This window comes from Pantoea sp. MHSD4 (assembly GCF_021043305.1).
Classification (GTDB): domain Bacteria; phylum Pseudomonadota; class Gammaproteobacteria; order Enterobacterales; family Enterobacteriaceae; genus Pantoea; species Pantoea eucalypti.
This window is the reverse complement of the sequence record NZ_JAJNDH010000005.1, coordinates 1-56,768: the sequence shown is the minus strand read 5'-3', so window position 1 is coordinate 56,768 and position 56,768 is coordinate 1. Positions and strand designations below refer to the sequence as shown.

General features: G+C 54.9%; 52 protein-coding genes, 1 tRNA gene and 1 riboswitch. Of the genes, 29 read left to right on the top strand and 24 right to left on the bottom strand.

The window, feature by feature from the left end:
* Positions 1-271: 271 nt before the first annotated feature.
* Genes LQK91_RS15720 through LQK91_RS15700 form a run of 5 tightly spaced genes read left to right on the top strand, consistent with a single transcriptional unit; the run spans position 272 to position 5,532 of the window.
* Positions 272-841, top strand: a complete 570-nt coding sequence (locus tag LQK91_RS15720) for a spore coat protein U domain-containing protein (protein WP_008925722.1) — start codon at positions 272-274, stop codon at positions 839-841.
* A 46-nt stretch (positions 842-887) separates the two neighbouring features.
* The gene (locus LQK91_RS15715) at positions 888-1,379 is read left to right on the top strand and encodes a Csu type fimbrial protein (RefSeq protein WP_008925723.1); all 492 of its coding nucleotides are present in this window, start codon (positions 888-890) and stop codon (positions 1,377-1,379) included.
* A gap of 25 nt (positions 1,380-1,404) precedes the next feature.
* Positions 1,405-2,103: a fimbrial biogenesis chaperone gene (locus LQK91_RS15710; protein WP_008925724.1), complete on the top strand. Its 699-nt coding sequence runs from the start codon at positions 1,405-1,407 to the stop codon at positions 2,101-2,103.
* A gap of 7 nt (positions 2,104-2,110) precedes the next feature.
* Positions 2,111-4,558, top strand: a complete 2,448-nt coding sequence (locus LQK91_RS15705; RefSeq protein WP_105099910.1) for a fimbria/pilus outer membrane usher protein — start codon at positions 2,111-2,113, stop codon at positions 4,556-4,558.
* Positions 4,555-5,532 carry a Csu type fimbrial protein gene (locus LQK91_RS15700; RefSeq protein ID WP_105099911.1) on the top strand — a complete coding sequence of 326 codons (978 nt, stop codon included), beginning with the start codon at positions 4,555-4,557 and terminating at the stop codon, positions 5,530-5,532. The genes LQK91_RS15705 and LQK91_RS15700 overlap by 4 nt, the downstream gene beginning before the upstream one ends.
* On the opposite strand, the gene LQK91_RS15695 is transcribed toward LQK91_RS15700, so the two are convergent.
* The 3 genes from LQK91_RS15695 to exbB form a co-directional block, all read right to left on the bottom strand.
* Complete coding sequence (locus LQK91_RS15695; RefSeq protein ID WP_003848486.1) at positions 5,529-6,854, bottom strand: MFS transporter; 1,326 nt, start codon at positions 6,852-6,854, stop codon at positions 5,529-5,531. The genes LQK91_RS15700 and LQK91_RS15695 overlap by 4 nt on opposite strands.
* 236 nt (positions 6,855-7,090) lie before the next feature.
* Complete coding sequence (gene exbD, locus LQK91_RS15690) at positions 7,091-7,513, bottom strand: TonB system transport protein ExbD (RefSeq protein ID WP_008925727.1); 423 nt, start codon at positions 7,511-7,513, stop codon at positions 7,091-7,093.
* Between the two features lie 6 nt (positions 7,514-7,519).
* Positions 7,520-8,242 (bottom strand): tol-pal system-associated acyl-CoA thioesterase, encoded by a 723-nt coding sequence (exbB, locus tag LQK91_RS15685; RefSeq protein ID WP_181162245.1) that lies wholly within the window; start codon positions 8,240-8,242, stop codon positions 7,520-7,522.
* 350 nt (positions 8,243-8,592) lie between these two features.
* Here exbB and LQK91_RS15680 point away from each other — a divergent pair, with 350 nt between their 5' ends.
* The 5 genes from LQK91_RS15680 to LQK91_RS15660 all read left to right on the top strand — a co-directional run bounded on the left by LQK91_RS15680 (position 8,593) and on the right by LQK91_RS15660 (position 13,581).
* On the top strand, positions 8,593-9,564 hold the full coding sequence (locus LQK91_RS15680; protein ID WP_078804978.1) for a TRAP transporter substrate-binding protein: 972 nt from the start codon (positions 8,593-8,595) through the stop codon (positions 9,562-9,564).
* A 49-nt stretch (positions 9,565-9,613) separates the two neighbouring features.
* Positions 9,614-10,120, top strand: coding sequence for a TRAP transporter small permease (locus LQK91_RS15675; protein WP_008925730.1), 507 nt, complete (start codon positions 9,614-9,616; stop codon positions 10,118-10,120).
* A gap of 13 nt (positions 10,121-10,133) precedes the next feature.
* Positions 10,134-11,420, top strand: a complete 1,287-nt coding sequence (locus LQK91_RS15670) for a TRAP transporter large permease (protein WP_003848476.1) — start codon at positions 10,134-10,136, stop codon at positions 11,418-11,420.
* Positions 11,421-11,553: 133 nt separating this feature from the next.
* A complete protein-coding gene (metC, locus tag LQK91_RS15665; RefSeq protein ID WP_003848474.1) occupies positions 11,554-12,744 on the top strand; it encodes a cystathionine beta-lyase in 1,191 nt (396 codons plus the stop codon).
* Between the two features lie 174 nt (positions 12,745-12,918).
* Positions 12,919-13,581, top strand: a complete 663-nt coding sequence (locus tag LQK91_RS15660) for a DedA family protein (protein ID WP_003848472.1) — start codon at positions 12,919-12,921, stop codon at positions 13,579-13,581.
* A gap of 50 nt (positions 13,582-13,631) precedes the next feature.
* On the opposite strand, the gene LQK91_RS15655 is transcribed toward LQK91_RS15660, so the two are convergent.
* On the bottom strand, positions 13,632-14,540 hold the full coding sequence (locus tag LQK91_RS15655) for an AraC family transcriptional regulator (RefSeq protein ID WP_003848469.1): 909 nt from the start codon (positions 14,538-14,540) through the stop codon (positions 13,632-13,634).
* A 204-nt stretch (positions 14,541-14,744) separates the two neighbouring features.
* On the opposite strand from LQK91_RS15655, the gene dkgA reads away from it, so the two are divergent.
* The gene (dkgA, locus tag LQK91_RS15650; protein ID WP_003848468.1) at positions 14,745-15,569 is read left to right on the top strand and encodes a 2,5-didehydrogluconate reductase DkgA; all 825 of its coding nucleotides are present in this window, start codon (positions 14,745-14,747) and stop codon (positions 15,567-15,569) included.
* Between the two features lie 99 nt (positions 15,570-15,668).
* Here the strand turns inward: dkgA and ftsP are convergent, their stop codons facing one another.
* The 4 genes from ftsP to LQK91_RS15630 form a co-directional block, all read right to left on the bottom strand.
* The gene (gene ftsP, locus LQK91_RS15645; RefSeq protein ID WP_003848467.1) at positions 15,669-17,099 is read right to left on the bottom strand and encodes a cell division protein FtsP; all 1,431 of its coding nucleotides are present in this window, start codon (positions 17,097-17,099) and stop codon (positions 15,669-15,671) included.
* Positions 17,100-17,240: 141 nt separating this feature from the next.
* Positions 17,241-17,978, bottom strand: coding sequence for a 1-acylglycerol-3-phosphate O-acyltransferase (locus LQK91_RS15640; protein ID WP_003848465.1), 738 nt, complete (start codon positions 17,976-17,978; stop codon positions 17,241-17,243).
* Between the two features lie 45 nt (positions 17,979-18,023).
* Positions 18,024-20,297, bottom strand: a complete 2,274-nt coding sequence (gene parC, locus LQK91_RS15635; RefSeq protein WP_003848464.1) for a DNA topoisomerase IV subunit A — start codon at positions 20,295-20,297, stop codon at positions 18,024-18,026.
* Between the two features lie 189 nt (positions 20,298-20,486).
* Positions 20,487-21,251, bottom strand: a complete 765-nt coding sequence (locus LQK91_RS15630) for a transporter substrate-binding domain-containing protein (protein WP_187513016.1) — start codon at positions 21,249-21,251, stop codon at positions 20,487-20,489.
* A 167-nt stretch (positions 21,252-21,418) separates the two neighbouring features.
* Between LQK91_RS15630 and LQK91_RS15625 the strand changes: the two genes are divergently transcribed.
* Complete coding sequence (locus tag LQK91_RS15625) at positions 21,419-22,000, top strand: NAD(P)H-dependent oxidoreductase (RefSeq protein WP_105099913.1); 582 nt, start codon at positions 21,419-21,421, stop codon at positions 21,998-22,000.
* Positions 22,001-22,047: 47 nt separating this feature from the next.
* Positions 22,048-22,356: a putative quinol monooxygenase gene (locus LQK91_RS15620; protein ID WP_031590861.1), complete on the top strand. Its 309-nt coding sequence runs from the start codon at positions 22,048-22,050 to the stop codon at positions 22,354-22,356.
* A gap of 380 nt (positions 22,357-22,736) precedes the next feature.
* Here LQK91_RS15620 and LQK91_RS15615 read toward each other — a convergent pair whose 3' ends face one another.
* The 6 genes from LQK91_RS15615 to nudF form a co-directional block, all read right to left on the bottom strand.
* The gene (locus tag LQK91_RS15615; RefSeq protein WP_003848458.1) at positions 22,737-23,636 is read right to left on the bottom strand and encodes a LysR substrate-binding domain-containing protein; all 900 of its coding nucleotides are present in this window, start codon (positions 23,634-23,636) and stop codon (positions 22,737-22,739) included.
* A 94-nt stretch (positions 23,637-23,730) separates the two neighbouring features.
* Complete coding sequence (gene parE, locus LQK91_RS15610) at positions 23,731-25,626, bottom strand: DNA topoisomerase IV subunit B (protein WP_003848457.1); 1,896 nt, start codon at positions 25,624-25,626, stop codon at positions 23,731-23,733.
* Between the two features lie 49 nt (positions 25,627-25,675).
* The gene (gene yqiA, locus LQK91_RS15605; protein WP_003848456.1) at positions 25,676-26,257 is read right to left on the bottom strand and encodes an esterase YqiA; all 582 of its coding nucleotides are present in this window, start codon (positions 26,255-26,257) and stop codon (positions 25,676-25,678) included.
* A gap of 3 nt (positions 26,258-26,260) precedes the next feature.
* Positions 26,261-27,088: a 3',5'-cyclic-AMP phosphodiesterase gene (gene cpdA / locus LQK91_RS15600; protein ID WP_003848455.1), complete on the bottom strand. Its 828-nt coding sequence runs from the start codon at positions 27,086-27,088 to the stop codon at positions 26,261-26,263.
* A gap of 42 nt (positions 27,089-27,130) precedes the next feature.
* A complete protein-coding gene (locus LQK91_RS15595) occupies positions 27,131-27,556 on the bottom strand; it encodes a DUF1249 family protein (RefSeq protein WP_008925735.1) in 426 nt (141 codons plus the stop codon).
* The gene (gene nudF, locus LQK91_RS15590) at positions 27,553-28,188 is read right to left on the bottom strand and encodes an ADP-ribose diphosphatase (protein WP_033761442.1); all 636 of its coding nucleotides are present in this window, start codon (positions 28,186-28,188) and stop codon (positions 27,553-27,555) included. The genes LQK91_RS15595 and nudF overlap by 4 nt, the downstream gene beginning before the upstream one ends.
* A gap of 213 nt (positions 28,189-28,401) precedes the next feature.
* Between nudF and tolC the strand changes: the two genes are divergently transcribed.
* The 3 genes from tolC to LQK91_RS15575 all read left to right on the top strand — a co-directional run bounded on the left by tolC (position 28,402) and on the right by LQK91_RS15575 (position 31,850).
* Positions 28,402-29,868 carry an outer membrane channel protein TolC gene (tolC, locus tag LQK91_RS15585; RefSeq protein WP_003848452.1) on the top strand — a complete coding sequence of 489 codons (1,467 nt, stop codon included), beginning with the start codon at positions 28,402-28,404 and terminating at the stop codon, positions 29,866-29,868.
* 142 nt (positions 29,869-30,010) lie between these two features.
* Positions 30,011-30,682, top strand: coding sequence for a DUF1190 family protein (locus tag LQK91_RS15580; protein WP_003848451.1), 672 nt, complete (start codon positions 30,011-30,013; stop codon positions 30,680-30,682).
* 7 nt (positions 30,683-30,689) lie between these two features.
* Entirely contained in the window at positions 30,690-31,850 is a 1,161-nt protein-coding gene (locus tag LQK91_RS15575) for a glutathionylspermidine synthase family protein (protein ID WP_003848450.1), read from the top strand.
* Positions 31,851-31,902: 52 nt separating this feature from the next.
* Here LQK91_RS15575 and ygiD read toward each other — a convergent pair whose 3' ends face one another.
* Both ygiD and ribB read right to left on the bottom strand, forming a co-directional pair.
* The gene (gene ygiD, locus LQK91_RS15570) at positions 31,903-32,688 is read right to left on the bottom strand and encodes a 4,5-DOPA dioxygenase extradiol (RefSeq protein WP_003848449.1); all 786 of its coding nucleotides are present in this window, start codon (positions 32,686-32,688) and stop codon (positions 31,903-31,905) included.
* A gap of 235 nt (positions 32,689-32,923) precedes the next feature.
* Positions 32,924-33,580 carry a 3,4-dihydroxy-2-butanone-4-phosphate synthase gene (gene ribB / locus LQK91_RS15565; protein WP_003848447.1) on the bottom strand — a complete coding sequence of 219 codons (657 nt, stop codon included), beginning with the start codon at positions 33,578-33,580 and terminating at the stop codon, positions 32,924-32,926.
* Positions 33,581-33,690: 110 nt separating this feature from the next.
* Positions 33,691-33,848: riboswitch (FMN riboswitch) on the bottom strand.
* A 170-nt stretch (positions 33,849-34,018) separates the two neighbouring features.
* Here ribB and ubiK point away from each other — a divergent pair.
* A complete protein-coding gene (gene ubiK, locus LQK91_RS15560; protein WP_039659368.1) occupies positions 34,019-34,408 on the top strand; it encodes a ubiquinone biosynthesis accessory factor UbiK in 390 nt (129 codons plus the stop codon).
* Between the two features lie 40 nt (positions 34,409-34,448).
* On the opposite strand, the gene hldE is transcribed toward ubiK, so the two are convergent.
* From hldE to LQK91_RS15545, 3 genes are all read right to left on the bottom strand, one after another.
* Positions 34,449-35,873, bottom strand: coding sequence for a bifunctional D-glycero-beta-D-manno-heptose-7-phosphate kinase/D-glycero-beta-D-manno-heptose 1-phosphate adenylyltransferase HldE (hldE, locus tag LQK91_RS15555; RefSeq protein WP_039659370.1), 1,425 nt, complete (start codon positions 35,871-35,873; stop codon positions 34,449-34,451).
* 70 nt (positions 35,874-35,943) lie between these two features.
* Positions 35,944-38,796: a bifunctional [glutamate--ammonia ligase]-adenylyl-L-tyrosine phosphorylase/[glutamate--ammonia-ligase] adenylyltransferase gene (gene glnE, locus LQK91_RS15550; RefSeq protein ID WP_105099914.1), complete on the bottom strand. Its 2,853-nt coding sequence runs from the start codon at positions 38,794-38,796 to the stop codon at positions 35,944-35,946.
* Positions 38,797-38,829: 33 nt separating this feature from the next.
* Positions 38,830-40,140, bottom strand: coding sequence for an inorganic triphosphatase (locus LQK91_RS15545; protein ID WP_105099915.1), 1,311 nt, complete (start codon positions 40,138-40,140; stop codon positions 38,830-38,832).
* 272 nt (positions 40,141-40,412) lie between these two features.
* Between LQK91_RS15545 and LQK91_RS15540 the strand changes: the two genes are divergently transcribed.
* Together LQK91_RS15540 and LQK91_RS15535 are read left to right on the top strand one after the other, a co-directional pair.
* Entirely contained in the window at positions 40,413-41,033 is a 621-nt protein-coding gene (locus tag LQK91_RS15540; protein WP_003848440.1) for a TIGR04211 family SH3 domain-containing protein, read from the top strand.
* Positions 41,034-41,191: 158 nt separating this feature from the next.
* Complete coding sequence (locus LQK91_RS15535) at positions 41,192-42,424, top strand: multifunctional CCA addition/repair protein (RefSeq protein WP_033743156.1); 1,233 nt, start codon at positions 41,192-41,194, stop codon at positions 42,422-42,424.
* 15 nt (positions 42,425-42,439) lie between these two features.
* On the opposite strand, the gene bacA is transcribed toward LQK91_RS15535, so the two are convergent.
* Both bacA and folB read right to left on the bottom strand, forming a co-directional pair.
* On the bottom strand, positions 42,440-43,258 hold the full coding sequence (gene bacA, locus LQK91_RS15530) for an undecaprenyl-diphosphate phosphatase (RefSeq protein WP_003848438.1): 819 nt from the start codon (positions 43,256-43,258) through the stop codon (positions 42,440-42,442).
* A gap of 190 nt (positions 43,259-43,448) precedes the next feature.
* The gene (gene folB / locus LQK91_RS15525) at positions 43,449-43,808 is read right to left on the bottom strand and encodes a bifunctional dihydroneopterin aldolase/7,8-dihydroneopterin epimerase (protein ID WP_003848437.1); all 360 of its coding nucleotides are present in this window, start codon (positions 43,806-43,808) and stop codon (positions 43,449-43,451) included.
* 108 nt (positions 43,809-43,916) lie between these two features.
* Between folB and plsY the strand changes: the two genes are divergently transcribed.
* Positions 43,917-44,522 carry a glycerol-3-phosphate 1-O-acyltransferase PlsY gene (gene plsY / locus LQK91_RS15520; RefSeq protein ID WP_003848436.1) on the top strand — a complete coding sequence of 202 codons (606 nt, stop codon included), beginning with the start codon at positions 43,917-43,919 and terminating at the stop codon, positions 44,520-44,522.
* Between the two features lie 29 nt (positions 44,523-44,551).
* On the opposite strand, the gene tsaD is transcribed toward plsY, so the two are convergent.
* Entirely contained in the window at positions 44,552-45,565 is a 1,014-nt protein-coding gene (gene tsaD, locus LQK91_RS15515) for a tRNA (adenosine(37)-N6)-threonylcarbamoyltransferase complex transferase subunit TsaD (RefSeq protein ID WP_003848434.1), read from the bottom strand.
* 278 nt (positions 45,566-45,843) lie between these two features.
* Here tsaD and rpsU point away from each other — a divergent pair, with 278 nt between their 5' ends.
* The 3 genes from rpsU (at position 45,844) to rpoD (ending at position 50,228) form a co-directional block, all read left to right on the top strand.
* On the top strand, positions 45,844-46,059 hold the full coding sequence (gene rpsU, locus LQK91_RS15510) for a 30S ribosomal protein S21 (protein WP_001144069.1): 216 nt from the start codon (positions 45,844-45,846) through the stop codon (positions 46,057-46,059).
* A gap of 118 nt (positions 46,060-46,177) precedes the next feature.
* A complete protein-coding gene (gene dnaG, locus LQK91_RS15505) occupies positions 46,178-47,923 on the top strand; it encodes a DNA primase (RefSeq protein ID WP_039659379.1) in 1,746 nt (581 codons plus the stop codon).
* 463 nt (positions 47,924-48,386) lie between these two features.
* Positions 48,387-50,228: an RNA polymerase sigma factor RpoD gene (rpoD, locus tag LQK91_RS15500; RefSeq protein ID WP_003848431.1), complete on the top strand. Its 1,842-nt coding sequence runs from the start codon at positions 48,387-48,389 to the stop codon at positions 50,226-50,228.
* A 74-nt stretch (positions 50,229-50,302) separates the two neighbouring features.
* Here rpoD and mug read toward each other — a convergent pair whose 3' ends face one another.
* Positions 50,303-50,821, bottom strand: coding sequence for a G/U mismatch-specific DNA glycosylase (mug, locus tag LQK91_RS15495; RefSeq protein WP_003848430.1), 519 nt, complete (start codon positions 50,819-50,821; stop codon positions 50,303-50,305).
* The gene (locus LQK91_RS15490) at positions 50,818-51,402 is read right to left on the bottom strand and encodes a TetR/AcrR family transcriptional regulator (RefSeq protein ID WP_008925744.1); all 585 of its coding nucleotides are present in this window, start codon (positions 51,400-51,402) and stop codon (positions 50,818-50,820) included. Before LQK91_RS15490 ends, mug begins: the two co-directional genes overlap by 4 nt.
* Before the next feature lie 138 nt (positions 51,403-51,540).
* On the opposite strand from LQK91_RS15490, the gene LQK91_RS15485 reads away from it, so the two are divergent.
* From LQK91_RS15485 to LQK91_RS15460, 6 genes are all read left to right on the top strand, one after another.
* Positions 51,541-52,332: an SDR family NAD(P)-dependent oxidoreductase gene (locus tag LQK91_RS15485; protein ID WP_105099916.1), complete on the top strand. Its 792-nt coding sequence runs from the start codon at positions 51,541-51,543 to the stop codon at positions 52,330-52,332.
* Between the two features lie 202 nt (positions 52,333-52,534).
* Positions 52,535-52,610 (top strand) — tRNA-Ile (locus tag LQK91_RS15480).
* 241 nt (positions 52,611-52,851) lie between these two features.
* On the top strand, positions 52,852-53,667 hold the full coding sequence (locus LQK91_RS15475) for a hypothetical protein (protein ID WP_105099917.1): 816 nt from the start codon (positions 52,852-52,854) through the stop codon (positions 53,665-53,667).
* Between the two features lie 116 nt (positions 53,668-53,783).
* Positions 53,784-54,002 (top strand): helix-turn-helix transcriptional regulator, encoded by a 219-nt coding sequence (locus LQK91_RS15470; protein ID WP_071591677.1) that lies wholly within the window; start codon positions 53,784-53,786, stop codon positions 54,000-54,002.
* A 116-nt stretch (positions 54,003-54,118) separates the two neighbouring features.
* Positions 54,119-55,213 (top strand): YagK/YfjJ domain-containing protein, encoded by a 1,095-nt coding sequence (locus LQK91_RS15465; RefSeq protein WP_105099918.1) that lies wholly within the window; start codon positions 54,119-54,121, stop codon positions 55,211-55,213.
* A gap of 21 nt (positions 55,214-55,234) precedes the next feature.
* A complete protein-coding gene (locus tag LQK91_RS15460; protein WP_146257628.1) occupies positions 55,235-55,939 on the top strand; it encodes a hypothetical protein in 705 nt (234 codons plus the stop codon).
* Positions 55,940-56,768: the final 829 nt, after the last annotated feature.

Here is a 56,768-nt window from a genome sequence, read left to right as displayed (position 1 = left end):
TTTTCTTTCTTGCTTTTATGCCTTGCTGTTACTGGGTTATCGGCCACTTAGGCCATTTGATTAATGAAAAATAACTGGCAGGGCTTCGCGTAACGCTTTAACTGATCTATAGTAAGTAAAACTAATATAAATCATCATTCTTAAGTCTAAGATTTTCCTCAGGACAGTGGCACTAACCGCCTTGTAATTTTTATTTCATCATTTTGAGTTGAATCGTTAATAAACACCGGGTGAAAAAGCACTGACTCTCGATAATCCGTAAGGAAATATTATGAAACTCAAGCTTTTTCTGTGTGCCGCTGCAGGATTAACTGTCGCAATGACACCCTTAACCCAGGCGGCAACGACCTCGGGAACCATCAATGCCACGTTAACGCTGACCACGGGTTGCCTGGTAAACGGTCAGTCAGCTACGGCGGGCGTTAACTTCGGTACCCTGAATTTTGGTAGCAGTGCAGCGACCTTCGACACCCTGAACGCCACGCTGGTCGGTGCGGCGGGTAACGGTATTTTTGTCCGCTGTACCACGGGTCAGGACTATAACGTGGTGGTGACCAGCAGCAATACTGCGCCAGCGACCATTTATGGCACCGCCTCTGCATCACCACGTTATCTGGTTCTGGGATCGGATAATGCACAGGGCATCGCCTATACCCTCTACAGTGACGCCTCTTTTACCACGGCTATCGCCAACAATACGCCAATCGCCGCCAGTGGAACCACGGACCCAACACTGGGCACCAACTACGCCATTTATGGCCGGGTTGTTGGCGGCGGTTTTAATCCCCTGATTCCTGCCGGAACTTATACCGATACGATTAACGTTGCCGTGAACTATTAACGACTGTCGCAGGTAGATAAGGGTGGTTCTCTGGCGATCCAGCCTGATGATCGCATGCGGTCTGCCTCTGCTGATAAGGTGTTTCAGCGCCTGGGGCCTGCCCACCAGCACCTTTCAGGTCACGGCTTCTGTCGTGGCAGGCTGCGTAATATCCGGAACCAATACCGGTGTTTTCGGCACACTTAACTTTGGCACACAGTCTGGCGTGGCGGCCACTCCCGCCAGCGCCAGCTTTGTACAGAGTACCTCGATCAATCTTGCCTGCACGCCGGGCACCACGCTGAGCATGAGCATTAATCAGGGCGCCAACTTCACGACCACCCGCAACCTGAAACTGCCCAACTTCAGCAATACCGTTCCCTATACGCTCTTTAGTAATGCCAGCCGCACCACGGTGATCCCGGTCAATCAGGCGGTGCCGCTGAGCTATAGCAATGCCAATAACATTACGCTGCCGATCTATGGCCAGCTGCAACTGCCCGGCACTGCGCGCGCCGGCGTTTATACCGATACGCTGACCGTCACCCTGAGCTGGTGAGGCGATAGAAAACAAGGATACGATCATGAAGCCACTGCGCGCCCTGCTGTTGCTGTTAAGTTCTCCCCTTTTCCATGCAGCCTTTGCTGCTAACTCTGTGATGATATGGCCTATCGATCCCGCCATTAATCCTGAAGAGAAAGCCAGCGAACTCTGGCTGGAGAATCGCGGTAACACGACCACGATGATGCAGATCCGTGTTTTCAGCTGGCAGCAAATCAATGGACAGGAACAGTACCAGACCCAGCAGCGGGTGGTCGCCAGCCCGCCAATGGTGCGAATGGAGCCAGGACAAAAACAGCTGGTCAGACTGATTAAACAGACGCCGCCTGCGGCCGGTAAAGAGCAGGCTTATCGGGTGGTGCTGGATGAGATTCCCACGCCGCGCAATCCTGGCGAGAATCAGGCCGGACTGACCTTTCAGATGCGCTACTCAGTGCCGTTGTTCGTGTATGGCACCGGGCTCTCCACCGACAGTGCCCGTCCGGCTCTGCGCTGGCAACAGATTAGCGAGGGAGGCAAGCGCTGGCTGCAGCTGACCAACAGCGGTAATGGCCATGCCCGACTGAGCAATGTGACTATCGGCGGTCGCAAACTGGGCGACGGTTTATATGGCTATGTGCTCGCGGACAGCACATATCGCTGGCCACTCACCACGCCGGTCAGCGGCGAACTCACTGCAGAGGTCAACAAGAGCCCGTGGCGCAGCGCTGCCCAGAAATAAGCGCTGAATGAGACCTTTTTCCCTGCATCCCTGCGCGCTGGCGGTAGCCAGCGTCATTTACGCCTTAACGCCGGATCCTGTGCTGGCGGAGACCTATTCATCCCTGCCGCCACCGCCCAGCCTGCAGACCAGCAGCAGCGGTCAGCAATATATGCTGGAGCTGGTGATTAACCAGCAGGAAAACGGCAACATTGTGCCAGTCGAGCAGCGCAACGACCATTTCTGGCTGCGTAGCGGCGATCTGCAGCGTGCCGGTCTGCCACTGGATAAGCTGGGTCAGCAGGCGCAGATCGATGTCAGCAGCCTGCAATCCGTCAGTGTGGTATATGACGCCGCCCGTCAGCGGCTGCTGCTCACCGTACCACCGGAATGGCTTCCCGGTCAGGTGATTGGCGAGGCGAAGAACGGACCGCGCTATCCGGGGCGCACCAGCGCCGGCGCGCTGATTAACTACGATCTCTACGCCAGCCGTACCGATACCACCGGCACCCGGCTTTCTGCCTGGAACGAACTGCGCCTGTTCGGTGATGCCGGACACGTCTCTACCAACGGCGTCTGGCAGCAGCAGCTGGAAGGCAGCCCCGCTTATCAGGACAACGGTTATATCCGTTACGACAGCTGGTGGAGCAATGAAGATGAGAACGCGGTGATGAGCTGGCGGGTCGGGGATCTGGCGACTGACTCACTTGCCTGGAGCAGCAGCATCCGACTCGGCGGCATCAGTGTGGGTCGCGACTTCAGCGTCCGTCCTGACCTTGTGACCTATCCGCTACCCGCCTTCTCTGGCCAGGCTGCAGTCCCCTCCACCGTCGATCTCTTTATCAATGGCTATCGCTCCGGTCAGGCAAATGTGCAGCCTGGCCCCTGGTCATTAACCAATGTGCCATTCGTCAATGGTGCGGGTGACGCGGTGATCACCACCACGGATGCGGTCGGCCGACGCGTCACCACCACCATGCCGTTTTATGTCTCCAGCAATCTGCTGAAATCGGGGCTGGCTGACTACGCTATCTCCGCCGGGGCGATTCGCGAAAATTACGGCATTAAAAACTTCGATTACGGTGCGGCTGCCGCCAGTGGCTCATATCGCTACGGCATGACCGACTGGCTGACGCTGGAGAGTCACGCCGAGGGCAGCGAAAATCTGGCGATGGGCGGGCTGGGAGGTCAGCTTCGGGTTGGCAGCTGGGGCGTGGTTAACGGCGCGGTGGCACAAAGTCATCTTGATGGCGACAGCGGCAGGCAATATAGCTGGGGCTATCAGTACAACAATCGCTGGTTCAACATCGGCACGCAGCAGACCCAGCGCAGCAGCGACTTTGGCAATCTGGCCCTGGTCGGCAGCCGTGCCGGTAGTCAGGCGGATAGCCGTTACACGCTATCGCGCCGCACTGCCCAATACAGCGCCAGCATCTCACTGAACCGCTTTGGCAGCGTCGGCGCCGCCTTCATCGATATCACCGACGGCCAGGGCGATCGCACCCGCCTGTGGAACCTCTCATGGAGTAAGAATCTGTGGGGAAACAGCAGCCTCTATGTCTCCGCCAGCCGCGATCAGGAGGAGAAGAGCTGGACCGGTGCGCTCTCGCTGGTGATCCCGTTTGGCGAGCAGGGCAGCGCGGCGATCAGCACCGAGCGCGATCAACGCGGTCGCGATAGCCAGCGTCTCTATGCCTCCAGTGCCATGCCCAGCGACGGTGGATTCGCCTGGGATGCCTCATGGGCGAATCAGAGTGGCGACAGTGGCGACTACCGGCAGGGCAGTCTGCGCTACCGCAATAACCATATCGACACCTCGGGGGGCTTCTACGGTGATGATGACAATCTGACTCAGTGGGCCGATGTCGCCGGTGCACTGGTATTAATGGACAACGGCGTCTTTGCCGCCAACGCCATCAACGACGCTTTTGTGCTGGTGAAAACGGGCTATCCCGACGTTAATGTTCGCTATGAAAATCAGTCGATGGGACGCACTAACCAACAGGGCTATCTGCTGGTCCCCGCCATCAGCAGCTACTACCCGGCCAAATATGATATCGACACCCTCGACCTGCCCGCCGATATGACCACGCCCCATGTTGAGCAGCGTTTTGCGGTGAAACGTCAGAGCGGCTACCTGCTTAACTTCCCGGTGGAAAAACTGCGCTCTGCCAGCGTGATTCTGGTTGATGCACAGGGCCAGCCGCTGCCGGTCTCAAGCCTGGTACAGCGTGCGGATCATGCCACTGAGTATGTCGGCTGGGATGGCATCGTCTGGATGGAAAATCTCACTGCCAGAAACCCGATGGAGGTGGTGACGCCCGATGGCCGCCACTGTGAAACCGAACTGCGCATCGCCAGCGGTCAGCCGCAGGCGCTGAAAACCTATGGCCCTCTGACCTGCGCGCTGCCCGCGCCCGCCGCAGGCAGCGCCGCCTCTCCCGCTGAATCTTTCACGTCCGGAACCCAACCATGATCAAATCTCTGTTACTGGCTGCCCTGCTGCTGACACTGCCGTCGCTGAGCTACGCCGCCTGCGGTCTGCCCGCGTCGACCGCCAGCTTCGGCTCGGTCACGACGTTTGTGGCGAATACCACCGTCAACTCGGTGACCACTAACGCCAACGTCAACTGTGGCGCAGGCTCGGCGTTGTCACTGCTTGGCAATAACCAGATAACGTTTCAGCTGACCGGCGCGACCAATATCAGCGGCACACGGGGCGTCCTGAAACGCAGTGGTGACACCGGCAGCGATAATGTGCCAGTACGGCTCTGCACCGACAGCGCCTGCGCCAGCGAACTGACGATTGGCAGCACGCCGTTTGTTTACAGCTCACAAACCCTGATAAATCTGGCAGGTTTGCTGGGCAGTCTTAACTTTGCCCTTCCCGTCTATCTGCGCACTGTTCCCGGTCAGGTGGTTGCAGCGGGAACCTATTCCGTTACGCTAAATATGGCTGTGACTTACCGCATCTGCACCAGTATTGGCGTGGGTAATCTCTGTTTAAGCGAGCAGCAAGGCAGCGGCGTGATTCCGATTAACGTTACCGCTGTCCTCACCAACGATTGCACGACGATCACCGCACCCAACATCAGCTTTGGCAGTGCGCCGCTGGTGAGTAGCTTCTCCGCTGTATCGCAGACCATTAACGTGCTGTGCAGTAAAGGCAGTACCTATACCGTCGGGCTGAACAATGGCAGTTATCCGGCGGGCAGCGTCAGGAACATGGCGAGCGGAGCGAACCGTCTGAGTTATGAGATTTATAAAAGTGCCACCAGCAATCGCTGGGGAGCGGCAGGCACTGAACGCTGGAGCAGTACCACCTCGACAGCGGTATCAGCGGATGGACTGACGCGCGGCTTTAACTACACCGCGCGCATCCTGACCACTCAGAACACGCCGCCTGCGGGAAATTACAGCGACAGCGTGGTCGTCGATTTATCGTTTTAAAGTGACGCGCTGACCGTCGTTGTGGCGCTGTGACGCCGCTGATACTGCTTCACCATCCGGCCAATCAACAGCGTACCGATCAGCCCGCAGACCGCCGCAAAGGTGAGCCAGACGCCAGGCATCGCTTTGTCACCGGTGGCGTGAATCAGATAGCTGGAGATGGCAGGTGTAAAGCCGCCAAATAGCGCCGTTGCCAGACTGTAAGCCATGGAGAAACCGGCAGCGCGCACTTCAGCAGGCATAATTTCTGCCAGATAAACCACCATCGCACCGTTATAGCTGGCATAGAGAAACGACAGCCACAGCTCAGCTTCCAGCAGGTGAGCGAAGCTGGCCGATCCCACCATCCAGTGAAGCACCGGCCAGGTGGTGGCAATCATCAGCAGGGTAAAAATAATCAGCAGCGGACGTCGTCCCACGCGGTCCGACAGCGTACCCATCAGCGGGAGCCAGAAGAGGTTGGAAACACCCACACAGAGCGTCACCAGAAACGCCTGCTTGTCGCTCATCATCAATACAGTTTTGCCAAAGGTCGGTGTAAAAGCGGTGATCATGTAGAACATCACCGTGGTGGTGACCACCATCAGCATGCCCGCCAGCACCAGCGCCCAGTTGCTGGCGACCGACCGCATGATTTCCGTCATGCTCGGGTGATGTTTACGTTTACTGAACGCTTCAGTCTCTTCCAGCATCCGGCGGATATAGAACAGGAACGGCACAATCAGACAGCCAACCACAAACGGGATACGCCAGCCCCACTCCGTTACCGCTTCTTTCGCCAGCAGATGATTCAGCATCAGGCCCAGCAGGGCAGCAAAGATCACCGCAATCTGCTGACTGCCCGACTGCCAGCTCACGAAGAAGCCTTTACGTCCTTTGGGTGCAACTTCGGCCAGATAGACCGATACGCCACCCAGCTCAACCCCCGCCGAGAAGCCCTGCAACAGACGCCCCAGCAGAATCAGAATCGGTGCTGCCACGCCTAAGGTAGCGTAACCCGGTACCACCGCAATGGTCAGGGTACCAATCGCCATTAAGCCCAGCGTCAGCAACAGGCCTTTACGGCGCCCATGATGGTCGATGTAGGCACCTAAAATGATCGCCCCCAGCGGGCGCATCAGGAAGCCGGCACCAAAGGTCATCAGGGTCAGCATCAGGGAAGCAAACGGGTCATCACCCGGGAAGAAGGTTTTTGAAATGGCGGTCGCGTAGTAGCCAAACACCATGAAGTCGTACATCTCCAGGAAGTTACCACTGGTGACGTTGAAGATAGTTCGGGCAGCACTTTTCGGCGGCTTTTGTAAAGACGGGGTGTGACTCATAACGGCTTCCTATTGTTTTTTAGCCGTTTTAGCCTGACTGAAGCGGGATTAATGTGACGTGAGTCACCATTGCAATTTACAAATCTATGTACATAAGTAACAACAAATTAACAATCCGAATCAGGCAGCATAAGTGATCGGCTTGAGCACTGCTTGACCCGATTTTATGTGGTCAGAGAGCCAGCATAAAAAAAGGCGACCTCAATAGTCGCCTTCTAAGGATGCCCGATAATTCGCTATTTCTTCACGGTTTCCATGCCCATCAGCCCGATTTTCAGATAGCCCGCCGTGCGCAGTTTATCCATGACGCTCATCAGGGTTTCATAATCCACCGACTTGTCCGCCTGGAAGAAAATCGTCGTCTCTTTGTTGCCCTGCGTCTGGCTGGTCAGCACGTTCACCAGCGAGTCAGGCGTAACCTGATCGTTACCGACGTAGAGCTGCTTATCCGCTTTAATCGACAAATAAACTGGCTTCTCCGGGCGCGGCTGCGGCGCGCTGGTTGAGGCGGGCAGATTGACGCGCACGTCGACCGTCGCCAGTGGCGCGGCGACCATAAAGATGATCAGCAGAACCAGCATGACGTCGATAAACGGCGTCACGTTAATCTCATGCATTTCACCGTCGGTTTGCAGATCGTCGTTTAATCGCATGGCCATAACAGCTTACCCTAAGCGCAGTTTCTGGGCGGTCGCGGGACGTGGAACCTCTTTGGCCACAGTGCCCAGGTCGATGTCACGACTCTGCAACAGCATCACCTGAGCGGCAACATCACCCAGCGAGGCTTTGTAGTTAGCGATCATGCGGGCAAAGACGTTGTAAATCACCACCGCCGGAATCGCAGCGACCAGACCCACCGCCGTTGCCAGCAGCGCTTCGGCGATACCCGGTGCCACCACCGCAAGGTTCGTCGTCTGGGTTTTCGCAATACCGATAAAGCTGTTCATGATGCCCCAGACAGTGCCGAACAGACCAATAAACGGGGCGACAGAGCCGATGGTTGCCAGGAAGCCATTGCCCCGGCCTGCATGGCGGCTGAAAGCAGCCACGCGGCGCTCAAGGCGGAAACTGGTGCGATCTTTAATGCCGTTGGTATCTTCCACACCTGCCGACAATTCGAGTTCATTCTGCGCATCGTTCAGCAGCACGACGCTGTGGCTGTGACCGGTAAACGACTGAGCAATGCGGGCGGCGTCATTAAGACTACGGGCTTCGCCCAGCGCCAGTTGCTCACGCTTCAGGCGGCGCTTAGCAGCGCTGAGTTCAGCATATTTGCCGAAAAAGATTGCCCATGTCACGACCGATGCCAACAACAGGCCAATCATGACGACCTTTACCACGATATCGGCATGTTGATACATGCCCCAAACGGAGAGGTCCGTTTGCATCAAATCACTGGCTACCACGCTGCTTCTCCAACTTCTGATTCAGGGATGCGAAACAAGCGCGAATAATAGCAAAATGGCGGCGAATTGATAGTAGTTCTCATTAGTATTTACAAACCCAACCCTGGTCACAGACCTCGCTTTGACCAGCTTTGCACACTTTCCGTCAGGGATGTTTCGAAAATGTGAAGCTGCATGAAAATTTATTAAAACAACGTTTCAAAATGTGACGCCATTCATTCAATCAACATTACTGCATTTTACTCAGACGCATTTTCACTATGCTGGCTCCACACGGCACTCTGCGGTTAGCCCAGACTCCAGGCCGTCCTACCTCTGCGGGAGACAAAATAATGAGACTGACAAAAACATGCCTGGCCAGTGCCCTGGCGGCAATCATGATAAGTTCCACCGCCACGGCACAGGTGATTAAAGTCGCTGAAGTGCAGCCAGCCGGCTATCCCACTGTGGTTGCCCTGCAACACATGGGCGACAAACTCAAACAGGCCACTGATGGACGGCTGGAGATGAAGATCTACGCCGGTGGCGTGCTGGGTGATGAAGACCAGACGCTGCAACAGGTGCAACTGGGCGCCATCGATATGATCCGCGTCTCACTGGCTCCGGTCACGTCTATCGCCCCGGAAACCAGCGTGCTGACCCTGCCCTACGTTTTTCGCGACATCGACCACATGCATAAAGTGCTGGATGGTGAGATAGGCAGCGAGATTGCCAGCAAGTTTGATAAGGATCCCAACGCCCGCATGGTCTTCCTGGGCTGGACGGATGCCGGTGAGCGCAACATGATCACCAAGAAGCCGCTGGCAAAACCCGACGATCTTAAAGGTATGAAGATCCGGGTGCAGAACAGCGCCATTTCACTGGCGACGCTGAAAGCGATGGGCGCAAATCCGGTGGCAATGGGCGTCAGCGAAGTCTTTAGTGCGATGCAGACCGGCGTGGTCGATGGCACCGAGAACAACCCACCTACCTTTGTCGCCCACAACTACATGCCGGTCGCGAAGTACTACACCCTCACCGGCCACTTTATTCAGCCAGAGATGATTCTGTTTTCGAAACGTGCCTGGGATCGCCTGAAACCCGACGATCAGACACTGCTGAAAAAGCTCGGTAAAGAGGCACAGGATGAAGAGCGTCAGCTCTGGGCGACCTACACCGAACAGTCGATCGCCAAAATGAAGGCCGGCGGCGTGACCTTCCAGCAGACCGACCGCGACTACTTCGTTAAGGCTACCCAGCCGGTGCGCGATCAATTCGGCGGCAAATATCAGGATCTGATGACCCGAATCGCCGACGTGAAATAACCCTTCCCGCGCCACACTGCCGTGTGGCGTGCTTAATCAGGTATTAATTATGTCTGCTTATACGCGTCTGATGGATGGGCTTTATCTGCTGTGCATGCTGGTGGCCGCCGTGGCGCTGTTGATCATGGTGACGGTCATTCCTGTTGGCATCTTCGCCCGTTACGTGATGAACGGCGCACTCTCCTGGCCAGAACCGGTCGCCATTATCTGCATGATCATATTCACTTTTATCGGCGCGCCGGTCGGCTTTCGTGCCGGAACACATATCTGCGTGTCAATGGTCACCGATCGTCTGTCACCTGCCCGCCAGCGCCTGATGCTGCGGGTCTGCGATCTGCTGATGATCCTCACCTGTCTGGTGATCTTCCAGGCCAGTTACAGCCTGTGTGAAGCGATGTGGGTGCAGACGCTCGCCTCACTGCCGGCGGTGACCTACGGCGAAATGTATCTGCCGATCCCGATTGGCGCGATCTTCACCCTGCTGTTTGTTGTTGAGCGATTGCTGACCGGCGATCAAAGTCAGCGACCCATTGTCACACTGGGCGGCACCCACTAATCCGGAGCAGAAGATGGATGCATTAATCTTGATAGGCAGTTTGCTGGTGTTGCTGTTGGTGGGGTTTCCGGTCGCGTTTGCGGTCGGCCTGAGCGCTTTTATCGGCGCCTGGTGGATCGATCTGCCCCTGGAAGCGGTGGTGATTCAGATAACTAATGGCATTAACAAATTTTCGCTGCTGACCATCCCGTTCTTTATTCTTGCGGGTGCGATCATGGCGGAGGGTGGGATTGCCCGGCGGCTGGTCAATTTCGCCTATATCTTTGTCGGCTTTATTCGCGGTGGCCTCTCACTGGTTAACATCGTCGCGTCGACCTTCTTTGGTGCCATCTCCGGATCGTCAGTCGCGGACACCGCTTCGATTGGTTCGGTGATGATCCCGCAGATGGAGGAGAAAGGCTATCCGCGTGATTTTGCCGCTGCGGTAACGGCCAGCGGCTCCGTTCAGGCCGTGCTGACGCCACCCAGTCACAACTCGGTGATTTACTCGCTGGCAACCGGCGGCATGGTCACCATCTCTTCGCTGTTTGTCGCAGGTATCCTGCCGGGACTGATGCTGGGAGGCTGCCTGATGGTGATGTGCCTGGGGTTCGCACGCAAACGCGGCTATCCCAAAGGCGAGCGCATTCCGTTTCGTCAGGCGCTGAAGATTTTCTTTGACGCGTTCTGGGGCCTGTTTACCGTGGTCATCATCATGGGTGGGATTCTCTCCGGTATTTTCACCGCCTCAGAGTCCGCGGCGATCGCCTGTATCTGGGCCTTTTTCGTCACCATGTTTATCTATCGCGACTTTAAATGGAATCAGCTGCATATCCTGCTGTTTCGTACCATTAAAACCGTCACCATCGTGATGGTGCTGATCGCTTTCGCCGCCGGGTTTGGTGCGGTGATGACGTTCATGCAACTGCCGACGATGATCACCGAAGCCTTTACCAGCCTCTCTGATAATAAATATGTGATTCTGATGTGCATCAACATCCTGCTGCTGGTGGTGGGCACGCTGATGGATATGGCGCCGCTGATTCTGATTCTCACGCCCGTATTGCTGCCGGTGGCGACCTCACTGGGCATTGATCCGGTGCACTTCGGCATGATCATGCTGACCAATCTCGGCATCGGACTGATTACGCCGCCGGTCGGCACAGTACTGTTTGTCGCCAGCGCGGTAAGTAAACAGAAGATTGAGCAGGTGGTCGGGGCGATGCTACCGTTCTATGGCATGCTGTTTATCGTTCTGATGCTGATTACCTATATTCCCGCCATTTCGCTCTGGTTACCGCGCCTGATGGGCGTGATGTAACGCAAAGAAAAACGGCCCGTGAGCGGGCCGTTTTTTTTCCTGCGATGCACTCTGATAATCACCATTGAGTCTCAACCCTGCTGGCTGTTTCGTGGTAACGTGAGAGCTTAGTCCGAAGCGGTAAAGGCGACTCATGACCACCAGAAAAATTGATACCACGCTCGTCAATGCAGGACGCAGCAAGCGTTATACCCAGGGCTCGGTGAACAGCGTGATTCAACGGGCCTCCTCACTGGTTTTTGATACCGTTGCGGAGAAAAAACGCGCCACCGCCGGTCGGGCAAAAGGTGAACTCTTTTATGGCCGTCGTGGCACCCTGACGCACTTTGCGCTGCAGGATGCGATGACCGAGCTGGAAGGCGGTGCAGGCTGCGTGCTCTACCCTTGCGGTGCGGCTGCCGTAGCCAATGCGATTCTGGCATTTGTTGAAGCGGGTGACCACGTGCTGATGAGTGGCGCGGTCTATGAACCGACGCAGGACTTCTGTACGAAAATTCTGGCCAAGCTGCAGGTTTCTACGGGCTGGTTTGATCACTGCATCGGCAGCGAAATCGGTGAGCTGGTTCAGTCGAATACCCGGGTTGTTTTCCTGGAATCCCCCGCGTCTATCACCATGGAAGTTCAGGATATTCCAGCGATTGTGGCGGCTGTACGCGCCAAAGCGCCCGAGGCGATCATCATGATCGACAACACCTGGGCGGCCGGTATTCTGTTTAATGCGCTGGCGCACGGTATCGATATTTCCATTCAGGCCGGCACCAAATATCTGATTGGTCACAGCGATGCGATGATTGGTACCGCAGTCGCTAATGCGCGCTGCATCGACCAGCTGCGCGAGAACTCCTATCTTATGGGCCAGATGGCCGATGCCGATACCGCTTACATGGCAAGCCGGGGTCTGCGCACGCTGGGTACCCGTCTGCGCCAGCATGAAGAGAGCGCAATTCAGGTGGCAGAGTGGCTGGCGGCGCGTCCCGAAGTGGCGCGGGTGAATCACCCGGCGCTGGCGCAAAGCAAAGGTCATGAATTCTGGAAGCGCGATTTTAACGGTAGCAGCGGCCTGTTCTCATTTATCCTGCAGGAAAAATTAGACGCACCCCAGCTGGCGGAATATCTCGATCACTTCCATCATTTCAGCATGGCTTACTCCTGGGGCGGCTATGAATCGCTGATCCTGGCGAATCAGCCGGAAGAGCTGGCAGAGATTCGTCCGGCGGGCGGTGTGGATTTCACCGGCACGCTGGTGCGGTTGCATATTGGCCTGGAGCATGTTGATGACCTGCTGGCTGACCTGGAAGCCGGTTTTTCGCGCCTGACGCGCTGAGTCGCTCAACAGAAAGTAAACAGAAGATAAACCGGGTCGCGGTGGCCCGCAGTGTTTGCCGGGCAGCGGCTCATTTGTTGTTAAAATTTATCCCGCATCGTTCAGATTGTTGGTGAGTTCACTGTACTGTCTGAACGCAGACGGATTGTTCCTTGTGACGTGATGGAATCGCTAATGGGTGTTTTACACGAGATTGTCCAGGCGCTCTGGCATCAGGATTTTGCCGCACTGGCAAATCCGGATGTGGTATGGGTAGTGTATGGCGTGATGTTTCTGACGCTGTTTCTGGAAAATGGTCTGTTACCCGCCTCTTTCCTGCCGGGAGACAGTCTGCTGTTGCTGGCAGGCGCGATGGTGGCTAAAGGGGTGATGGATTTTGTACCGACCATGGTGATCCTGACGACAGCTGCCAGCCTCGGCTGCTGGCTGAGCTATTTGCAGGGTCGCTGGCTGGGCAATACCCGACTGGTTAAGAGCTGGCTGATGCATCTGCCCGCGCAGTATCACCAGCGCGCCTGGAATATGTTTAACCGTCACGGTCTGATGGCGCTGCTGGTCGGCCGCTTCCTCGCGTTTATCCGCACCATCCTGCCTACCATGGCGGGCATTGCGGGCTTACAGAACAGTCGTTTTCAGCTGTTTAACTGGCTCAGCGGTCTGCTGTGGGTCGGCATTGTGGTGACCTTTGGCTATGGCATCAGCCAGGTGCCGTTCATCAAGCGTCATGAAGATCAGGTGATGGCTATTCTGATGATACTGCCGATGGTGTTGCTGGTGCTCGGTCTGTTCGGCAGCATTCTGGTGATCTGGAAACAGCGTCGCCAGAAACGCGCCTGACGTGCCCACAGCCTCGGGATCCGCCGCCTCCGGGCGGCCGGATCGGCGACCTACAAAGAGGAATCCGCCACCGTCTGCCTGACACGATTAACCTCTTCCCCCGGCGTCACGCCAAAATAACGTTTAAATTCCCGCGAGAACTGCGAAGGACTTTCATAGCCAACCCGCACCGCCGCCGCACTCGCTTTCAGTCCATCGTGCAGCATCAGCAATCGCGCCTGATGCAGGCGATAGCGCTTGAGATACTGTAGTGGCGAGGTTTGCGTTACCGCTTTGAAGTTATGGTGAAAGGCTGAAACGCTCATGTTCACTTCTGCCGCCAGCGCATCGACGCTGAGGTTTTCCGCATAGTGATTCTCAATCCGCCGGAGGGCGCGCGCGATCAGGCTGAACTGCGTCTGTCGGCTCACCAGTGAGAGCAGTGCGCCGCCAATCGGGCCGGTCAGCACATAGTAGATAATTTCCCGCACGATGTGCGGCCCCAGCACCCGCGCATCGCGCGGCTGGGTCATCACATCCAGCAGTCGCTCAGCGGCACACAGCATCGGCTCCGTCAGCCAGGCCGAGTGAATGCCCGAGGTCTGTGGCTGCGGCTGAAACTGATCGTCATCACCAATTTCAATCAGCAGATCCTGCAGACTGGCGGTATCGACGTTGAGGCACAGCCCGGCAATGGGTATCTCCGGCGAAGCCCAGGTTTCGCACTCCACCGGCAGCGGCACGGTAAGCATCAGATACTTGCTGGCGTCATACTGAAAAACGGTGCTGCCGAGATAACCGGTTTTGCTGCCCTGAAACAGGATCACAATGCCGGGCTGATACATCATCGGCGTACGCGGACGATATTGATTCGCATAAATCAGCGACACATTTTCGACCGGACAGAGACGGTCGTGACCGTGGGTCATTAACGTGACGACCTGCTGTGCCAGCCGGTGACACAGTGCATCGTGCGCCATAGCGACTCCTTTTTCAGCCAAAAAGCCAGTTTGCCGTGCGAATGCCTGAATCGCCAGCAGCCAGGAGAATCAGGCAATAAATTTACCGAATCGGGCATAAGACCAGGCGTGCTGTTATCGACTGAGCTAAGCAGGCTGAGAATTGTTGGCTAGACTTAAGCACAGTGAAATCTCACGGATTAACCGCAACGGAAAGGAGCAACTATGGCAGACCAACCCATTATCAAACTGCGCGATGGCAATATGATGCCGCAACTGGGACTCGGCGTATGGCAGGCCAGCATTGAAGATGCACGTCATGCGGTGCTGAAAGCGCTTGAGGTCGGCTATCGTTCCATCGATACTGCCGCCGCCTATAAAAATGAAGAGGCGATTGGCCAGGCGCTCCAGGAAACCGACGTGCCGCGCGAAGAGATTTTCGTGACCACCAAACTGTGGAACGACGATCAGCAGAACGTTCAGCAGGCGATGGAAACCAGCCTGGAGAAACTGAAACTGGATCAGGTCGATCTCTATCTGATGCACTGGCCGTGCCCGGAAAAAGACAACTACGTTGATGCCTGGAAGAAGATGATCGAACTGCAGCAGCAGGGACTGACCAAAAGCATCGGCGTCTGTAACTTCCATGAAGCGCACCTGAAGCGCCTGCTGGATGAAACCGGTGTGACGCCAGTCGTAAACCAGATTGAGCTGCACCCGATGCTTCAGCAGCGTACGCTGCATGCGTGGAACGCGCTGCATCAGATTCAGACCGAATCCTGGAGTCCGCTGGCTCAGGGCGGCAAAGGGGTCTTCGATCAGGAGATCATTAAGTCGCTGGCGAAGAAATACAGCAAGACACCTGCGCAGATCGTGATCCGCTGGCATCTGGATAGCGGCCTGGTGGTGATTCCGAAGTCGGTGACGCCAGCGCGTATCGAAGAGAACTTTAAGGTGTTCGACTTCCGTCTGGATAAGCATGAAGTGAGTGATATTGCGAAACTGGACAGCGGCAATCGTCTGGGTCCGGATCCGGAGACGTTTAACTAAGGGGATGCGTCCCCCGATGATGCGTACACGCTGCCCTGGAACTGCAGAGTAGCGTGTAATTAACGCGGTCAGGCCGGTCTTTCCTGCCTGACCGCGCTGTTATGAAGTGGGCTGCACCTCAAGTTGTCCCGCCGTACCCCGATCGGCCAGTTCCAGCGTCTGGCTGTAATAGACGAACGGGAAATGATCGGATGAACTTTGCGGGAAGGTGACCATCAGCTCCACGCTGCCATCCACCCACACCGTATCTTTCCAGCCACGATCTTCGCCCATCGGCTGTGCCCCATTCACGCTTTTAATCAGGAACATCACGCCCTGAATATGCAGTGACTGTGGCCGGTCAGCGTGCAGGATCCAGCGCTCAAAAGTGCCCTGTTGCGCGGTCGTGTCAATGCGGTTCATATCCCAGAGCGCGCCATTAATGCCCGGCATGCTGTCGCCAATGCGGAATTCGCGCGTGCGAACCGCCACACCATCCAGAATCTGATCGGCTAAAAGCCGCATCGGCAGATTATCTGTCACCAGCGGCAGTAAGCCGGTGGGTCGCAGCGTCAGGATCAGGGTAGAGGTAAGAATAGAGGATGGCTCAAAGAAACCGCGCAACCTGTCCATGATGCCCGCCGCCGTACCCGCCGTTATCGACACTTCATCACCCTGCGACATATCTATCAGCACTTCGCGGCGTTCGCCCGGTGCCAGTGACAGACGCTGCACCGCCACCGGTGCAGGCAGATAGCCCTGATCGCTGGCGATGACCATAAACGGACGGTTGTCGCTTAGCACCATCTCATAACGTCGCGCATTTGAGGCGTTCAGCAAGCGCAGACGCACCCAGCCGCGTGACACCTCGACAAAGGGATTGCGTACGCCATTCACCAGCAGAGTGTCACCCAGGAAGCCGCCATCCTGTGGCGGGTCATAGACTGGCGTGGCGAAGTTATCGAGCCGTTTGTCCTGAATGATAATCGGGAAGTCATCGACACCGTAATGCTTCGGCAGCGGCAGCTGTTTGCCGATATCATCTTCTACCAGCCACATGCCCGCCAGACCATTATAAATGTGCGGAGCCATGCGGTTTGGGGTATTAGCGTGATACCAGCAGGTTGCAGCCGCCTGACGAATCGGCAGCACTGGCGACCAGTCCACACCGGCCGACATCATACGTGGCGCACCGCCCATTAACGCTCCTGGCAGCTGCAAACCGCTGACCGTCATGGAGACTGACTCATTCAGCCGATTGCTGTAGATCAGCTTAACGTCATCGCCGCTGTAAACCCGAACGGTCGGCCCCAGATAGAGGCCATTAATGCCCCATACCGGCACTTTGTTATTGTCACCATTAAAGGACCAGTGGCTGCGCTGCATCGTCAGAAACAGCGGCTGGCCACGACGGGATTCCAGTAACGGCGGAATGGGCAGTGGCGTATCGCCATTAGCTGGAGAAGCGGCGCGCGCCGCATGAGGTAGTACACTGGCGCTAAGCGCCGCTCCGGCAGAAAGCTGGATGAACTGACGTCTGCTGAAAGACATAAAACTTCTGACCCTTTACGCGTGGCGCTGAGCGCCGACCCTGTTTTTATTGATCTGTTTTGCTGTGCTGCGTTCACGACGAGCCGGTAAAGGCTCGCCGGGTTGCATCCCTGCAGATGAGTTCGGCGAGTGATTCGCCGGTCAGATTTTTCCGTTTTTTTCGCGTTCGGCGACTTCGGCGTTCAACTCTTCCAGCTTTGCCGCCATCTGTTCGCGACAGTGGGTTGCCAGCTTACGTACCGACGACGACTCAAACGCTTTAACATCAACCGGTGGCAGCATTTCAACGATGACCAGTCCATTGTTCCAGCGGTTAAGATTGATCTTGCCGTGTGTGTTCGAGACCACAATCGGGATGATCGGCACACCGGCCGCCACGGCAGCGTGGAAGGCACCCGTTTTAAACGGCAGCAAGCCACGACCACGACTGCGCGTCCCTTCCGGGAACATCCAGATCGAGATGCGCTTACTGTTGAACTGATCCACCAGCTCACCGATGGTGCCGCGCGCTTTAGCCCGGTCATCGCGATCAATCAGCAGATTACCGGTCAGCCAGTAGAGCAGGCCAAAAAACGGCACCCAAAGCAGGCTCTTCTTGCCCACGGTGACCGTATAGGGCTGGACCATTTTAGCCGCAGTGACCATGTCGTAGTTGTTCTGGTGGTTGGCGATGTAGATCGCATTACCATAATTCTCTGCGCCTTCCGGTCTGCGCAACTCTACTTTCAGGCCAAATACCGTCGACAATTTGCCGAACAGACGACCAAACGTCGCGACGTGGCGCGGATCGCGGGGTGAAAAAAGACACCAGATACAGCCAAAGATACAGATTAAAATCGAATAAATGATGACGATAATGGCACGCAGAATCAGTAACATAGTTCCCTCATTGAGCCACGGCTGACGCAGGGTCAGCCGGGTAGTTTACGCTTCGCTATCCGGGCTCGCCGGACGCGCAGGCGCATCCAGTTCAACACGATCAATTTTTTGCAGGCCGCGCGGTAACAGCGTGCCGCGACGTCCGCGATCGGCGCGGAATTTCTGGAGTTCTTCACTGCGCAGCAGCATTTTACGCTTGCCCACGTGCAGCGTGATAGCGCTGCCCGGCGGCAGAATCATCAGCCAGGCCAGTTTATCCTGACCGGCAGCCGCTTCCGCTGACGGAATCGAGATGATTTTATTGCCCTTGCCTTTCGACATTTGCGGCAGTTCGCCAACCGGGAACATCAGCATCCGTCCCGCCTGGGTAATTGCCAGTAGCATGTCATCTTCATGATGGACGGCCATCGGCGTCATCACGCGGGCATTTTCCGGCAGCGTCAGCAGCGCTTTACCGGCGCGGTTACGTGATACCAGATCGCTGAAAGTACAGATAAAGCCGTAGCCTGCATCAGAAGCCATCAGCAGACGCTGGTCATCCGGCTCCATCAGCACCTGTTCAACGACGGCACCCGGCGGTGGCGTCAGCTTGCCGGTCAGCGGCTCGCCCTGACCGCGCGCGGAAGGCAGTGATGTCGGATCCAGCGTGTAGCTGCGGCCGGTGGAGTCGATAAAGGCTACCGGCTGATTGCTCTTGCCGCGTGCCGCAGCCAGATAGCTGTCGCCCGCTTTGTAGCTCAGTCCGGCCGGATCGATATCGTGACCTTTGGCGCTGCGCACCCAGCCCATCTGCGACAGCACAATGGTGACCGGTTCAGACGGCACCAGCTCGGTTTCGCTCAGCGCTTTGGCTTCTTCACGCTCACGCAGTGGTGAACGGCGATCGTCGCCGTAACTGGCGCTATCAGCCTGTAACTCTTTTTTCAGCAGGGTGTTCATCTTGCGTTCAGAGGCCAGCGTGGCCTGCAGCTGATCGCGCTCTTTTTCCAGATCCGCCTGCTCGGCACGGATCTTCACCTCTTCGAGCTTCGCCAGGTGGCGCAACTTCAGTTCGAGGATCGATTCGGCCTGGGTTTCGCTGATGCCAAAACGTGACATCAGAACCGGCTTCGGCTCATCCTCCGTACGGATGATGTCGATGACTTCATCAATGTTCAGGAACGCAACCAGCAATCCTTCCAGGATATGCAGGCGGCGTAGCACGCGATCCAGTCGGTAATTAAGACGACGCTTGACCGTGTCGCGGCGGAACACCAGCCACTCGGTCAGGATCTCATGCAGGTTTTTCACCGCCGGGCGGTTATCCAGCCCGATCATGTTGAGGTTAACGCGGTAGCTTTTCTCAAGATCGGTGGTGGCGAACAGATGATTCATTATCTGATCGAGATCGACACGATTGGAGCGTGGCACGATCACCAGACGGGTCGGGTTCTCATGGTCAGACTCATCACGCAGATCCTCAACCATCGGCAGCTTTTTATTGCGCATCTGGTTAGCAATCTGTTCCAGCACGCGTGCGCCGGAGACCTGATGCGGCAGCGCGGTAATGACCGCCTCACCCTCTTCCTTTTTCCATACCGCACGCTGGCGAATAGAGCCGCGACCGGTCTGATACATTTTACGGATCTCGTCACGCGGCGTAATGATCTCCGCCTCGGTCGGGTAATCCGGTCCCTGAACGATATCCAGTAGCGCTTCCAGCGTCGTTTTTGGTGCGTCAATCAGCGCAATGGCGGCCTGAGCGACTTCGCGCAGATTATGCGGCGGAATATCGGTCGCCATACCGACGGCAATGCCGGTAGTGCCATTGAGCAGGATATTAGGCAGACGCGCCGGCAGAATTTTTGGCTCCTGCAGCGTGCCGTCAAAGTTCGGCTGAAATTCCACCGTTCCCTGGCCTAGCTCACCTAACAGCAGCTCGGCATATTTTGACAGGCGTGATTCGGTGTAACGCATGGCTGCAAACGACTTGGGATCATCCGGTGCACCCCAGTTACCCTGTCCATCGACCAGCGTATAACGGTAAGAGAACGGCTGCGCCATTAATACCATCGCTTCATAACAGGCGCTGTCGCCATGCGGATGGTATTTACCCAGCACATCACCCACGGTGCGCGCGGATTTTTTAAATTTGGCGCTGGCATTGAGACCCAGTTCCGACATGGCGTAGATAATGCGTCGCTGTACAGGCTTCAGCCCGTCACCGATATAAGGCAACGCGCGGTCCATGATGACGTACATCGAATATTTTAAATACGCATCCTCGGTAAAGGTATGCAGGGCAAGACGCTCTGCACCATCCTGCGTCAGTTCACTCATGAATTTCTCATCCTCACATCGTGGCCCACAACGGCGGGACACCCGGCGGTGGTTTGGCGAGGATAGTACCTTATTCGCCAGTGTTAGTCACAGGGGAAGCGCGGGACAGCAGGCGTCACTCAGCGCGATTTCAATCGCCGGAAGTACCTGATTCTCGCGCCGGGTGCATAGACTCTCAGTGAAAGTGCGTCAGGGCTTTGCGCCCATCCACTGGCGGGCAATATCACGATATTCGCCGGTGGCGGTGCTGAGATGCACCCACTGGTCGACATAGAGCTTCCAGCTGATGTCGTCACGCGGAATCATGTAAGCCTTTTCGCCATACTGCAGCGGTTTGTCAGGGTTGAGCGCACAGAGCGTCGGGTAATGCTGCTGCTGATAACGCGCTTCAGAGGCATCGGTGATCATCACATCTGCCTTATTGTCCACCAGCTGCTGGAAGATAGTGACGTTATCGTGGAACAGCGTCAGTGAGGCTTTTGGCAGGTGGCTGTGTACAAAGGCTTCGTTGGTGCCGCCCGCCGGTTCAATCAGCCGCACCTCAGGCCGGTTGAGCTGTTCGAGGGTCTTGAAGCGATCTTTATCTGTGCAGCGCACCAGCGGGATTTTGCCATCCACATCCAGCGGCCGGGCGAACCAGGCGGTCTGCTGACGTTTCAGCGTTACGGAAACGCCGCCGACGGCGATATCACACTGTTTTGCCAGAAAGTCAGGCATCAGGGTTTTCCAGGTGGTCGGTACCCACTCCACTTTCGCGCCGAGCGACGTCGCCAGTGCGTTCGCCATGCTGATATCCAGCCCTTCATACTGGCCATCCGGGCGAAGAAAGCTGTAAGGCTTGTAATCCCCGGTGGTGCAGACCCTGAGCGTTTTAGAACTGAGAATGGTGTCGAGATGAGATTGTGCCTGGACCGCACTGCTGGCCAGCAGTAAAGAGAAAACGATTTTTTTCATTTTGATGTTTTCTTGACTGTTTTCATAGTGAGTTTGCCCAACGATGGTGCCATAAACTGGCGTATTGTTGCTGCCACAGCAAAAGTGTTGTGATCTACCTCCCATTTTTCCGGGAATGGCGCACGCGTAAGCTAGGCGCCATATTCAGAAAACGAGGCAACCTGTGCATGAGCAAGATTTTAATTATTGATGGCGGCAAAACGTTTGCCCACTCTAAAGGTGAACTGAACCACACCCTGACCGATGTTGCAGCCAGTCAGCTGCGTGATATGGGCCATGAAGTGTCAGTGACCGTGGCCGACAGCAACTACGTGATTGCCGATGAAGTGCAAAAATATGTCGACAGCGATGTCGTGATTTATCAGATGCCGGGCTGGTGGATGGGCGAACCCTGGACCGTGAAGCGTTACATTGATGAGGTCTTTACCGAAGGTCACGGCTCGCTCTACGCCAGCGATGGCCGAACCCGTTCTGATGCGGCGAAGAAGTACGGTTCCGGCGGTCTGCTGCAGGGCAAAAAATATATGCTGTCACTGACGTGGAATGCGCCCCTACAAGCCTTTATTGACCCGGAGCAGTTCTTTGAAGGTGTTGGCGTCGATGGTCTCTATCTGCACTTCCACAAAGCCAACCAGTTCCTGGGAATGGAAGCGCTGCCGACCTTTATCTGCAACGATGTGATCAAAGCGCCGGACGTGCCGCGCGATATTGCCGCTTATCGGACCCATCTTAGCCGCGTTTTTGCGTAAGATGATGAGGGGCTACCCCTATTTTCCCACGAAAGAGGAATTCACGAATGTTAACCGTCGTTGCTGAAATTTGTGTTAAACCCGGTCGCCGTCAGGCCGTGCTGGATGCGGTGAAAAAGCTGATCCCGCTGGTCTTAGAAGAAGATGGCTGCCATCAGTATGACGCGCTGCTGGACCATCAGGCGCAGGTACCGTGGAAGCAGAACTCGCCAGACTCTATTTTTATGCTGGAACAGTGGGAAACGCTGCGCCATCTTGAGCAGCATCAGCAGATGCCGCACATGGATGCGCATCGCGCCATCATTAAAGATGATGTGGTGGATGTGAAGATTCTGGTGCTGGAACCCAGCGCCTGATTCGTGCTGAAGGCTTTACTGCGGTTGTGTAGCTGGGGTTAAGGCTGGTGATAAATTCCGGCCACCGTCGCTGTGAAATCGAGCCGGCACAGGGATCAGGGTCAGATCGGAAAAACGCAAAAGCCGTCATCCATGACATGCCCGGCCCGCGCGATTACGCACCTCATCCCTGAGGTGCGCCCGTTACCGGGCCAACGCGTTGCGTTGTTCAAAAACGCTCCCGGCGTTTTTGTCCCAGGCCGTGGGACGTTTTCCTCCTCTGACCCTGGCCCCTGCGCGCTGAGCGAATGCATTGCGGTCAGATGTGCCCGAATGCGTAATTGTCATCTATCTGAACCTCTGTCCTGCGACAGAGGTTTTTTTGTTTCTGGCAGACCGGCTTACAGCAGTTGCCGCCGATCAATCTCACTGCGAAGAAAATCCAGAAAGCAGCCGATGCGCGAAGAGAGCGTGGTGTTTCGGTAATAAACCGCATGCACCGGCAGGCGCAGATCGCGGGTTTCCGCGGAGAGTACAGGCACCAGCCGGCCAGTGGCGCAATCTTCCCGGCTGAAAAAGTCGGAGATACGCGCAATCCCCTGTCCCGCCAGCGCCAGCTGCCGGATGGTTTCGCCACTGGAAGCTGAGATAGTCGGCTTAATACGCATGAAATCACCATCAGGCTGCAGGACCGGCCAGACGTTGAGGGATTCAGGATGACTAAAGCCGATTTTTTGATGCTGTGCGAGATCGGCCACGCTTTGTGGCGTGCCCGCTTTTGCCAGATAGGCCGGACTGGCCATCAACTGAATCGCACTGCTGCCGAGCAGCCGTGCATGTAATGTAGAGTCACGCAGTTCACCGATACGAATAGCAATGTCCGTCTGCTGCTCCAGCAAATCGATCATAATATCGTCGGTATTCAGCTCAAGCTGGATCAGCGGATAACGGGCGCGGAAATCGTCTACCAGCGGCACAATCACATGCAGCATGAAGGGTGTGGCAGCGTTCACCCGAAGCCGTCCTGACGGCATCTCGCGCCGCAGGGCAATCTGCTCTTCGGCCTGCTCAACGGAGGCCAGGATCTGGCGCGCATGCTCCAGAAAAACCTGACCCTCTTCGGTCAGCGCCAGCCGTCGGGTAGTGCGATGCAACAGCGTGGTCTGCAGCTTGCTCTCCAGCCGGGAGAGTGCCCGGCTGATGCCTGAACTGGTCTGCGCCAGCTGGGATGCCGCCGCAGTAATGGAACCACTGTCTACCACCGCCACCCAGGCACGTAGCTCTTCCAGGGTAATTTTCACAAGATTGCTGTCTCTGCTCTCTAAATCAGCCAGGTTCGATGAAGGTGTACAGGTGCAAGCATAAACAAAACAGGACGCTTTCGCGTCCTGTCTTTTACACGTCGATATCGGCCGTGTCGCCTTTTTCCTGCAACCAGTTGCGCCGGTCTTCGGAACGTTTTTTCGCCAGCAGCATATCCATCATGCGTATCGTCTGATCGACATCCTCTTCGCTGATAGTCAGCTGTACCAGGCGGCGGGTATTCGGATCCAGCGTGGTTTCACGCAACTGCAGTGGGTTCATCTCACCCAACCCTTTAAAGCGCTGAACGTTAGGTTTACCCTTTTTGCGTTTCAGCTGCTCCAGCACGCCCTCTTTCTCATCTTCATCCAGCGCATAGTAGACCTCTTTACCGAGATCAATACGGTAAAGCGGCGGCATGGCCACATAAACGTGACCATTGCTGACCAGTGAGCGGAAATGTTTGACGAACAGCGCACAGAGTAGCGTGGCAATATGCAGACCATCTGAGTCCGCATCCGCCAGAATGCAGATTTTGCCGTAACGCAGTTGCGAAAGATCTTCGCTGTCAGGATCAATGCCGATCGCCACAGAAATATCATGGACTTCCTGCGATGCCAGCACCTCATCGGACGAGACTTCCCAGGTATTCAGGATCTTGCCCTTGAGCGGCATGATCGCCTGATATTCACGATCGCGCGCCTGCTTGGCCGATCCGCCTGCCGAATCCCCTTCGACAAGGAACAATTCCGTTTTATTCAGATCCTGCGCGGTGCAGTCCGCCAGTTTGCCCGGCAGCGCCGGACCGCTGGTGAGCTTTTTACGCACCACTTTTTTGGCTGCCCGCATACGCCGCTGGGCGCTGGAGATCGCCAGCTCAGCCAGCTGTTCTGCCGTCTGAATGTTCTGGTTCAGCCACAGGCTGAAGGCATCTTTGACGACGCCAGAGACAAAGGCTGCACACTGACGTGAAGAGAGACGCTCTTTGGTCTGCCCGGCAAACTGAGGATCCTGCATTTTGACCGACAGCACATAGGCACAGCGATCCCAGATATCTTCCGCTGAGAGTTTGACGCCACGCGGCAGGATATTGCGGTATTCGCAGAACTCGCGCATCGCATCCAGCAGTCCCTGACGCAGACCGTTAACGTGTGTCCCGCCCTGCATCGTCGGGATGAGGTTAACGTAGCTTTCGGTTAACAGTTCACCGCCTTCCGGCAGCCATAACAGCGCCCAGTCCACCGCCTCCACATCGCCGGCAAAACTGCCGACAAAGGGTTTTTCCGGCAGCGTCGGTAAGCCATTCACCGCTTCGCACAGGTAGTCCGTCAGGCCATCTTCGTAGCACCAGGTCTGTTCGGTATTGTTCAGTTTGTCTTTAAAGACAATCTCAACGCCAGGACAGAGCACCGCTTTGGCTTTCAGCAGATGGGATAAGCGTGATACCGAGAAGCGTGGGCTGTCGAAGAAGCTTTCATCAGGCCAGAAGTGGACGCGCGTACCGGTGTTGCGTTTCGCCACCGTGCCGGTAACCGTGAGATCCTGAACTTTGTCACCATTTTCAAACGCCATGTCATAGATTTCGCCATTACGGCGCACCGTGACTTCGACGCGTTTTGACAGGGCGTTAACCACAGAAATGCCGACGCCGTGCAGACCGCCCGAGAACTGATAGTTTTTATTGGAGAACTTGCCACCCGCATGCAGACGACACAGGATCAGCTCGACAGCAGGTACGCCCTCTTCCGGGTGAATATCCACCGGCATGCCGCGCCCATCATCAATAACTTCCAGCGACTGGTCAGCGTGCAGAATCACTTCAACCCGCTTCGCGTGGCCGCCCAGCGCCTCATCGACGCTGTTATCAATCACTTCCTGACCCAAATGGTTGGGCCGCGTCGTATCGGTGTACATGCCCGGACGACGGCGAACAGGCTCAAGGCCAGTCAGGACCTCAATGGCATCCGCGTTATAGTTTGATTGACTCATCGTAAATGTCTGATTAGAAGGGTGAAATGGGGTGCGATTTCCGCATTACTCAGGGATGATTCAGACCAAGAAAGTCCAGAATCTGCGGGAAATGGCGCTCGAATCCAGTAAATGCATGATTTCCGCCCTCTTCTACCGTGTGACGGCACGCGCTGTAATAGTCGAGTGCCTGTCGGTAATCGAGAACTTCATCGCCGGTCTGTTGCAGCAGCCAGAGTAAATCGGGCGCTTCCAGCGGTTCAATCTGCATTACTTTGAGATCGTAAATGTGGCGTGACTCTAACACATATTGCTGGCCCGTGTAGGGATTCTGATTTTCGCCAAGGAAATCCACCAGCAGTTCAAAAGGGCGTACTGCGGGATTGACGACAACAGCCGGCAGCATAAAACATTGGGACAGCCAGGTAGCGTAATAACCGCCCAGCGACGATCCTACCACGCCCAGGGTTTCGCCACTGCGGCTCAGCACCAGGTCTTCCAGCACTGCCGCCGCATCAGCGGGAAAGGTCGGCAGCTGTGGCACGATCATGTCGATCTCCGGGTGCTGCATCGCTAACCATTGCCGGAACTGAGTCGCCTTCGCGGACTGCGGCGAACTGTTAAAACCGTGCAGATAAAGCAGTGCTGCCACGCGTCAGTATCCTTCGGAGTCTAAATCGGGACGAAAAGCGTCGGTGTCAAGCCGGTTCACTTCGGTCTCAAGGCCGCCATCCGGATGCAGTGTAAACCAGCGCCAGCCGGGAGCCACGGTGTCAATCGCAAAACTGGTACAGTGCGGTTTGAACTGGACACAGGTAGACGGCGTCGCCAGCACCCGACGGCCATGCCATTCCATATCCAGCTCCTGGTGAATATGGCCACAGACCAGCGTCCGGGCTAACGGGTAGCGCTGCAACACGGCATCAAGCTGATGCGAATTGCGCAGGCTGTGCTGATCGAGCCAGGTGCAGCCAGAGGCCAGCGGATGGTGATGCAGCATAACCAGCGTATGCCGTTGCGGAAAGCGGGCCAGCGCGTTGTCGAGCCACTCCAGCTGATAGTCGCTCAGCATTCCATGCGGAACACCGTAGACCTGGCTGTCGAGTAACACAATCTGCCACTGCTCACCCACCAGCACCTGCTTATGGGCATTGATGTGCGCAGCTGCCAGTGTATCCACCATTGCGGGCTGAAAATCGTGATTACCGGGTAGCCAGACGCAGGGCCGCGGCAAGCGAGAGATGCCCTCAGCAAAATGCTGATAGGCTTCGATAGAGTGATCCTGGGCGAGATCGCCCGTGGCGATGATCAGGTCATAGTCGCGATGTTGCGCAATAATCGCATCCAGCACGGCGTCGTAGCTCGACCAGGTGTTCACCCCAAGCAACGATTCATGTTTTCCCGCGAACAGGTGGGTATCCGTGATTTGCAAAATCCTGATTTCGGAACCGTTCGCTGCAGGAAGAGTTAGCAGGCTATCCAAAGCGTTTCCTTCGTCTCCACGCCATTTACTGCATTATACGCATCAGCAGACCGGAACCGCCATCGCGCCATGTGCCAGGCAGTAACGCAGCCAGTCTGCGAGAAACTGGTTTATCTGATGTTTTTCATCGCGCTGATGCAATTTTTTATTAGGATAATCATAGCGCGCTTTGAACCGATAGATCTGTTGAGTTGAACACACTTCGGCGACCATCGCATCGTGATAGAGCCTGACCGACATCGAGGGCAGACTCCAGTAACTCACGGCAGGTGCGACCTGGCGGATCTCCACCAGCGTGGTGTAGCGTGTCGACTCCTGAATCGTCAGTTGATAACGGGCGCCACTCACCTGATAGATCACCGATTCTCCCGCCTCATCGTTACGCGGCAGCAGGCGGCGTAACTGGGCGAAATTGGTTTCGCAGAGCCGCATCATTTCGGGAAAGTCAGGGGTATAGCGCTGTTTCATTTTTGTATCCACTCTTCGCGTAGTTTTTCATGGTGCAACGCCAGCCATTGCAAGGCGATGACAGACGCCGCATTATCAATTATCCCCTCTTCCACCCAGCGGTACGCCTGTTCGCGGCTCACCACATGGACAAGAATATCCTCATTCTCTTCCTCCAGACCATGGCATCCCTCTGCCTGGCTGGCATCCACTTCCCCAATCAGCACCGATAAACGTTCGCTGGTGCCGCCAGGGCTGGCCAGATAGCTAAGCATGGGCTTAACCCGACCGACGTCCAATCCTGCTTCTTCAACGGCTTCACGGCGCACAACCTGCTCGACCGATTCACCGGGCTCGATAATACCGGCGACCATCTCCAGCAGCCAGGGTGAAGCACTGCTGTCATAAGCCGGGATGCGGATCTGTTCAATCAGCACCACTTCATCGCGTAAGGGATCATAAGGTAGCAGCACGGCAGCATGTCCGCGCTCAAAAACTTCGCGTTGCACTTCTCCACTCATTTCGCCATTAAACTGGCGGTGGCGGAAGCGGTATCGCTCAACGGAAAAAAAACCTTTGTAGAGTGTTTCTCGTGCAATAATTTCTACATCGTTTTTTGTGAAAGTCACAGGGGATTTTTTTTCTTCCGGCATCATCAGGTTCCTTGTGCAGATTGGGGTGGAGCGAAAAAAGCCTGTAACCGTGCTCCATGTAAGTAGTTCTTTCTGAAATATTTACGTAGATTAGAGATAGAAGGCACTTTCAGCCAACTTATCTCACAGTTGCCCTCTGCTAGAATCGGCGATAATTTTTTGGCTTACCCGGCAGCGCACCCACTGCAATTTGCTGCAACAAAAGGAATGCAAATGAAAAAACTGCTCCCATTTTTTATTGGGCTTAGCCTGGGCGGTTTCAGCTTCGCCAGCCAGGCCGAAGACCTGCTTCAGGTTTACCAGCAAGCACGTCTGAGCAACCCGGATCTGCGCAGCGCCGCTGCCGATCGTGATTCTGCTTTTGAGAAAATCAACGAAGCGCGTAGCCCATTATTACCTCAGCTCGGACTGGGTGCAGACTACGCCTATAATAACGGTTATCGCGACAGTAGTGGTCTTCATTCCAACACGACCAGCGGCTCTCTGAATTTAACCCAGACTATTTTCGACATGTCGAAATGGCGCGCGCTGACTCTGCAGGAAAAGACCGCCGGTATTCAGGATGTGACCTATCAGGTGGCGCAGCAGGATCTGATTCTGAACACCGCAACGGCCTACTTCAACGTGCTGAAAGCGATTGATACCCTTTCTTACACTGAAGCGCAGAAACAGTCTATCTACCGCGAGCTGGATCAGACCACCCAGCGTTTTAACGTTGGCCTGGTTGCCATCACTGATGTTCAGAACGCCCGTGCGCAGTATGACAGCGTGCTGGCCAATGAAGTGACCGCGCGTAACAATCTTGATAACAACGTAGAAACGCTGCGTCAGATTACCGGCATGGACTATATGTCGCTGGCTTCGCTGAGCATTGATCGTTTCAGAACCGATAAGCCCGAAGCGGTGAGTGCGCTGCTTAAGCAGGCAGAAAGCCGTAACCTGTCACTGCTCTCTGCGCGTCTGAATCAGGATCTGGCGCGTGAGCAGATTCGCTCAGCGGAAACCGGCCATATGCCGACGCTGGATCTGACCGCCTCCACCGGCATGTCAAACAGCAAATATGGCGGCAGCCGTGCAAACCAGAGCCAGGGTTCTACCGATTCAATTACCGGTTCAAACCAGGTTGGCCTGAGTTTCTCACTGCCACTGTATAGCGGCGGCAGCGTTACCTCTCAGGTGAAACAGGCGCAATACAATTTTGTCAGCGCCAGCGAACAGCTGGAAAGCGCTCACCGCACAGCAGTACAGACGGTACGCTCCTCGTTTAACAACGTGAATGCGTCTATCAGCAGCATCAACGCCTACAAACAGGCAGTCGTCTCTGCGCAAAGCTCACTGGATGCGTCCGAAGCGGGCTATCAGGTGGGTACACGTACCATCGTCGATGTGCTGGATGCAACGACCGTGCTCTACAACGCGAAACAGCAGCTCTCTGATGCGCGTTATAGCTACCTGATTAACCAGCTGAATATCAGCTATGCACTGGGTACGCTCAACGAGCAGAGCCTGCAGAAACTGAACAGCCAGCTGGGTAAAGAGATTCCGACTTCCCCGGAAACGGTGGCGCCGGAAAATGCCCAGCAGACCGCTCGTGTGGATAGCGGTCCGGTGGCAACTGGCTCGTCTGAGGCAGCGCGTCCTGCGGCTCGCCACAGCAGCGGTAATCCTTTCGGTCAATAATCAGTGGACGGGCTGCTTTGCGGCCCGTCTCTCTGTTGAACGTATAACTAAGTAAAGATCCCTGTTGTATCAGGCCTCCAGCTTCAATTTTACCCCCCCTTCCCCTATTCTATGCGCTACCTTTGGGCACAGGATAATCATAATGAAACGCACAAAATCTATTCGCTATGCCGCTTTTCGTAAAAGCTGGCAGGCACGCCACTTGACGCCCGTTGCTATCGCCGTTTCAGCCGTATTTATGCTGGCTGGCTGCGAACAGAACGATGAAACGGTTTCGATGTACCAGAATGCGGATGACTGTTCTAAAGCCAATCCGGGCCAGAGTGCGCAGTGTACTACCGCATTCAATGAGGCTAAAAAAGAGGCTGAACGTACTGCGCCAAAATATGCCACGCGTGAAGATTGTGTCGCTGAATTTGGTGAAAATCAGTGTCAGCAGACACCGGCTCAGGCGGGCGTTGGCACCACCAATGCTGAATCGCAGCAGAGTGGCGGCAGCTTCTGGATGCCACTAATGGCCGGTTACATGATGGGCCGCATGATGGGCGGTGGTTCGGGCTTTGCGCAGCAACCGCTATTCTCACCGAAAAATGCCCGCAGCCCGGCAAACGGCCAGTTTGTTGATGCCTCCGGCCGTAACTATGGTGCTGCCACTTCCGGCAAAACCATGACCGTGCCTAAAACGGCGCTGGCACCGAAACCGGCAACGACCTCCACCATTACCCGTGGTGGCTTTGGTGAAACCGTCGCGAAACAGAACAGCATGCAGCGAAGCAGCGCCAGCGGTACATCCAGCCGCTCAATGGGAGGCTAACGCCCCGATGGAACGCATTGCCATTTCAGAACGCCCAGGCTGGCGTGAAAAAGCCACCGAGTTCGGTTTTCGTTTTCATACCATGCATGGCGAACCCTACTGGTGTGAAGATGCTTATTACCAGTTCACGCTGGCGCAAATCGAGCATCTGGAAGATGTCACTGCAGAACTGCATCAGATGTGCCTGCAGGTCGTGGATAAGGTCGTAAACAGCGAAGCGCTGCTGACCAAATTCCGCATTCCAAAACACACCTGGGACTTCGTGCGCGATTCATGGCATCAGCGTCAGCCGTCGCTTTACTCACGCCTTGATCTTGCCTGGGATGGCAAAGGCGATGTGAAGCTGCTGGAGAACAATGCCGATACGCCGACCTCACTGTATGAAGCGGCATTTTTCCAGTGGCTGTGGCTGGAAGACCAGCTCAACGCAGGTCAGCTCCCGGCAGGCAGTGACCAGTTTAATAGCCTGCAGGAAAAGCTGATTGAACGTTTTGCCGCATTACATCAGCAGCACGGCTTTAACTGGCTGCACTTCGCCTGCTGCCGCGACACCGACGAAGATCGTGGCACCGTGCAATATCTTCAGGACTGCGCTACTGAAGCGGGGCTGCCGAGTGAATTTCTCTATATAGATGAAATTGGCCTGGGCGAAAAAGGGGAATTTACCGATGCTCAGGATCAGGTGATCAGTAACCTGTTCAAGCTCTATCCGTGGGAGTTTATGCTGCGTGAGATGTTCTCAACCAAGCTGGGTGATGCTGGCGTACGCTGGCTTGAACCGGCATGGAAAAGCATCGTCTCGAACAAAGCCCTGCTGCCGTTGCTGTGGGAAATGTTCCCGAATCACCCTAACCTGCTGCCCGCCTGGTTCGCCGAAGATGACGTTCCGCACATGGACAAATATGTGGTGAAGCCGCTGTTTTCACGTGAAGGTGCCAATATCCGGATCGTAGAAAATGGTCAGGAGATTGCCCGCGTTGATGGGCCATACGGTGAAGAGGGAATGATCGTTCAGCAGTTCCATCCTCTGCCTAAATTTGGCGACAGCTATACGCTGATCGGCAGCTGGCTGATTGACGATCAACCGGCGGGTATTGGCCTGCGTGAAGATCGCGATTTGATCACTCAGGATCTCTCCCGTTTCTACCCGCACGCATTTATCGGCTAACGCGCCGCGAGAATACAGGTCAGATTCTGGCCTGTATTCTCTTAGCTTTGCCCTAACCTACCTGAACCGACAACATGCTGATTGCACCCATCTCCATGCCATCAATCGGAATGCTGATGGTTTCATCCGGCTGACGTGCGCCCAGCACATACAGCAGCGGCAGATAGTGTTCGGGTGTTGGATTAGACAGCGCCGCACCCGGATGGTCCATAAAGTTGACCAGCGGATGAGAAGCCGCATCGCTCTGCACCGCCAGGTTATCGCGGACAAACTGCTCAAAACTGCTGGCCCACGGATAGACTTCGCTGTTGCCGTCCCAGCGCACTTTACGCAGGTTATGCACCACGTTGCCGCTGGCGACAATCATCACACCCTGATCGCGCAGCGCAGCCAGTTTCTGGCCCATCTCAAAGTGCCACGCCGCTGGTTTAGTGCCATCAATGCTTAGCTGCACGACCGGAATGTCGGCATCGGGATACATCCTGATGAGGACGCCCCATGATCCATGATCCAGTCCCCATTCCTGATCAAGCTTTACGTCGACAGGCGCTAAAAGCTCTGCCAGTTGCTGGGCCAGTTCAGGCGATCCCGGCGCCGGATAGCGTGTGTCAAACAGCGCCTGCGGGAAGCCACCAAAATCATGAATCGTCTTAGGATGAGCCATTGCTGTCACGGCGGTGCCGCGCGTATACCAGTGCGCTGAAACCGCAATAATCGCACGTGGACGTGGCAGAGTGTCACCCGCATGACGCCATGCGGCGGTATAGCGGTTCTCTTCAAGGGCATTCATTGGGCTGCCATGACCCAAAAACAGCGCTGGCATACGTAACTGGCTCATTCGTGATCCCCGGGATCGTCTGTTTGATAGCCACTACGATACGCGCATTCGCCGCTTTATCACGCTGATAAGCATGATGGAGATCATCAGGAAATTTGAATGAAATTTAACGTAGCAGGAATTTCAGATATTTATCGGACAAAAGAGAAGGAATGCGAAGAATTAAACCGGGCCATCCTGAGGACGGCACAAAGGAAACAGGCCCGAAAGGGGCCCGTTAAATGCAGCAGAACGATTAGCTGGCGTGGCGCGTTTCGTGCGTGCGACGCCATGCAATCAGGTCTTCGATAGTCACTACTGGCATGTTGTGCTGGCGAGCGAAAGTAATCGCTTCGGGTGCATGAGCCATGCTGCCGTCATCGTTGGTCAGTTCGCACAAGACACCGGCAGGCTTGAAGCCGGCCAGCGTCACTAAATCGATGGTCGCTTCCGTATGTCCGCCACGTGTTAATACACCGCCTTCGCTGGCGCGCAACGGGAAGACATGGCCCGGGCGATGCAGGTCAGAAGGTTTGGCATTGTCGGCGATAGCTGTACGGATAGTGGTGATACGATCCTGAGCGGAGACACCCGTGGTGACGCCTTCTGCGGCTTCAATGGTCACAGTGAATCCGGTGCCAAAGGAGCTGGTGTTGTTCTCCACCATCATAGGCAGATCGAGCTGCTGGCGACGCGCTTCGGTCAGGCAGAGGCAGACGATGCCACTGCCGTGACGAATGGTCAGCGCCATCTGTTCAACCGTCATGGTTTCTGCGGCGAAGATCATGTCGCCTTCGTTTTCACGATTTTCATCGTCGAGTACCATCACACCGCGTCCCTCACGCAGGGCGGCGATAGCACGTTCTACACGCTGTTCAGGCGTGCCAAATTCAGAAAGTAGCGTCTGATTCATGGTAATAAAAACCTTAAAATGTATGGGTTACCAGAATCAGGGCGTGCTTAGGAGTGACGTCAAAAAGACGTGGCAATAACGTGAAGCAGACACAATTGTCCGACAGAAGTCGTTACCCTCTCCCATCCGGACTGTAACCGTCGGCCCCGGAATTACACCGGATCTGCTGACCTTTATCTCTCTTTTCATCAAGATAAAGCGCTCGCGGGCTTTCAGCCGAAGCTAATTTACCGCCGGTGGGGAATTGCGCCCCGCCCTGAGAATAAGCCTTTAAACTATAACGCCGATCGTTTGAAGCGGCAATCATCAATAGCGCAATTGCTTTTGCATTTCCTGCGTTACCGATTTGAGGTTTATCCTTTTCATTTCTGGCATTACACTTAACACTTATTACGTTGGTAAACACGCTGACACAGCTCCCGTAACCAGGAAATCATCATGATCGACACGAAAAAAATTGAACAACTTGCCCGTCAGGTTCACGAAGCGATGCCTAAAGGTGTTCGTGAGTTTGGTGATGATGTCGAGAAGAAAATTCGTCAGGTTCTTCAGGCGCAGCTGACCCGTATGGATCTGGTCAACCGTGAAGAGTTTGATGTGCAGACGCAGGTATTGCTGCGTACGCGTGAGAAACTGGCGGCGCTGGAACAACGTCTGGCCCAGCTGGAAAGTCAGGGTTCGTCAGCCGGTACGCCACCGACCGCAACGGCACCTGTCACCACTTCTGCAGCAGTCACCCCTTCTGCCTCCGTAGCGAGTTCGCCAGCGGCGTCACAGGCACCGGCTGCCGACGTGGCGAAGCCTGCTGCGGATAATAAGCCAGAATAAGCGGTTTAGCGGGAGCCCGGCTCCCGCTTACTGCTCTGCTTCAGCTACCGCGAATGGTTTTAATAATGTTGGTGGTAGAGATACCGTCTTCGAAGTTCAGCACCTGCACGTCGCCGCCATTTGCCCAGACCTCTTTACTGCCCGCGATATCTTCCGGCTTGTAATCGCCACCTTTGACCAGCAGGTCAGGCAGAATGCCGGCAATCAGACGCTGCGGCGTATCCTCTTCAAATACCACCACCCAGTCGACCGCTTCCAGTGCGCCCAGCACGATCATCCGGTTTTCCTGTGGATTCACCGGGCGGCTTTCGCCTTTCAGACGTTTAGTTGACGCATCACTGTTCACCGCGACGATCAAGCGATCGCCGAGCTTGCGGGCATTTGCCAGATAGGAGACATGGCCGGCATGCAAAATGTCGAATACACCATTAGTCATCACCACTTTTTCACCGCGACGGCGGGCCATCTCAACGGCGGCTTTTAACTGCGCTTCCGTCATGATGCCAAAACCCTGTTCAGGGCGGGCGTGAATCGCATTTTCCAGCTCGACGGTGCTGACAGTCGACGTACCCAGTTTACCCACCACCACACCCGCCGCGGCATTGGCCAGGAAACAGGCTTCTTCCAGCGAGTCACCCGCAGCCAGCGCCGCAGCCAGCACGCCGATCACCGTGTCGCCGGCACCGGTCACGTCATAAACTTCCTGTGCCTGAGTCGGCAGATGCAGCGGTGCTTTGCCCGGCTGCAGCAGCGTCATGCCATTTTCTGAACGGGTCACCAGCAGCGCAGCGAGATCAAAATCTGCAATTAACTGCGCACCGCGCGCGACGATCTCTTCTTCGTTTTTGCATTTGCCGACCACGGCTTCAAATTCAGAGAGGTTCGGCGTCAGCAGCGTCGCGCCCCGGTAACGCGCAAAATTAGTGCCTTTCGGATCGATTAATACCGGCACGCCCGCTTCGCGCGCCAGCGTAATCATGGTCTGCACGCTGGAGAGCGCGCCTTTGGCGTAGTCGGACAGAACCAGTGCACCGGCTGCTGCCAGTGACTCACGCATTTTCTGATGAATCGGCGCCGGATCAACCTGATCAAATCCCTCTTCAAAATCGAGACGGATCAGCTGCTGATTGCGGGAAAGCACGCGCAGTTTGGTAATCGTCGGATGGCTTTTGATCGCCACAAAGTCACAATGAACGTTGACGTCTTTCAGCGTGTTACTCAACACGCGCGCCGCATCATCTTCACCGGTCAGGCCAATCAGGCGCGACGCGGCACCGAGTGCTGCAATGTTCATCGCTACGTTTGCCGCGCCGCCAGGGCGCTCTTCAACCGTGTCCACTTTCACCACCGGCACCGGCGCTTCAGGGGAGATACGGCTGGTTGGGCCATACCAGTAACGATCCAACATTACATCGCCAACAACCAGCACTGAGGCTTGGCCGAACGCGGGCAGAGTCACTTTCATTCCAGACACTCCAGACTGCATTAAAAATAGTGCGCGGATGATAGCACAGTTGCGATTTGTGCTATCAGCATCACGCCAGGATAGACGCAGGGGTTACCAGCCAGCGCTGCCAGCTGTTCATCACCGTCTGCCGTTCCGCTGCATACGCCTCAGGTTCAACATGACCAGGCAACTCCTGCAGGGCGCGATGGTGCAGTGCGTCGCGTAGCGTCACATAGGACTGCGTCAGCGCCTGCGCTTCGTCTGCGGGCATTTTATGGTACTTCGCCATCAGCTCAAAAATGCGCACATTGTCAGACCAGCGCGTCAGTTCAGGCTGCTCAGCGGCGTAGCGTAAGACAAGATATTGGGCGATGAATTCAATATCGGTAATGCCACCCGCGTCGGCTTTGATATCCCAGCGCCCTTTATGTTTGTTACTGAGATGAGTACGCATCTTTTCACGCATCTCGCGTACTTCGGTTTGCAGCGCATCCGCGGCGCGTGGCAGTGAGAGAATCGCCTGACGGATTACGTTAAAACGTTCACCCAGTGTCGCCTCGCCAAATACTACGCGCGCCCGGACCAGCGCCTGATGCTCCCAGGTCCAGGCCTCACTGCGCTGATACTCCTCAAAGGCCTCAAAGGTACTGACCAGCATGCCCGCCGCACCCGAAGGACGCAGCCGCGCATCGACTTCATAAAGAATGCCGGACGAAGTGCGGGTACTGAAGAGATGCATGATGCGCTGGGCCAGGCGCAGATAGAACTGACGGCCATCAATGCTGCGCTCCCCTTCTGTTACCGCGTCAGCCGGACAGTCATGCAGGAAGACGAGATCCAGGTCGGAACTGTAACCCAGCTCCCAGCCACCCAGCTTGCCGTAGCCCAGCACCGCAAAGCCGCGCTCATGTTCATTACTCAGATGCGAAGGACGCCCGTAGCGCTGTACCATCATATTCCACGCCTGGCGGACCACCGACTCGATAATCGCCTCTGCCAGCCAGGTAAGATGGTCGCTGACTTTCATCACGGGCAGCGTGCCCGCAATGTCAGCCGCAGCAATGCGCAAGTGTTGCGCCTGCTTAAACTGCCGCACAGCTTCCAGCTGCTGCTCTTCATCCTCAGTGGGGATGCGCAGCAGGTACTGACGCAGCTCATCGCGATAGGCGTCGGTGGCCGTCGGCTGATAGAGCGTGGCGGGATCGAGTAATTCATCCAGCAACAAGGGGTGACGCGCCAGCTGGCTGGCCACCATCGGTGAGGCGGCGCACAGGCGAATCAGGTGACGCAGCGCACCGTGATATTCGGTCAGCAGCTCCAGATAGGTACTGCGGGTCAGCACGCCGATCAGCAGCGGTGTCAGGCGACTCAGCGTGACAGCCGCATCGTCACGCGGGCAGACTTCGCTCAGCAGTCGCGGCATCAATTGATCCAGCGCCTGACGACCACGCGGACCGATAGTGCGTCGATTGATATCCTGACGAAACGCCTCCAGTGTCTGATGCAGCGTTAATCGCTGCTCGTCGCTGAGCTGCGGGACCAGCGGCGCCAGCTCGCTATCCTCCAGCTGGTCCTGCCACAGCACCTGAAACTCTGCCAGCTCACGCTGATCGCCAATGTCTGGAGTATCTTCACCAATCAGCTCGTCAAAGATGGCGCGTACCGCCGCCATCTGATCGTCGAGCCGCGTCATCAGAGCATCCCAGTCGACACAATCCATCGCCCATGCCAGACGGGCACGATGCAGTTCATCTTCTGGCAGCGTTTGGGTCTGCTCGTCGCCCAGGCTTTGCAGCAGATTCTCCAGCCGCCGAAGGAAGAGATAAGCGTCGCGAAGTGCATCGACCTGCTCAGCAGGAAGCAGGGCCAGATTTTTGATCGCCTCCAGCGTCGGCAACAGCGATCGCAGCTGAAGCGAGCGCTCTCGTCCGCCACGAATCAGCTGGAACACCTGCACGATAAACTCGGTTTCACGGATGCCGCCCGCACCCAGTTTGATATTGTTTTTCAGACCACGTCGACGAACTTCGCGGCTGATCATCCCTTTCATGTTACGCAGGGACTGGATCACGCTGAAGTCGATGTAGCGCCGGTAAACAAAGGGCCGTAGCATCTGCTGGAGCTCCAGACTCCAGCGATCGTGTTCATCCCCCATCAGCCGCGCTTTGACCATGGCATAACGCTCCCAGTCGCGCCCCTGCTCCTGGTAATAATCTTCCAGCGCGGCAAAACTCATCACCAGCGGGCCGCTGTCGCCAAACGGACGGAGCCGCATATCCACCCGATAGACAAAGCCATCCATGGTGGGTTGATCCAGCACTTTGATCAGCCGCTGTCCCATGCGGGTAAAGAACTGGGCGTTGTCGAGCTCACGCCGTCCACCGCGTGTGGTGCCGTTTTCCGGCCAGGCAAAAATCAGGTCGATATCAGAGGAGAAGTTGAGTTCGCCGCCGCCCAGCTTGCCCATGCCCAGAATCAGCAACGGCTGAGCATCACCCTCCGCATTACAGGGTGTACCAAAATCGCGACAACAATCCTGATAAACCCAGTCACGTGCCCGGCTGATCAGCACTTCAGCTAAGACGCTGAGCTGCTGCAGGCTCTGTTCGGTGGTGGCATGCTGCAGAGCCTGCATCCAGGCAATACGCACCAGCATACGGCGGCGAAACAGTCGCAGCTCACGCATCAGGCTCGCTTCGCTGTCGACTGCATTCAGCGCCTGATTCAGCCATGCAGAATAGTGTTGCCACTCTTCAGGCTGAGGCGGCTGGTCGAGCATCGTCTGCCACCAGTCGGGATGTTGTTGCAGGTTTTCCAGCACAAAATCGCTGAAAGCCAGTCCGGCTGCCTGCTCCGGGCTGAACGAATCCAGCGGAATCTCCAGCTGTCGGGCGGCCGCTTCGGCCTGGTCGCGTAGCAACGCGGGCAGTGCTGACAACATAACTCCCTCCTTGATGGCGTGACGGAATGTCCCTTAGCGGGCAGCGCCGCTGGTGAGCCAGAACGGCTGCTGTTTCAGGGCCTGCGACGTCAGCCAGGCTAATCCGGACGTCTGTTTTTCGTGAATCGCTGACTGCAGTTGCTGCCAGGGATCAAGCCAGGCCATCACCGTTTCCACAGGATAAGAACCCGCCAGCAGGTGCACCGTCAGCAGCTGACGCGCCAGACGGGTGGCTTTGTCCTGATACTCATTAGGCTGTTTTACCGTAATGAAGGTTTCTCTCAGATCGGCATTAACACGGCTCAGCATGATATCGCTGAAGCGTTTAAACGATCCCTGAAGCTTGGCTTCTCCTTTAGCGTCGATCCACTGACGCCATTGCGATTCCGCCAGCCAGTGGGTCAGCGCAAGTTGCGTCTCAACAGAGAGGGAAGATAAGCAGAACGTGGTGGCTTCCTGCTCTTCATTCACCAGCGTCTCTTCCAGCGTGGTCAGTTGCTGACGCAGAGCGCTACTGGCTTTACGCGGCACCAGCGCACCAAACAGACTGAACGCCTGACGCAGCAGATCCAGCGCTTCGCGCACTGCGTCCTGCGCCGCCGCGTTACCACGCAGCCAGACTTCTTCATGATATTGCCAGTGACGAAGCCCCGCCGACATTGAGGCGACCATACCCTGCTCCACAGTCGCTTTCGCACCGGCTTTCAGCAGCGGGAACGCCTCAACCTGACGCGGTGGATTACCCTGGGCCAGCTGATAGCCTCGGGCGGCTTTGCTCAGGCTGCCCATACGCAGACCGCCCAGCGTCACCAGCTGCTGCGCAAAGGCCAGCAGATCATGGCGTTCACCCCGTTTCAGCTCTAATTCGATCTCGCACAACGGTTCGCTGAGCTCACCCGCCGTGACTTCGCCCTGATCAAATGCCACTTCAATTTCACTGTTGCCTGCGGTGATCAGCCAGACTTCACGCTGGAAATGGGTAGTGAACAGCGGCTGTAAGCGCGGCTGCAGCGCAGTGACATCGGTGCCCTGCGGCCAGATCTCTGCGGGCAGGCGCGCAATGTCGAGCACTGGCTCATTGAGTTCTACATTGTATTCCGGACGCTGATGCAGTCCACCAAGCGTCTGCCCTGCGGCTTTCAGCGTCATTTCATAGCGCTGATCAACGCCACGGATACGCAATCCCATGTCCCAGCGTCGCAGCTGGTTATCGTCGGTTTCGAAGTAGATATTGGTCAGCTCGCGAGCAGCCTGATGCTGATGCGGCAGAGTGGAGAGCAGTTCAGCCAGTTCCCCGGCTGCCTGTGGAGTTGCAATGAACTTTAGTTCGATTTCGATGGTCATAATTTTTTATTCACTACGCCGCTGGCACTTAAGAGGGTTTTTCCTGCATATTTCAGGCGATTATCAGCAGGTTACTCATGCTGTCGCCTGGAGGGCAAGGGGTTATCAGGCGAAGATTAATGCACAGAAGCCGCGCTGTCTCTGCTTTCTTTGCTCTTTCGCAGACCTTTTCGCACTCTCATGAGACCAGGATAGTTCTCATTCAGATTTATGCGAGGCCTCTCCAGACTGTGCCGGTAAATTTTAAGTCAGACTAAGCCAAACGAAATCGAATGAAAAAAATTACACTCGCTGGACTCACTTTGCTGGCCCTTAGCAGCCTTGCACCTGCCCATGCCGACGAAAAACGTTATGTGTCTGATGAGCTTTCGACCTGGGTTCGTAGCGGGCCGGGCGATCAGTTCCGCCTGCTCGGTAAGCTGAATGCCGGGGAAGAAGTACAGCTGTTACAGACCAACAACGATACTCATTATGGCCAGATCCGCGATTCCGAAGGCCGCACCACCTGGATTCCTCTGTCGCAGCTCAGCGCAAATCCGAGCCTGCGCACCCGGGTGCCGCAGCTTGAGCAGCAGGTGAAGGATCTGACGGCCAAGCTGGATAATATCGACAACAGCTGGAACCAGCGTACCGCTGAGATGCAGAACAAAGTCGCCAGCAGCGACGGCGTGATTAATGGGCTGAAAGGCGAAAATCAGAAGCTCAAAAATGAGCTGATTGTCGCGCAGAAGAAAGTCAGCGCCGCCAACGTTCAGCTGGATGACAAACAGCGCACCATCATTATGCAGTGGTTTATGTATGGTGGTGGCGTGCTGGGTGTCGGCCTGCTGCTGGGACTGCTACTGCCGCATATGTTGCCGCGCCGTAAGAAAAGCGATCGCTGGATGAACTGACCCCATTCTGTCGGGTTTTCGCGGGGGATCGCAGGATCCCCCTTTTGGCATGTCTGCAATCCGGGGAATCTGTGCAACAATAAAATGAGATGCACTGCTGATTTCAGGCGCGGGACGTGCACGGCATGCAGATCATTTCTTTTTCTCTGGAGTTTTGCGTGAAGACGTTTCTTGTTGGCGGTGCGGTGCGTGATGCGCTGCTGAATCTGCCGGTTACAGATAAAGATTGGGTTGTCACTGGTTCCACACCCGAAGCCATGCTTGAGCAGGGTTATCAACAGGTCGGTCGTGATTTTCCCGTTTTCCTGCATCCCGTCAGTCGCGAAGAGTATGCACTGGCACGGACCGAGCGGAAAAACGGGAAAGGCTACACTGGATTTGTCACCTGGTCCGCGCCCGACGTGACGCTGGAGCAGGATTTACAGCGCCGCGATCTCACCATCAATGCTATCGCGCAGGATGAAAACGGCGAACTGGTCGATCCCTATAATGGCCAGCGTGACATTGCCCTGCGCCTGCTGCGTCATGTCTCTGAAGCCTTCAGTGAAGATCCGCTGCGGGTATTGCGCGTCGCGCGTTTTGCTGCGCGTTTCGCTCATCTCAACTTTCGTATTGCCCCCGAAACCCAGCAACTGATGCAGCAGATGGCCGAAAGCGGCGAGCTGTCGAATCTCACTGCCGAACGCGTGTGGAAAGAGACGGAAAAGGCGCTGAGTGCCCGTAATCCTCAGGTCTATTTTCAGGTTCTGCGTGACTGCGGTGCGTTGCAGGTGCTGTTTCCTGAGCTGGATAATCTGTTTGGTATTCCCGCGCCGATTAAATGGCATCCGGAAATCGACACCGGTGTTCATACGCTGATGACACTGGCGATGGCAGCGGCCCTCTCCAGCGAGATCGATGTGCGCTTCGCCACATTGTTCCATGACGTCGGCAAGGCGCTGACGCCGCCTGAGCTGTGGCCGAGCCACCACGGTCATGGACTGGCGGGCGTTCCACTGGTCGAGGCGCTGTGTCAGCGACTGCGGGTACCTAACGCGATTCGCGATCTGGCGTTAATCGTGACCGAATTCCACGACATTGTGCACACCATCGAACGGCAATCCCCGGCATCACTGGTGGCGCTGTTTGATCGGATCGATGCCTGGCGTAAGCCGCAGCGTATTGAGCAGATGGCGCTGACCAGCGAAGCGGATGCTCGTGGGCGGGCCGGACTGGAGAGCATGCCTTATCCGCAGGGCGACTATCTGCGTCGTGCTTTTGCGCTGGCGCAGGCGGTGCCGACTAAAGCGGTCGTCGAAGCAGGGTTTAAAGGTGCAGAGGTGCGGGAAGAGATGACGCGGAGACGAATTGACGCCGTCGCGCAGGGTCTGGCGATCAGGCAGCCTGACTAGCAGGCTGCCCAGGGTTTACATGAAGACCATGTAAACCGCTGCCGCCACGATAAAGCGATAAATCGCGAACGAGACGAAAGAGATACGCTTAATCAGCTCAAGGAAGGCTTTGATCGCAATCAGCGCCACGATAAACGCCGTGACAAAGCCGACGGCGAACATCGGGAAATCCGCCATTGTCAGGAAACCGATGCTCTTGTACATGTCCAGCACGGTCGCACCCATCATCATTGGCACTGCCAGGATGAAGGAGAACTCTGACGCGGCATAACGGCTCACGCCCATCAGCATGCCACCCGAGATGGTTGCACCAGAACGTGAGAAGCCCGGCCACAGTGCTAAGCACTGGAAACAGCCAATCATGAACGCCTGACGATAGGTAATATCATCAACGCCGACGGCTTTCGGCTGTTTTGGCTTGAGGTACTCAGCAGCCAGCAGCAGAACGCCCCCCACCACCAGCGCGTACATCACGTTGATCGGGTTAAACAGCGTTTTAATCTGATCGTGCAGGACCAGACCCACAACCACCGCCGGCACCATACCCAGCAGGATGTGGATCAACGACAGACGGCCGGTGCCAACACCTTCATGTTTAACTTCGCCAAAGTGGATGCCGATCAGGCCAAACAGACGGCGCCAGAACATCACTACCACAGCCAGAATTGATCCTAACTGAATCACAACTTCAAAGGTCTCGGCTTTTTCACCTTCAAAGCCCAGCAGGTGACCCACTATAATCATGTGCCCTGTGGAAGAGACCGGTAAAAATTCGGTCAGCCCTTCCACAACGCCCAGGATTGCAGCTACCCAAAGCTGATGAATATCTGCCATCAAATGTTCCCTCTATCCGTTTCAAACCATTAAAAAGGCGGTAGCGCACTGCTATCGCCTGAAATTATGCCGCTATAAGCCTGAATTAAACCTTAAGGTCTACACCGTTTCGCCTGCTGTAACGAAACGGCACACGCTATGACAGACAGTAATTTGGTTTGGTTTCATTGTGATGGCAATCACATCGTATTTATTTAGGAATAGTCCCGCGCTCAATTCGCACGCCAACCTGCGCCGCCTGGGCTACAGCCCCCGGTTTGCTTACCTTTATACGCACGCCAGGCGAACTGAAACGGTTCATCAACAGATCCGCGATTTCTTCAGCAACCCGCTCAACCAGGGCAAAACGCCCCCCGTTCAGATGCGTCAGGATCGCCGATGAGACATCCGCATAGCTCAGGCAATCTTTCACATCGTCGCTGCTGGCCGCCAGACGGTTATCCCAGGCCATTTCGACATCGAGCACCAGCTTCTGCTGTATGCCCTGTTCCCAGTCGTAAACGCCAATGGTGGTGAACACCGTGAGTTGTTCAATAAATACGATATCCATGATGAGGGTCTCTGTTTTTGGCTAAGCCGGATACCACTTCCGGCGGATTATGCGTATTATCCACGGTTGATGAGATCAAAACGACCCTAAAGGGAACGGTACGGTGTTATGAGTGCTTTCGCGCTTGGTATGATTATTTTCGCGTATCTTTGCGGCTCGATTTCCAGTGCGATTCTGGTTTGCAAACTCGCTGGCCTGCCCGATCCGCGCACACACGGTTCCGGGAATCCCGGTGCGACCAACGTACTGCGTCTGGGCGGCAAAGCCGCCGCAGCAACCGTATTAGTGTTTGATGTGCTGAAAGGGATGGTGCCGGTCTGGCTGGCCTATCTGATGCACGTCACGCCGCTTTATCTCGGCCTGACCGCCATTGCGGCCTGTCTGGGTCATATCTACCCGGTGTTCTTTCACTTTCGCGGCGGCAAAGGCGTGGCAACCGCATTCGGCGCGATAGCGCCAATTGGCTGGGACTTAACCGGGCTGGTTACCGGGACCTGGCTGTTAACGGTCTTACTCAGCGGCTATTCCTCGCTGGGTGCCATCGTCAGCGCCCTGATCGCACCCTTTTATGTCTGGTGGTTCAAACCGCAGTTCACGTTCCCGGTCTCCATGCTCTCGTGTCTCATCCTGCTGCGTCATCACGACAATATTCAGCGGCTGTGGCGGGGTCAGGAAGGCAAGATCTGGAAGCGCAAAAAGAAATCTCAACCATAAAAAAAGCCGGCAAGCCGGCTTTTTTCACATCAGATGGCGGGCAGTTCCGCCAGCGGCCAGCGCGGTCGCACGCTGACGCTCAACTCGCCTCGGGTGCCGCCTTTTAACCGCACCATGCCCGCATACGCGATCATCGCACCGTTATCGGTACAGAACTCAGGACGGGCGTAGAACACCTCTCCGCCGCGCTTTTGCATCATGATCGCCATCTGCTCGCGCAGTGTGCGGTTAGCGCTGACACCGCCCGCAATCACCAGACGCTTAAAGCCTGTCTCATCCAGTGCACGCTTGCATTTGATCGACAGCGTATCGACGACTGCATCTTCAAACGCACGGGCGATATCAGCACGGGTCTGATCATCGTCAGGATTGGCGCGAATGGTATTCGCAGCAAAGGTTTTGAGGCCGGAGAAGCTGAAATCCAGGCCCGGACGGTCAGTCATCGGACGCGGGAAGGTAAAGCGTCCCGCTGTGCCCTGCTGCGCCATCTTCGACAGCATTGGCCCACCCGGATAATCCAGACCGAGCAGCTTCGCCGTCTTATCAAAGGCCTCACCCGCGGCATCATCGATCGATTCACCAAGCAGCACATATTCACCGACGCCAGTAACGCTAATCAGCTGAGTATGTCCGCCCGAGACCAGAAGGGCGACAAACGGAAATTCCGGTGGATTCTCTTCCAGCATCGGCGCCAGCAGATGGCCTTCCATATGATGGACCGGCACCGCAGGCACTTTCCACGCAAATGCCAGGGCGCGACCAATGGTGGCACCGACCAGCAGCGCACCAACCAGTCCGGGACCCGCTGTGTAGGCTACGGCATCAATCTGCTGCGGCGCCAGACCGGCCTCTTTCAGTGCGGCCTGAATCAGCGGCACGGTTTTACGCACGTGATCACGTGAGGCCAGTTCCGGTACCACACCACCATAATCGGCGTGCAGTTTTACCTGACTGTAGAGCTGGTTAGCCAGTAATCCGGCCTCGTCATCATAAATAGCGATGCCAGTTTCATCGCACGACGTTTCAATACCCAGAATTCGCATTGCATCACCTCATTCTTGCGGCGCGCAGTTTATCACAGCAATTGGATGTGCAGCGCGGACATCCGGCGTAAAAAGTCATTTTCTGTCGGCTAAAGAGTGCGCTATACTCCCGCCCCTGGAAAAACCGGCAGCCGCACAGGCAAACGCTCCTGTTGGTTTCAAATTATCCTTGGTGCTTTACAAACCAACGCGAGTTGGAGTAAAATGCTGCACCATTTTGAAATGTGCTGGCGCCGCAGTCAGCAGCAAAAACCGAATTTTATCGAGGTGAGAGTTACATGCCGGTAATTAAAGTACGTGAAAACGAGCCATTTGACGTAGCACTGCGTCGCTTCAAGCGTTCATGCGAGAAAGCAGGCGTTCTGGCTGAAGTTCGTCGTCGTGAGTTCTATGAAAAACCGACTACCGAACGTAAGCGCGCTAAAGCGTCAGCAGTTAAGCGTCACGCCAAGAAACTGGCTCGCGAAAACGCACGCCGCACTCGTCTGTACTAAGTCGTTCCGGAGGTTCGCCTCCACCGCGTGATTCACGCAGACAGAGTCAAGTAAAAGGCCGTGCTTTCCGAAAGGAAGCGCGGCTTGTTGCCGTTTATGAGCTGAAAATCTGGGGCGTATGGCTGGACGAATTCCACGCGTATTTATCAACGATTTACTTGCCCGCACGGATATCGTGGATCTTATCGATGCCCGCGTTAAGCTGAAAAAGCAGGGTAAGAATTTCCATGCGTGCTGTCCTTTCCATAATGAAAAAACGCCCTCTTTCACCGTAAACGGCGAAAAACAGTTCTATCACTGTTTCGGCTGTGGTGCACACGGCAATGCTATCGACTTTTTAATGAACTTTGATCGTCTGGAGTTCGTTGAAAGTATTGAAGAGCTCGCCACTTCCCACGGTTTAGACGTGCCTTACGAAGCAGGCAGCGGGCCCAGCCAGATGGAACGCCATCAGCGCCAGAGCCTGTATCAGCTGATGGAGAACCTGAACGGTTTTTATCAGCAGGGCCTGCAGCAATCCAGTGCGCAGCCAGCACGCGACTATCTTGATCGTCGTGGTCTCAGCGCCGACATCATCAATCATTTTGCTATAGGTTATGCGCCAGCCGGCTGGGACAACGTTCTCAAACGTTTTGGCAAGCAATCGGAAGACCGCGAGTCATTGATGGAAGCGGGCATGCTGGTCAGCAATGACAAAGGCCGTACCTATGACCGGTTTCGCGACCGCGTCATGTTTCCGATCCGCGATAAGCGTGGACGCGTCATTGGTTTTGGCGGACGCGTGCTGGGTAACGATACGCCGAAGTATCTCAACTCACCGGAAACACCCATTTTTCATAAAGGCCGTCAGCTCTATGGCCTGTATGAAGCCGTTAAGAACCATCCTGAACCCGCCCGCCTGTTAGTGGTCGAGGGATACATGGACGTGGTTGCGCTGGCGCAGTACGGCATCGATTATGCCGTTGCGTCATTAGGCACCTCAACCACTGCTGAACATATTCAGTTGCTGTTTCGCAGTACCGACACCGTGATCTGCTGTTACGACGGCGACAGAGCGGGTCGTGAAGCGGCCTGGCGTGCGCTCGAGACCGCATTGCCTTACATGAATGATGGTCGTCAGCTACGCTTTATGTTTCTACCCGATGGTGAAGATCCGGATACGCTGGTACGTAAAGAGGGTAAAGTCGCCTTCGAAGCGAGGATGGAGCAGGCGATGCCGCTCTCTTCGTTTTTATTTGATAGCCTGCTGCCGCAGGTGGATCTGAGCTCACGCGATGGAAAAGCGCGCCTGAGCACATTGGCTTTACCGCTGATAACGCAGATCCCCGGTGAGACCTTACGTATTTATATGCGTCAGGAGCTGGGGAATAAACTGGGTATTCTTGACGATAATCAGCTTGAAAAGCTGATGCCGAAGCAGGCCGCAAGCGGAACCGCACCTGTTGCGCCTCCGTTGAAGCGTACCACCATGCGTGTACTGATTGCGTTACTGATTCAGAACCCACAACTGGCCACGATGGTGCCTTCTCTGGATGGGCTGTCTGAGTCAAAAATGCCGGGTTTACCGCTATTTATTGAATTAGTGGGCCGTTGTAATGAGAATCCTGGATTGACCACCGGTCAGCTACTAGAGTTATATCGCGGAACAAATTTTAGTCAGACGCTTGAAACACTGGCGATCTGGAACCACATGATAGTAGATGAAGAAGCCGAAGCGGTGTTTCAGGACTCGCTGGCCAGCATCTATGATGCAGCGCTTGAAGAGCGCCTGGAGTTTTTGATTGCGCGCGAGCGCACTCAGGGACTCAGCGCCGATGAGCGCCGTGAATTCTGGACACTCAGTCAGGCGTTTGCCAGGAAATAACCGTTTTCAGCATGCTGTCCATTCCGAATCATGAAAGGGCAGCCGCACGAATTTTAAGGGTCGGCGTCGATGCCAGTCTGGTTACCGCCAGCGCACAGCTCCCGGAGCGTACTGAAGTACGTGAGGAGAGCGAGCACTACCGGGGAGCAGAATGGCGAGTAAGCCAGGCCCTGAGCACAAATTTTAAAGGCCGTAGGCGTCGATGCCAGTCTGGTTACCGCCAGCGCACAGCTCCCGGAGCGTACTGATGTACGTGAGGAGAGCGAGCACTGCCGGGAAGCAGAATGGCAAGTAAGCCAGGCCCTTAGCACAGAGTTAACAAGCGGCTTAAGTGCCGATTACTGATGGGCAAAGCCCACGCCGCGACGAAGGCAGCGGCAAGAACTAAACGCCTTCACTGCTTATTGTTGGCGCGCTGCCGACCGACACCAATCTAATTTAACAGAAGTGTGGATACCGTCTTATGGAGCAAAACCCGCAGTCACAGCTCAAGCTTCTTGTCACCCGTGGTAAGGAGCAAGGCTATCTGACCTATGCTGAGGTCAATGACCATCTGCCGGAAGATATCGTCGACTCAGATCAGATCGAAGACATCATCCAGATGATTAACGACATGGGTATTCAGGTGGTTGAAGAAGCCCCGGATGCCGACGATCTGATGCTGAACGAAAACAGCTCCGATACTGATGAAGATGCCGCAGAAGCTGCCGCTCAGGTGTTATCCAGCGTTGAATCTGAAATCGGGCGTACTACCGACCCGGTTCGCATGTATATGCGTGAAATGGGTACCGTTGAACTGCTGACGCGCGAAGGCGAAATCGACATCGCTAAGCGTATTGAAGACGGTATCAACCAGGTTCAGTGTTCTGTCGCCGAATACCCTGAAGCCATTACTTATCTTCTGGATCAGTATGACAAAGTTGAAGCAGGCGAATCACGCCTCTCCGACCTGATCACCGGTTTCGTCGATCCTAACGCAGAAGAAGATATTGCCCCAACGGCAACGCACGTAGGCTCTGAACTTTCTGAAGCCGATCGTAACGACGATGAAGAAGAAGATGAAGAGGATGACGACAGCTCCGACGACGATAACTCAATCGACCCGGAACTGGCGCGCGAGAAGTTTTCTGACCTGCGTAAGCAGTATGAAGCGACCCGCAGCGTGATTAAGAGCAAAGGTCGCAGTCATGCTGCTGCCGTTGCCGAAATCCAGAACCTTTCTGACGTCTTCAAACAGTTCCGCCTGGTACCGAAGCAGTTCGACTACCTGGTAGGCAGCATGCGCACTATGATGGAACGTGTCCGTACTCAGGAACGTCTGATCATGAAGCTCTGTATTGAGCTGTGCAAAATGCCGAAGAAGAACTTCATCACGCTGTTTACCGGCAACGAAACCAACGAAAGCTGGTTCAAAGCCGCTCTGGCGATGAACAAGCCGTGGTCTGAAAAGCTGCTGGAAGTGCAGGATGACGTGATGCGTTCCCTGCAGAAACTGGCACAGGTGGAAGAAGAGACCGGCCTGACCATTGAACAGGTTAAAGATATTAACCGTCGCATGTCGATCGGTGAAGCCAAAGCGCGTCGCGCTAAGAAAGAGATGGTGGAAGCTAACCTGCGTCTGGTTATTTCGATTGCGAAGAAATATACCAACCGTGGTCTGCAGTTCCTCGACCTGATTCAGGAAGGTAATATCGGCCTGATGAAAGCGGTAGATAAGTTTGAATATCGCCGTGGTTACAAGTTCTCGACTTATGCGACCTGGTGGATCCGTCAGGCTATCACCCGCTCTATCGCCGACCAGGCGCGTACCATCCGTATTCCGGTGCATATGATTGAGACAATCAACAAGCTCAACCGTATTTCGCGCCAGATGCTGCAGGAGATGGGCCGCGAACCAACGCCGGAAGAGCTGGCTGAGCGTATGCTGATGCCAGAAGATAAAATCCGCAAAGTACTGAAAATCGCTAAAGAGCCGATCTCTATGGAGACGCCGATTGGTGATGATGAAGATTCACATCTGGGCGATTTTATCGAAGACACCACGCTGGAGCTGCCGCTGGATTCTGCAACGTCAGAGAGTCTGCGTTCTGCCACCCATGACGTGCTGGCTGGCCTGACCGCGCGCGAAGCGAAAGTACTGCGCATGCGTTTCGGTATTGATATGAACACGGACCATACGCTGGAAGAAGTGGGCAAACAGTTCGACGTGACGCGTGAGCGTATTCGTCAGATTGAAGCGAAAGCCCTGCGTAAACTGCGCCATCCGAGCCGTTCGGAAGTGCTGCGTAGCTTCCTCGACGATTAAGTCCGACAAAAACCCCGGTTCGCCGGGGTTTTTTATGCCTGCCTGTTCGCGCCACTCCCCTGCCCTGCCCGACGTCAGTGACTCTCCGGATGCAGTTCCAGCCAGAGCTGACGATACGCCCCGACCATCTCGTCCAGTGATGCACGATTCAGTCCGCTGGGATTCGGCAACACCCACACCTGAGTTTTCCCCATACATATCGGCTGTTTGCCCCATTCGACTTTGCTCTGTTTAAAAGCACGACGGAATGCATCCTTACCCAGAATGGCCAGCGCTGCGGGTTGATAATCCAGAACCTTCTCCATCAGGCGTTTACCGCCATCCCGCAGCTCATCAGGCGCAAGCTCATTTGCCTGCACAGTTGGCCGTTCTACCAGCATGGTGATGCCGCAGCCGGTTTCCGTCAGGCGCTGCTCCTCTTCCGGCTTCAGCTGCTGCCGGGTGAATCCCGCCAGATGAATAACCTTCCAGAACCGGTTTCCGGGATGCGCAAAGTGAAATCCCTGATGGGCCGTTGACTGACCTGGATTGATGCCGCAGAACAGCACATCAAGATCGGAGCTGATAATGTCGCGGATAGCATGCTCACTCATGCCGCCACCTCCAGCGTACGCTGCTTAAGCGCGTCGCGACTGCGTTGCAGCATCTGACTGGCCCGCTCAGCATCCGGACAGGCCCGTGCCAGCGCCAGTGCGCCCACCATCTCTGCCAGCATGCTGGAGGCCAGCGCTTCCACATCCGGCAATCTCAGCTCACGCAGTATCTGCACCAGACCGGCATGCATCGTATTGAAGCCCTGGGCGAAGATCTGCCGTGTCGGCTGTGGAAGATGGGCCACTTCGCTCACCAGTGCCGCCAGCGGACAGCCCTGAGCCGGTGCATTGCGATGCGCCTCGGAAAGATAGCTATCAATAAAATCAGCCAGCTGCGTTGCTGGCTGGGTCACGGATTTAGCAGGCCTGAAGGTATCAGATTCAGCAAACATATGTTTCAGCACCTCCTCAACCAGCTCCTCGCGTGACGCGAAATGTGCATAGAAGCCGCCATGTGTCAGGCCAACCCGCTTCATCAGCGCCGCCACCCCAATCCCTTCAGTGCCGGTTTCACGCATCACACGCGCCGCCTCATCAAGGATACGCTGGCGGGTCTGCATCTTGCTGCTCTGCTTCTCCATCTCATCTCCTGCGGTTTTAACTGCATGGCTTCTGGCTATTATAGTAATTATTACACTCATCATATTCCAGCTTGACGAATCATATGATGGTCGTCATATTGATAACCATTATGACGACCATCATACGAGGAAGCAAACATGTCACAATCAGGCACAGCATTAATTACCGGCGCATCAAGTGGTATCGGCGCGACCTATGCAAAACGACTGGCAGCACGCGGTTATGACCTCATCCTGGTCGCACGGGATCAGGCACGGCTGACTGCACTGGCGGATACGCTGACACAACAGCACGATATTCGGGTAACCGTGATGAAGGCTGACTTAACGCATGAGCGGGACCTGCAGCGTGTGGAGTCAGAGCTCGCAAACAACGCACAGATTACGCTGCTGCTGAACAACGCAGGCATGGGTGTCGAAAGCGAGTTTCTGGAGGCGGACATCACACGCATCAACAGCATGCTGGCGTTAAATATTCTGGCACCGACGCGTCTGGCACAGGCGGCTGGCCGGGCATTTAAAGCACGCGGTCACGGCACTATTATCAATATCGCCTCGGTGCTGTCGCTGGTGCATGAGATGTTCAATGGCGCCTATAACGCCACTAAGTCTTATGTGCTGACCCTGACGCGCGCCATGCAGCGTGAACTCGCGGAGAGCGGTGTGCAGGTACAGGCGGTGTTACCCGGCGCAACCCGTACAGAGATTTTTGATCGCGCAGGCCAGTCTATTAATGAAATCCCGGCTGAAATGCTGATGGACGTTGATGAGATGGTGGACGCCGCGCTGGCCGGACTCGACAGCAAGGAGATGGTAACTATTCCGGCGCTGGAAGATCTGCAGATGTGGCACGACTACGATCAGGCGCGTGGCGCGATGGTTCCCCATCTTTCAAGGAATCGATCAGCATCTCGTTATCGTCAAAGCTGAGTCAGTCATCTGCCATAGCACCTGACATCGGGTTTTACTTAAGGCACGGGGAAGCATTATCCGTGCCGATTTGCGACTACTGCGCCAGGCGTTGCCAGTTTTGTTATATAAATCAGCAGGTAAATCGCTGCTGCTTATTTCAGCAACCGGTAGCTGAGTGCTGGATCGTCCTGAAGAGATACTTTATAATCCCCGCTCCGCTGGCCCCTTAGCTCAGTGGTTAGAGCAGGCGACTCATAATCGCTTGGTCGCTGGTTCAAACCCAGCAGGGGCCACCAAATAAAACAAGGAGTTAGATGAGAAATCGTCTGACTCCTTTTTCTTTGGGCGCGAATCAGGTGATGTAGTGGGTGACGTAAGTGAATGGCTGGGTGACGTAAGTAGTGTGGGTTTAAATGTCTGGCTGGCCGGTCGCCAGAAACCTGATTTCCTATCTTCAAAAGCCTGACAGCCGTTCGCGCTCAATCATTAAAACAGCCTTACCTGAACTATCCCAGGATTGCAGGACAAAAACAAGCCATGAGTTTCGACGATTCCATTCAGCAATTGCGCAATGAACAGCTCTCGCGCCAGTCGGATGCAGAGCGCTTTATCAGTGTTAAAACGCTTTTTGAACAGATCAAAAAGCGTTATCCAGATCAGAGCTACAACGCCCTGTGTCTTTTAGCGTTGAAAAAGTATCGACGTTCAGAGCATCAGCCTTCGCTGTACTGGTTTAGATATGAAAGCTGGTATGACACTTCACCCGTTGCCCCATACCAGCTTTTGGATAAACATGGCGCGCCAAACATCGGTGCTCCTGACTATTATCCTAATGCCGAGGCGGCACTGCGGGCAGTCAGTGATGACGTCATGAATAGTGATAAGTTGGCTGATTGTGGTTTTCTACGCAGTGAAATTACTTCAGTTCTGGAAATTGACCTTAACACTATCTCGCCAAATGAATTGATAGAACCCGATACTGTCAAAGAGTTACAGGCAGAAAATGACGAGCTGAAAAAACAAATAGCCTATCTCAATCAAAGATTAGCGGTTCCAGTAGAGGGTGGTGAATTATATGCGCAGAAGCGTGAAGAATTTTTTATAGCCGTGATAGCAAGCTTATATGACAAAGGCCGAATAATTTCTTCGAAAGGCGCGCTGCCTATTGCTACCGAATTATTGGAGCTCGTTGTGCAGAGAGCGAAGCTATTTTGGTCCTATGAGCAAAAATTGCCCATAAGTGATGATAAGTGCCTAAAGATGTTGCGTGAAGCAATGGGCTGGCTAACTCGCACAGAAACCGACATTCATGACGTCAAAAAAAATCAAAGAGCAGCCCGAAACAAAAAATAAGCAAATTTCAAAAAGTTAGCAAGGGTATCCAGGGTATCTTTCCAGGGTAACCACGACACAAGCACTCTCGGTTTTTAAGATACGTTTCATATTGATTCGCTACCGAGAGATTAAACATGAAACACATCAATTCTTTATCAACAACTGTCAGCCACCTCCCCGGCCCCCAACGCCTGATCCGCATTCATGAAATGATGGCTCTTTTGAATTGCAGTCGTACTACTCTTTACCGCTGGGCAAACAGTGGTGAATTCCCTGCGCCAAAAAAACGCGCCGGAAGAACCATGGGCTGGACAGTCACGCAATATGAACAGTGGCTCGATAACTGCTGCTAAACCTCTAAGCAGGGCTGGAATTTCCAGCCTTTCTTTTTATGTGCTGATGCAACCATTTGAAACAATGAGCGCATCAAATCGTTATCAATCTGTGATTCTGATACAGCCGTAACCCTATGATAAACAGTAAAACTGGCAGTCTGGATTCAGCCAATCAGGAACCGGTAATTAATAATATTACGCGCGGTACGGTTTATCCGGATATCCGGGCTAAAGGCGAGTTTCTGTATGACGATGTTCTCTGGCCAGTCATGCCTGAAGAGAGTCAGCAGGATGTGAAGATCATGAATTCTTTGTTCAAGGCAGTTGATAGAGCTTATGCCAGTTGCTCTCGCTTTCTGGCAATCCGTTATGATTTTCATCTGCCTCAATACACGGCTGACAACCGCGTTATTACCCGCTTTCATCAGCTATTGATTCCTGCTCTAAGGAAAGAGTATCCCAAAAGCTTTGCTCGGGTGTTTTGGGTCAGAGAACAGAATCAGGCACCAGCACAGCATTATCATTACCTGCTGATGGTTGATGGCAACTGCGTGCGTCATCCTCTTAAAATTAACAAGCTGGTGGAGAGCTGCTGGAAAATAGCAACGGGCGGAACGGTCTGGTTTCCAAAGCATGGTTACTACTTAATTCGAAAGGACGACACTGAGGCTATGGCCGCGTTGCTACTGCGGGTGAGTTACTTTGCTAAGCGACACTCTAAAGAAGAAATTGCTAAAGACATTGCGCGTTCCGGCACCCGGCATTACCCGTTTTTAAAAAAAGCCAAACACACTAAAACTGCGCAATTACGTACTCAAATTGCCCATTTTGATCGGGCACAAGCGCATTGCCCTCTTCCCGGAAAGCTGGATTCTCTTTTCACTCCCGCAGAGCCTTCTGCTGGTAAGCCTGCGACACTGCCTCTGAAAGATAGCCAACGATTGGATGAGGGTGCCTTACTGCCAATGAAGGCGCTCAGACGAGCGCTACAGCGTTTTAGCAAGCTTAAAGGTCGCCTGCCTGACGGTAATAGCGTCGTGGCTGGCACTAAACTGAAACCTCACTGGCACCGTCATTTTGAGCGCTACTACCGCTATTACTGGCCATGCAATATTAGCGTTTCACAGTATTGCCGCTGGTACTACCTTAACCCGTCTACAGCAAGCCGCTATTTATGTAACTATCCGGCTAATCTGGTTAATCCATGGTTGTTAGCGTGCTGGCTGTAAATACTTTGAAAGTTGATAACGATGGAAAACAAAACAAGCAGAAAAGCTAAAATTTCAGTGCCCCACTCACTTAATCGTAAGACGAAGACTTATGTAGGCTGCATTGATTGGCTAACCGGTTATGAAATTGTGCCGCTGACTGATGAACAACGTCTGCAAAGAAAGCAACATATACATGCTTTTCCTGAAACACTTGATGAGTTGTTTGAGCTTTTCCTGTTGCCTGCCATAGAGTGCGACGTGCATTACAAGGATTACAACTTCTGGAGCGATACGTGGCGTACCCAGTGGGCATATCACAAACAAAATTATCGTCGTGAAGCGATATTGAATGGCGTAACGCAGAAACAATATGCACAAGCGCATAAGCTTCCTAAGCGATTGATGTACAACAATCTGCATAAATGTGGAGGTGCAGCAATCCGCGTGCTGTTTTGGGTTTATCATCGCCGGCAGTTCCACCAGCAACAGCGACTCACGGTACAGGAATACGTTTCTGAGCATCAGCTTCCCCAACGTACAGCGCATCGTCAGTTGTCGCGACAGCCAATGAGTGATTTCTGGTCGAAGCATTTTGATAATTACTACAGTGATGCGTGGCTGAGGCACTGTAACGTCAGAGAATATGCGGATTTCTACGGTTTGAACGTCACCACTGCCCGCCAGTATCTGTTTAACTTTCCCATTGAGCTTTTTGACCCAATGTTGATTAAACCCTGGATGTGATTGTTCAAGGCAGTCGCTGAAGAATATGATCATGAATTCTGATCACTGGATAATGATCAAAAGCGCCAAACGGTAAACAACGCAATGATCAGAATTTGAAAACCTACAATCAGCTTTTGTATATAAAACAAGCATGTCTTGACTTGAGTGAGAAAGAGATACACCTTGTGTTTTAACTTAGTGAGCCGCTCTGGAAATGAGCGGCAGTTAGCACTGCAGGTGCTTGATGATGAAATGCCCGGCTTTCCACGCGACTATGTGTCTGCATAAGGCAGTAAGCTGCTGATTTGGAAAAAGCCCAGGCGAAGATCACTGACCGGTTCCCTTTGATTAAAACATTATGATGTCAGTGATTCCTTGCAAATTTCCAGTATGCGCCTCAGAAGGTGTAGCCGGTTGGAAGTCCGCTTTGTGCCAAAAGCTGACGTTGCTAACTTTCAAGTAGTAAGTATAAAAAAACACCTATCCCCCGAGGAGGAGGACAGGTGCGAAACGCGGTGGTAGCGTATTGTGCTGATATATAGTTTTCGACGTTGCGAGGAAGACGCCTGGCAATCCCGTCAGACATTCTTCTGTCACTGAGCGGTAGAACCGCTCACCTATGACACAACATTAACTATCTTAATTAATTAAGAATCAGTCGCAAGCGTAAGCGGTAAATTAAAACAACGACGCGAGAACGAATCGACCAAGTGGCCGATATGTACTGGGCCCATCTCAGCAGGCTTCGTCATTAGTGATTTTAAAATAGTCGCTTGTTAAGCTTTAACAAAAAACTTGGCACCCCAGACCTGCTCCCTGTTGATTCACACAGAATGCTATTAACAAC

What these genes read in the sequence shown, in the direction of transcription:
- LQK91_RS15720 (WP_008925722.1), top strand. Translation starts at nt 272, where the DNA reads ATGAAACTCAAGCTTTTTCTGTGTGCCGCTGCAGGATTAACTGTCGCA.
- LQK91_RS15715 (WP_008925723.1), top strand. Translation starts at nt 888, where the DNA reads ATGATCGCATGCGGTCTGCCTCTGCTGATAAGGTGTTTCAGCGCCTGG.
- LQK91_RS15710 (WP_008925724.1), top strand. Translation starts at nt 1,405, where the DNA reads ATGAAGCCACTGCGCGCCCTGCTGTTGCTGTTAAGTTCTCCCCTTTTC.
- LQK91_RS15705 (WP_105099910.1), top strand. Translation starts at nt 2,111, where the DNA reads ATGAGACCTTTTTCCCTGCATCCCTGCGCGCTGGCGGTAGCCAGCGTC.
- LQK91_RS15700 (WP_105099911.1), top strand. Translation starts at nt 4,555, where the DNA reads ATGATCAAATCTCTGTTACTGGCTGCCCTGCTGCTGACACTGCCGTCG.
- LQK91_RS15695 (WP_003848486.1), bottom strand. Translation starts at nt 6,854, where the DNA reads ATGAGTCACACCCCGTCTTTACAAAAGCCGCCGAAAAGTGCTGCCCGA.
- exbD (WP_008925727.1), bottom strand. Translation starts at nt 7,513, where the DNA reads ATGGCCATGCGATTAAACGACGATCTGCAAACCGACGGTGAAATGCAT.
- exbB (WP_181162245.1), bottom strand. Translation starts at nt 8,242, where the DNA reads ATGCAAACGGACCTCTCCGTTTGGGGCATGTATCAACATGCCGATATC.
- LQK91_RS15680 (WP_078804978.1), top strand. Translation starts at nt 8,593, where the DNA reads ATGAGACTGACAAAAACATGCCTGGCCAGTGCCCTGGCGGCAATCATG.
- LQK91_RS15675 (WP_008925730.1), top strand. Translation starts at nt 9,614, where the DNA reads ATGTCTGCTTATACGCGTCTGATGGATGGGCTTTATCTGCTGTGCATG.
- LQK91_RS15670 (WP_003848476.1), top strand. Translation starts at nt 10,134, where the DNA reads ATGGATGCATTAATCTTGATAGGCAGTTTGCTGGTGTTGCTGTTGGTG.
- metC (WP_003848474.1), top strand. Translation starts at nt 11,554, where the DNA reads ATGACCACCAGAAAAATTGATACCACGCTCGTCAATGCAGGACGCAGC.
- LQK91_RS15660 (WP_003848472.1), top strand. Translation starts at nt 12,919, where the DNA reads ATGGGTGTTTTACACGAGATTGTCCAGGCGCTCTGGCATCAGGATTTT.
- LQK91_RS15655 (WP_003848469.1), bottom strand. Translation starts at nt 14,540, where the DNA reads ATGGCGCACGATGCACTGTGTCACCGGCTGGCACAGCAGGTCGTCACG.
- dkgA (WP_003848468.1), top strand. Translation starts at nt 14,745, where the DNA reads ATGGCAGACCAACCCATTATCAAACTGCGCGATGGCAATATGATGCCG.
- ftsP (WP_003848467.1), bottom strand. Translation starts at nt 17,099, where the DNA reads ATGTCTTTCAGCAGACGTCAGTTCATCCAGCTTTCTGCCGGAGCGGCG.
- LQK91_RS15640 (WP_003848465.1), bottom strand. Translation starts at nt 17,978, where the DNA reads ATGTTACTGATTCTGCGTGCCATTATCGTCATCATTTATTCGATTTTA.
- parC (WP_003848464.1), bottom strand. Translation starts at nt 20,297, where the DNA reads ATGAGTGAACTGACGCAGGATGGTGCAGAGCGTCTTGCCCTGCATACC.
- LQK91_RS15630 (WP_187513016.1), bottom strand. Translation starts at nt 21,251, where the DNA reads ATGAAAAAAATCGTTTTCTCTTTACTGCTGGCCAGCAGTGCGGTCCAG.
- LQK91_RS15625 (WP_105099913.1), top strand. Translation starts at nt 21,419, where the DNA reads ATGAGCAAGATTTTAATTATTGATGGCGGCAAAACGTTTGCCCACTCT.
- LQK91_RS15620 (WP_031590861.1), top strand. Translation starts at nt 22,048, where the DNA reads ATGTTAACCGTCGTTGCTGAAATTTGTGTTAAACCCGGTCGCCGTCAG.
- parE (WP_003848457.1), bottom strand. Translation starts at nt 25,626, where the DNA reads ATGAGTCAATCAAACTATAACGCGGATGCCATTGAGGTCCTGACTGGC.
- LQK91_RS15595 (WP_008925735.1), bottom strand. Translation starts at nt 27,556, where the DNA reads ATGAAACAGCGCTATACCCCTGACTTTCCCGAAATGATGCGGCTCTGC.
- nudF (WP_033761442.1), bottom strand. Translation starts at nt 28,188, where the DNA reads ATGCCGGAAGAAAAAAAATCCCCTGTGACTTTCACAAAAAACGATGTA.
- tolC (WP_003848452.1), top strand. Translation starts at nt 28,402, where the DNA reads ATGAAAAAACTGCTCCCATTTTTTATTGGGCTTAGCCTGGGCGGTTTC.
- LQK91_RS15580 (WP_003848451.1), top strand. Translation starts at nt 30,011, where the DNA reads ATGAAACGCACAAAATCTATTCGCTATGCCGCTTTTCGTAAAAGCTGG.
- LQK91_RS15575 (WP_003848450.1), top strand. Translation starts at nt 30,690, where the DNA reads ATGGAACGCATTGCCATTTCAGAACGCCCAGGCTGGCGTGAAAAAGCC.
- ygiD (WP_003848449.1), bottom strand. Translation starts at nt 32,688, where the DNA reads ATGAGCCAGTTACGTATGCCAGCGCTGTTTTTGGGTCATGGCAGCCCA.
- ribB (WP_003848447.1), bottom strand. Translation starts at nt 33,580, where the DNA reads ATGAATCAGACGCTACTTTCTGAATTTGGCACGCCTGAACAGCGTGTA.
- ubiK (WP_039659368.1), top strand. Translation starts at nt 34,019, where the DNA reads ATGATCGACACGAAAAAAATTGAACAACTTGCCCGTCAGGTTCACGAA.
- hldE (WP_039659370.1), bottom strand. Translation starts at nt 35,873, where the DNA reads ATGAAAGTGACTCTGCCCGCGTTCGGCCAAGCCTCAGTGCTGGTTGTT.
- glnE (WP_105099914.1), bottom strand. Translation starts at nt 38,796, where the DNA reads ATGTTGTCAGCACTGCCCGCGTTGCTACGCGACCAGGCCGAAGCGGCC.
- LQK91_RS15545 (WP_105099915.1), bottom strand. Translation starts at nt 40,140, where the DNA reads ATGACCATCGAAATCGAACTAAAGTTCATTGCAACTCCACAGGCAGCC.
- LQK91_RS15540 (WP_003848440.1), top strand. Translation starts at nt 40,413, where the DNA reads ATGAAAAAAATTACACTCGCTGGACTCACTTTGCTGGCCCTTAGCAGC.
- bacA (WP_003848438.1), bottom strand. Translation starts at nt 43,258, where the DNA reads ATGGCAGATATTCATCAGCTTTGGGTAGCTGCAATCCTGGGCGTTGTG.
- folB (WP_003848437.1), bottom strand. Translation starts at nt 43,808, where the DNA reads ATGGATATCGTATTTATTGAACAACTCACGGTGTTCACCACCATTGGC.
- plsY (WP_003848436.1), top strand. Translation starts at nt 43,917, where the DNA reads ATGAGTGCTTTCGCGCTTGGTATGATTATTTTCGCGTATCTTTGCGGC.
- tsaD (WP_003848434.1), bottom strand. Translation starts at nt 45,565, where the DNA reads ATGCGAATTCTGGGTATTGAAACGTCGTGCGATGAAACTGGCATCGCT.
- rpsU (WP_001144069.1), top strand. Translation starts at nt 45,844, where the DNA reads ATGCCGGTAATTAAAGTACGTGAAAACGAGCCATTTGACGTAGCACTG.
- dnaG (WP_039659379.1), top strand. Translation starts at nt 46,178, where the DNA reads ATGGCTGGACGAATTCCACGCGTATTTATCAACGATTTACTTGCCCGC.
- rpoD (WP_003848431.1), top strand. Translation starts at nt 48,387, where the DNA reads ATGGAGCAAAACCCGCAGTCACAGCTCAAGCTTCTTGTCACCCGTGGT.
- mug (WP_003848430.1), bottom strand. Translation starts at nt 50,821, where the DNA reads ATGAGTGAGCATGCTATCCGCGACATTATCAGCTCCGATCTTGATGTG.
- LQK91_RS15490 (WP_008925744.1), bottom strand. Translation starts at nt 51,402, where the DNA reads ATGGAGAAGCAGAGCAGCAAGATGCAGACCCGCCAGCGTATCCTTGAT.
- LQK91_RS15485 (WP_105099916.1), top strand. Translation starts at nt 51,541, where the DNA reads ATGTCACAATCAGGCACAGCATTAATTACCGGCGCATCAAGTGGTATC.
- LQK91_RS15475 (WP_105099917.1), top strand. Translation starts at nt 52,852, where the DNA reads ATGAGTTTCGACGATTCCATTCAGCAATTGCGCAATGAACAGCTCTCG.
- LQK91_RS15470 (WP_071591677.1), top strand. Translation starts at nt 53,784, where the DNA reads ATGAAACACATCAATTCTTTATCAACAACTGTCAGCCACCTCCCCGGC.
- LQK91_RS15465 (WP_105099918.1), top strand. Translation starts at nt 54,119, where the DNA reads ATGATAAACAGTAAAACTGGCAGTCTGGATTCAGCCAATCAGGAACCG.
- LQK91_RS15460 (WP_146257628.1), top strand. Translation starts at nt 55,235, where the DNA reads ATGGAAAACAAAACAAGCAGAAAAGCTAAAATTTCAGTGCCCCACTCA.